Below are 51536 nucleotides of genomic sequence, written 5' to 3'. Positions count from 1 at the left end.
TTTAACAGCTAAGACTAGTAATTTAACAGCTAAGACTAGTAATTTAACAGCTAAGACTAGTAATTTAACAGCTAAGACTAGTAATTTAACAGCTAAGACTAGTAATTTAACAGCTAATGTTAATATGCAGGATACTGTTGCCAGTCAAAATAAAACAACTCAGGGACAGCTGGCACAATTGCTGCAAGAATTTGCCGGACAGACGGCAGAAACTAAATCCACTGCTCCCAAGATTGCCCAGAGCGATGCAGAAAAGGGGAAGATTGCTAATACAATCAATTCTACCAATACAACTGCCTTCGATAAAAGCTCTAATGCAACAATATTGAGTATAAAAAACGTGGATGATGCTGTTTTAAAACAGATGAATGAGTCAGCCGCCCAGCAGGAGACTGCCAATCAATCAAACGATGGCAATGCTGAAAATAGTGCATCTTTTGCAGCGCAGCTTACAAAGGCAGATAATGCCGCACAAGTATTGACAAATGGTGTACAATCTAATGCACAGCCGCAGCAAAGTCAAAATGCCTATGATATCGGCGGACAAATCATAAGAAATGCGCAGCTGTTAAAAGGCAATGAAAACTCGCAGATGGTAATAAATTTGCAGCCGGAACATTTAGGAGAATTGGCCGTTAAGATAAATGTCCATTCAGATGGCATGGTCAGCGCTTCTTTCCATAGCGATAATGCCCAGGTACGAAATGTCATTCAGGCTTCGATTGTCCAACTACGGCAGGATTTGCAGGATCAGGGCATAAAGGTTGATAATATTAATGTCTACAGTGGGCTGAGTGATTTATTGTCAAATGGGCAAAATAACAATGGCTCGGAATTTACTGGTGATCAGAAAAAGTCTCAGTACCGTATTCAACAGCTAATGGATGCTACGGGACAAATGGAAGAATCAGGTATAGTGGATAATATTGCAAGTCAGCAAAATAATGCTGATGACGGAATAGATTATAGAATATAATTATAAGGAGTGAAATATTATGGCTACAAATGTTACTTCAGCGACTACACCGACAACTGCAGCTCCGACAGCAACAGGAACATCGTCTATGAATTCGTTAGCGGATACTAATACCTTTATGCAGCTTTTGGTCGCACAGATGCAAAATCAGGATCCACTTAATCCATTGGATGGAACACAATATGTGTCGCAGCTTTCACAGCTGACAGCTACAGAGCAGATATCGAATATGGCTACTAAAATGGCTGATATGTCATCAATAGTAGACAATCTCAATACATCGGTTCTTGTTGGTCAATTAAGCTCGATGATTGGGCAGGATGTTACTTGGACAACAAGCAGCAGTGTTAAGGATGATGATGGCAATACAACTACTCAGACAGTACAGCATACAGGTACAGCTCAGGGAGTTACTATAACCGATGGTACGCCGTCCTTGGTAGTTAAAGAGGGCGAAGGGGTTACTACCGTTGCCGTAGGTGAATTAACGCTTATTGGTAAAACCGGCTTAGAAAATAAATAAATATGAAATTACGGCTTGGAGGTAAATATACATGAAAATAAATAATAACTTATATTTACAGCCTTTTATGCTGGGAAGTAATCAAAATACTACAAGTCTGTTAAATACAACGAGTAAGAGCTCAAAGCAAACTTTTGCTGATGTGTTGCAGGAAACGACAAATGATGTCAAATTCTCACGACATGCATTGGAACGTTTGGAAAACCGCCAGATTAATCTTACAAAAGAAGATATTAATAAATTGAATTCTACTGTAGATAAAATGGCGCAAAAGGGCTCACGTGAAGCTCTTGTTTATATGCAGGGAACGGCATTTGTTGTAAGTGTAAAAAACAGAACGGTGATTACTGCCATGGATGGCATAAATTTAAAAGACAATATATTTACTAATATTGATAGTGCAGCTATATTATAGGCTGGACCTTTAAGGGGGCTGAGGCTGCTGATCGATAGAGGCAGTCAAGCTGCACAAATGAAGGGAGTTTGACGTATTATGATGAGAGCGTTATATACAGCTATTTCTGGTCTGACTAATCACCAAACCAAAATGGATGTAATAGGTAATAATATCGCAAATATTAATACAACAGGTTTTAAATCAAATCGAGCTACATTTGCTGACACTTTAAGTCAGACTATATCAGGTTCTACGGCTAGCACAGATAATCTTGGTGGCACCAATCCGCAACAGGTGGGTCTTGGTATGGCAGTATCATCGATTGATACTGATTTTACAGCGGGCAGTCCTAGTTCTACTGGAAATAATACAGATCTTGCTATTGCTAGTAATAATGGATTATTTATAGTTAAATCAGGTAATGAAACATATTATACTCGTAATGGTAATTTTACTATGGATGCTAATGGTAATTTGACAATGAACGGTAGTGGTTATAAAGTACAAGGTTGGAATGCTAGTGATGGTGTTCTAAATACGACTGGTGGAACTGAAGATTTAAAAATAGATATGAATTCAGCCATGCCGCCAAGAGCTACATCAACAATTACTTTTAGCGGTAATTTATCAGCTGATGATACTGCGAAGCCTATCACTGGTATAAGAGTTAATTATGCTGATGGTACTTCAGAAAATGTAAGTGGTTCATATTCTCCTAGTGATGTAGCATCATATACGTTGACAGGTGCATCAGGAAGAACTTATAATATTCAGCCTGCAAGTGGTACGACGATTGCTGATCCATATGTTGGATCAGTGATTGATAATACAAAAACGTTGGATTCAATTACTATTACAAATGTAGATTCAGCGAATTTGCCACAATTAGATTTTGAAACCACAGCAAAAGCTGTAAAAGGAGGAACAGTAACGTTACCGTCAGCAACACAATCTGTTATGACAGGAACGTATAAGGTAGGTGGTTCTACTAATATTGGACTAGGAACGATTACAGGTATTGTTAATAATGCTACTGGTGGTTTAGATATTACGACAGATCATAATGGGACATCTACAACATATACTGTTACTAATGCGCCGGCTGGTGCATATGCTATAGGAGATAATTTGACGGTAAGTGCTACTGTTGCAGCAACACAAACAGGTTCAATTACTTTAGACAATACAGCAACTACACCAACCACAGCAATATTAACATATGATGATGGTTCAAGTGTAGACAGTTCTGATTTTTCAACAGCGATTACGGCTAATTTGGGAGCAGATGCAGTTGTTAATGCAGTAGCAGCAGATAATATAACAGCTTCGGCAAGCCTTAATAACACGTATAATAATAAAGCTGTTACAGGGATAACATTAACAATGGACGATGGTACAGTTCAGACGGGATTCCCAGACCAGACTTATGCTACTGGTACGAATTCATATCCAACATACACAACTACATCAACTATTTATGATAGTTTAGGTGGTGCTCATTCAATTCCGATTTATTTACAAAAAACTGGTGCAGATACATGGCGAGCAAAAGTACAAAGTGGTACGTATGATGGTGTGCAAGTTGGTTCTGCTGAACAAACTTTAACATTTAATGGTACAACGGGAAAACTTACTGATGGACAAACTTTTAATATAAATATATCAGTACCATATGAAAATGGCGCGAATCAAAATGAAACAGTAGGGGTGAATTTGGGATCACTTAATCAGTTTAGTGGAGAGACAACAGCTACTACAAGTAAAGATGGTTATGCAGCAGGTTTTTATAAAGATATGACGATAGGATCAGATGGTATAATTACAATGACATATACTAATGGGCAAAAACAATCGGCTGGTCAGATCGCGTTAGCTAATTTTAATAATCCGGGTGGTCTTGAAAAGCAGGGTGGCAGTCTTTATGCTGTATCCAATAACTCTGGTGATCCGCAGATAGGAACTGCTGAAGCAAATGGTATTAGTCTTACACCAGGAGCACTGGAAATGTCCAATGTTAATACAGCACGTGAGTTTAGTGAAATGATTACAACTCAGCGTGGTTTCCAGGCTAATTCCAAGATAATTACCGTGTCAGATGAAATGCTTGAAACGCTTGTTAATATGAAACGTTAATTTTTACTGATTATAAGGCGGGGTGGATTTTCACCCCCAGCCTTTTGTTCTTATAAGATATAAAAATATAATAATTTTTTATAATGGAGAAAAACAATGATAAAATTAACAAAATTTAATTCAGAGTCAAATAAAAAAGGGGAATTTGTCCTCAATGCGGAAATAATAGAAACTATAGAACAAACACCTGATACAGTTGTTACCTTACTTAATGGAAAAAAACTTATTGTTGATGAAAAAATGGATGAAGTAGTACGTCGTGTCATGGCTTATCGTCGGGCACTTCATAAATATTAATTTTGAAAATAATGCAGTATTATTAAATACTGGCTTTATATAAATAGCTGCAATCAAGGAAGGTGTGGGTAAAATGGCAGAAGAGGAAGTTAAGGTAGATGAGAAGAATCCTGAAGGCAAAAAGAAAAAGTCGTTTGTGTTAATTCTGCTGATGATAATAATCGGCTTAGCGTTAGCAGGCGGTATATCATATTTCGTTACGACAAAAATTGTCAGTACATCACATGTTAGTGCTCCGGTGAAAAGGGCACCGGGGATATTCGTAAAAATTGGCGATACGAAAGATAGCAGTATTGTGGTAAATGTTGGCGGTGTTAAATCAGGCAGATTCTTAAAAATAGGCATTGTGCTGGAAATGAATCCGGCTGATGAGATTAATTTTAAGGACAAAAAAATTACAGAAGAGGCACAATCTAAAATTTTAGATGCTGTAATGACAACATTGCGGTCACAGACCTTAGAACAGTTTGAGGCAGTCAACCAGCCTAAGCTCAAAGATCAATTAAAAAAAGCAATAAATGCCGCTATTGGTGATGGTGCTGTATACGACGTATATATAACAAGTTTTGTTTTGCAATAATTTTTTTCTATACAGTTAATTTTGACCAAATACAAATTTTCTTGCTATAATAAAATAAATGAGTGAAAGGAGGATGGAGATTGCCAGAAGATGTCTTATCTCAGGCAGAAATTGATAAATTACTATCGGCAATATCAACGGGCGTAGTTTCTGCTGACGAAGTAAAAGCTGAAGAACAAAAGAAAGTAAAGCTATATGATTTTAAACGACCAGATAAGTTTTCCAAGGATCAGATACGAACATTATTCATGATTCATGAAAACTTTGCCCGCCTGTTAAATACTTATTTATCGACTAATTTGCGCGTTTTGGCAAAAGTCGAAGTTGCATCTGTTGACCAGTTGACATATGAAGAATTTATCAGGTCATTGCCGAATCCAAGTGTTATCAGCGTATTATCTCTATCTTCATTACAGGGTAATATAATTTTTGAAATGGATACAAATATTGTTTTTGCTATTATTGACCGTTTATTTGGCGGCCTTGGTGACGAGGGCAAGATGAAATCCAGAACATTAACTGATATTGAGGAAACTGTTATAAAACGCATGACTAATAAGATTATGGAACATTTTAGTGATGCCTGGCATGATGTGGTGGAATTTGATCCGCGTATTGAGAGTATGGAAGCAAATCCACAGTTTACCCAGATAGTTTCTTCGGGAGACATGGTAGTTATTATCACTCTCCAAGTAAAAATTGGTAATGTTGAAGGTTTAATAAATATATGTATTCCATATATAGTAATTGAACCAATCGTACCTAAATTGACTACAACTTTTTGGGTTTCGGCTTTATCTAGTCGTAAAGAACATCCAGAAGAATTGGATATTTTAAAGAAAAAATTACGCAGAGCAAAATTGCCAGTCAATGTCGAGCTTGGGCGGGTTAGCATAACTGTTAATGAGTTTTTAAGTTTGGGATTGGGTGATATTTTGCGTTTAGATAGTAAAGTAGAGGATGATCTTACTGTTATAGTTGGAGAAAGACCGAAGTTTTATTGTCGTCCTGGCACTTTAGGGAAAAAAGCAGCAGTACAGATAACAAAAGTAATAGAAAATGAAGAGGAGGAACAAATGGATGGCTGATGGAATGCTTTCGCAGGAAGAAATCGATGCTTTAACCAAGGGTATTGATTCTAATGCATCAGAAGCTAGTACTCCAACTACAGAAGAGGAAACCGCAGTAGATGTAGCAGAACCGGCAGAAACTTCAGCAACAGCTGCTCAAAGCAGCGATGTTGTTCTTACAGATATAGAAAAAGATACACTGGGGGAAATTGGCAATATATCAATGGGAAGTGCCGCAACGACACTATCATTGCTTTTAGGCCATAAGGTATCAATAACTACCCCTAATGTTAGTCTGGAGACCATGGCGGATATAAAAACCCATTATCCAATGCCATATCTTATCGTTGGTGTTGGCTATACAGCGGGCATTGATGGTAATAATGTACTTGCCATTCAAGCAGCTGATGCAGCAATAATTGCTGATTTGATGATGGGTGGCGATGGTACTAATATTGAGAACAGCGAGCTTGATGAAATACGTAAAAGCGCTGTAAGTGAAGCAATGAACCAAATGATGGGTTCGGTGTCTACTTCATTATCACAAATATTTAACAAAAAAATTGATATTTCTCCACCACAAATTCAAGTAGTAGATATGGCTACTGCTGATATAATAACTGATTTATGGGGAAATAATGAACCAATTATAAAAATTTCCTTTAAAATGGAAGTTGAGGGCATTATTGATAGTGAAATAATGCAGATTCTACCGCTCACGGTATCACGGGAATTGGTAGAAAGCTTGACTACAGCAACAGCAGCGGCAGTAGAAAAAGTGTCGATGCCAGCTGAATCACAGCCAGCACCTTCGGCACCGGAACCAGCTGCCCAACCAATGCAGCAGCAAATGCCAGCTGCACAGTCAGCGCCTTCCATGCAGCAGCCGCAGGCGGTACCGATGCAGTCACCGTCAGTAAATTCGCAGGCAATCGTATCTAATGTGCCAGTACAGCCGGCACAATTTACACCACTGTCAGTGGGACCTGTTGAAGTTAATAATGCTAATATTAATCTAATATTAGATGTTCCATTAAATGTCACTGTGGAACTTGGTTCCACGAAAAAAAGCATAAAGGAAATATTGGATTTATCTAGTGGTTCAGTTATAGAACTTGATAAATTGGCAGGTGAACCTGTGGATATATTAGTTAATGGCCGATTGCTAGCCAAAGGCGAAGTCGTTGTAATTGATGAAAATTTTGGTGTTCGTATTACTGATATAGCAAGTCAGGCCGAACGAGCCAAGAAATTACAATAAATTTATAGAAAAAAATTATATTTAATAATATATTGTGGAGGAGAAAATATTATGGCAACAAAAGTTTTGGTAGTAGATGATGCGGCATTTATGCGTATGATGGTGAAGGATATTTTATCGAAAAATGGATATGAAATCGTAGGGGAAGCTGAAAATGGCGCTGTAGCATTAGCTAAATATCAAGAATTAAAGCCAGACTTGGTTACAATGGACATAACGATGCCGGAAATGGATGGAATAACGGCAGTTAAAGAAATAAAGAAAACAAACCCCGATGCTAAAATTATTATGTGCAGTGCAATGGGACAGCAAGCTATGGTTATTGAGGCTATTCAGGCCGGAGCGCGTGACTTCATTGTAAAGCCTTTTCAGCCAGAACGTGTATTAGAGGCTGTTCGTAAAGTTGTAGGATAATGAAAAACAATAAATATGTTTTCTTTTCTGCGGCTGTTTTTATAGTTTTTTGTTTCATGCCTGTAGTTACGGTACTAGCCGCCGGTGATTCTTCATCTGGCGGCTATTTATCTCAATATCAAAATACACCTAATCCACATCCAACAGGTACCTCGTGGTTAGCTACATTTGGCTATTTATTGACGTTGCTGGTTATTTTCTTATTTGTAGTGGGCTTAGCCTATTATGTTTCACATTATTTAGGCGGTCGCTTGGCAAAAACGTCATTAAAATCAGAAAATGCGGCGTTATTATCGCATTTTTCTCTTGGCCCTAATCGTGCTGTTTGTATTGTGGAAATTGCCAGCCATGTTTTAATATTAGGGGTTACTGATAATAATATTTCATTATTGAAAGAAATTACAGATATTGAAGAAATCGAAAATTTGCGCAAAAACAGCAGCAAAATGCTGGAAACAGATATTTTCGGCGTTTTTGGGCAGCAATTTAATTCTTTGGATAAAATCTCCAAGCGATTGCCTGGACTTTTTAAAAATAAATATCATAAGTGAGGAAAGGTTTTCATGCTTTGAAAGAATACCTTAAAATTTTAATATTATTAAGTGTTTTTTGTTTTATACCAATGCATGCCTTAGCGGCTCCAATACCATCAGCTAATATTAACATTGGTGTTGGTAATTCTAATAATCCCCAGGATGTAGCAAATACATTGCAGATAATGGCAATGCTGACAATTTTGTCCTTGGCACCAGCCATATTAATAATGACAACAGCATTTGTGCGCATCGTAGTTGTTTTATCATTTTTAAAACAGGCGCTTTCTTTGCAAAATGCACCACCAACGCAGGTTATTATTGGTCTAGCAATGTTTTTGACATTTTATATTATGTCGCCATATTGGTCGCAAGCTAATCAAAATGGGCTACAGCCTTATTTAGCCGGGCAAATATCACAAACAGAAGCGTTAAACAAAGTAGCTGAACCAATGCGGGAATTTATGTTCAAGCAAACCAGAGAGTCAGATATTGCGTTATTTGTGAATTTATCACAGGCTAAACGACCACAAACCCAAGATGATGTATCAATTTTCACATTAATACCAGCTTTTATAATTAGTGAATTAAAAACAGCATTTCAGATAGGGTTTATGATTTATATACCATTTATTGTTATTGATATGGTTGTAGCCAGTACGTTGATGTCAATGGGGATGATGATGCTGCCACCAACGATGATTTCATTGCCATTTAAGATACTCTTATTTGTAATGGTGGATGGCTGGCATTTACTGATAAGTTCTCTTATCCATAGTTTTAAATAGGAGGAATAATATGTCCGGTGATACAGTAATTAATTTAGGACAAAACGCCCTGCTTATGGTGTTGATGATATCAGCACCGATGCTGGGGCTGGGATTGGCAGTTGGTCTGTTAGTAAGTGTTTTTCAGGCAACAACCTCTATTCAAGAACAGACTTTGGCCTTTATTCCTAAAATAATTGCCGTGTTTGTAGCCATACTTATTTTTGGGCCATGGATGCTTACGATGATGGTTGACTATATGGCACGGATTTTCATTAATTTACCTAATTATATTGGTTAGTATTTATTTTAGGAAAGGAAAAGCCAGATATTCATAATATATGAATATAGCAGTTTTGCATCTTGGATTTATTTAATATATTGCAAAGTCATATAGGGGTTTTTCTTTTAATTTTGGCGCGAACAAGTGGTGTTTTTTTAGTAGCACCATTTTTTGCTAGTGAAACAATACCAATGCAGATAAAGGCAAGTGCCGTGTTTTTTTTAACAATTGTTCTGTTTCCTGTCGTTGATGCCCAGGGAACATTAGTTTTGCCTAATACTTTGCCAGCATATACCATGGCGATTTTAATTGAAATATTGGTAGGCTGGTTGATAGGTTTTACGGCTTTTGTAATTTTGTCGGCGATTAATCTTGGTGGACAGCTGATTGATATGCAGATCGGTTTTGCTATGGTAAATGTTATGGACCCAACTTTAAGACAGACTTCACCGCTGATGGGAAGTTTTTTGTACAATATATGTATTCTTGTATTTCTAATTACAAATGGGCATTATATATTAATTTCTGCTTTGGCAGAAAGCTTTTCAACTATAGCACCACTTACGGCCCATTTTGATGGCGGAATTGTCATGCTTATAGTCAATATGACAGGACATATTTTTGTTACAGGTCTGAAATTGGCATTGCCAGTTTTATTTGCTATATTATTGACAAATGTAGGATTGGGTGTTTTAGCAAGAACAATGCCGCAGATGAACATTTTTGTTGTGGGAATACCGGTGCAGATAGTATTGGGATTATTTGTTATTGGCATGATGCTGCCATTTTATTTAGTTTTTTTGGATGTGACATTTAATGAAATATATAAAAATATTACCGTTATGCTGCAAGCCATATATTGATATTGCAGATATTTCTTTTGACTTGCAATTGTTTGCTGGTGAAAAGACAGAAGATCCAACAGCCAAAAGAATGAGTGACGCCCAACAAAAAGGGCAGACTGCAAAAAGTCAGGATTTGTCGGCATCAATTGTAATATTAATAGGTTTTTTCTCTCTATGGGGATATGGAAGCTATATGTATGATGAGATAAGTCATTTTATGGCTAAGGTGTTTACGAGTTTTCCTACTTCAATTGATGTGGAATTTGTTTGGCAGTTGGTACTAAGCGTAGTAATTGTCTTAGCAAAATCACTTTTACCGATTATGTTTGCGGTATTATTGGCGGGATTGGCTTTGAACTATTATCAGGTTGGTTTTATCTTTACAATGGAACCACTATCGTTTAATTTAAACAGACTTAATCCTATTACGGGGATGGGACGTATTTTCTCCAAGCGTTCATTAATGGAATTATTTAAATCATTAGCAAAAATATTAATTGTAGGGTATTTTGTTTATCTGTATATTATTGATCAGGTTATTCAGATGCCTAAAATTATCTTTATGGATTTACAGATGGCATTGGTGACAATAACAGATGTTATCTTTCGCCTAGCCTTTGAAATTTGTGCAGTTTTATTGGTATTAGGAACGATTGACTTTATGTTCCAAAAATGGCAGCATAAACAGGATTTAAAAATGAGCAAGCAGGATATTAAGGATGAATTTAAGCAAAGCGAAGGGGATCCGCAAATAAAGGGGAAAATAAAGCAAAAGCAAAAACAGATGTCGATGCAGCGTATGATGCAGGAAGTTCCGCATGCTGATGTTATAGTTACTAATCCAACTCATTTTGCTGTTGCGTTAAAATATGAACAGGGGATGACTGCACCTGTTATAGTTGCTAAAGGTCAGGATTTGGTTGCTAAACGAATAAAGGAAATAGCCCGTGAAGCTAAAGTGGTTATAGTGGAAAATAAACCATTGGCACGGGCTTTATATTTATCAACTGAGATAGGCGATGTTGTTCCGCAGGAACTGTATAAAGCGGTAGCTGAAGTACTAGCCTATGTCTATCGTTTAAAACATAAAAAATTAGCATGATAAATAATAGCTATTTGAGAAAATAGTTTTAAGGAGTAGTATAAAATTATGGCGACGCCTTCAGCTTCTACGGCAAGAAATTTTATAAATAAGTATAGTGATGTTGGTATCGCATTGGCTATTGTTACAATAGTTATTATGATGATAATACCTTTGCCTACATTTTTATTGGATTTGTTGTTATGCCTTAATATCACCTTGGCATTGACTATTGTTATGGTAACTATTTACAATGTAGAGCCATTGGATTTTTCTGTATTCCCATCATTATTGTTAATAACTACATTATTTCGTTTGGCACTTAATGTGTCGTCAACACGACTAATTTTACTGGATGGCTATGCGGGAGAACTTATAACAGCATTTGGTAATTTCGTTGTCGGGGGTAATCCAATAGTTGGTTTTATTGTTTTCGTAATTTTGATAATTATACAGTTTGTTGTTATAACGAAAGGGGCAGAACGTGTAGCTGAAGTTTCTGCTCGTTTTACGTTAGATGCTATGCCCGGTAAACAGATGGCAATTGATGCCGATTTAAATCAAGGGGCAATTAATGATACAGAGGCTAGAAAACGCCGTGAAAAAATTCAGCATGAGGCTGATTTTTACGGTGCGATGGATGGTGCCAGTAAGTTTGTTAAAGGGGATGCTATTGCTGCGATTATAATTATCATAATCAACATATTTGGTGGTTTTATAATTGGAATGGCACAGCGTAATTTAAGCATTACACAATCATTACAGCAATATACACTGCTTACCGTAGGTGAAGGCCTTGTAAATCAGATACCAGCACTGATGATTTCTACAGCAACAGGTATTATTGTAACCAGGGCAGCATCGAATACCAATTTAGGACATGATTTAACCAGTCAGTTATTCAGAAATCCAAGAATATTTTTTATTGCTTCAGCAGTATTGTTCTTCTTGGGTATCGTTCCGGGACTGCCAGGTGTGCCCTTTAGCATTTTGGCAATAATTGCGCTTGTTATTGGTTATAGTCTGCATAAATCAGAAGAAGCAGCTATGGTTACTGACGAAGTCAAAAAACATGAAAAAGATAAGGAAGATATAAAGAAGCCGGAAAATGTAATATCCTTGCTGCAGGTTGATCCGATGGAATTGGAAATAGGCTATAGCCTTATTCCACTTGTTGACACGGGGCAAGGCGGCGATTTATTGGAACGTATTGTCATGATTAGACGTCAATGCGCTTTGGAACTAGGTTTAGTAGTTCCTACTATTAGAATACGCGATAACATTCAGATTAAGCCCAATGCCTATATTATAAAATTAAAAGGAATTGAAATTGCTAAAGGCGAATTATTACTTGATCATTATTTAGCAATGAATGCTGGGGCTGTCGTAGAAGAAATAGAAGGGATAGAAACAGTTGAGCCGGCATTTGGATTGCCTGCCATTTGGGTAAGCGAGACACAGCGTGAACAAGCTGAGCTTAATGGCTATACTGTAGTTGATGCTGTTTCGGTTTTGGCAACGCATTTGACCGAGGAAATAAAGAAACATGCTGATGAAATACTTGGACGACAGGAAACACAAAATCTTATTGACAATATTAAGAAAACAAGTCCATCTGTGGTGGAAGAACTTATACCTGATATTTTAGCAGTGGGCGAAATACAAAAAGTTTTGGCTAATTTACTGCATGAACGTGTTTCTATCCGTGACATGGCTACGATTTTGGAAGTCTTGTCAGATTATGCCAGAATAACAAAAGATGTTGATATTTTGACGGAATATGTGCGGCATGCATTATCCCGCCAAATCACAAATCAATATATACAAAATAATGTATTGCCGTGCATTTCGTTATCACCTGATATTGAAAACAAGGTAGCGGCGGCAATACAGCGTACTGAACGTGGTTCATATATCAATCTTGATCCAGCTACTACAAAAAAAATGATTGTAGAAGTGAACAAAGTACTACAAGAGTTGACAAATATGGGCTATCAGCCTATTATTTTGACAGGGCCTGCTATAAGATTTTATTTCCGCAACTTATTGGAACGCTCTATATCAGGAGTAATTGTCTTATCACAGGCAGAAATAGAACCAAGCGTGGAAATACAGATCCTTGGGGTGGTGAAACTATAATTGCAGATTAAAGTATTTAAAGAACGCGATGCTAAAGCAGCAATGGACAAAGTAAGATTGGAATTAGGCCCTGATGCGGTCATTTTACACACAAAGAAATACACTACTGGTGGTATTTTTGGTTATGGCGGTAAACAGGTGGTAGAAGTAACAGCGGCTATTGAAGATCGTCCAGCAGCCCCTATTTTGCCGCAAGTAAAAATAAGTAATAAAAAAATTTCTCAAACAGCGGAAAATACTACTAAAATGTCCCCTGTTTTGGAAAATGTACAAACGGTATTGCCAAAACAGGTTTTGCAAAATTACGCCAGTAGGCCAAAGCAGGAAGAATTTTCAGCGGTACAAATGCCAGTATATAATATGGACACGACCCAAGTGACTGAAGGTCAGGGAGCAGCTGTAAATAGCACTGATGATAATTTAAACGAGCATAAACAGCAGGAAAAAATAGCGCAGCTTCAGCAGGAATTATTGCAGATGAAAAGCATGCTTGATAAGGCATTACACAGAAAATCAGCTGATAATGGCGATGAAGATATTTCCTTAAAGGATGCATTAATAGAACAGGAAGTAAATGAAGAGATAATCAATGATATTTTAGCCGATACAGCAGAAGCCTTTATTAGCAAAGATTCTGCGCAGGCTCAATCAATGCTGCTTAAGTATTTGAATAGCCATATGGGTAATGCTGGAATAGAAATGGCTAAGGGAAAAAGTAAAATAGTAGCACTTATTGGGGCTACTGGTGTAGGAAAAACTACAACTTTAGCCAAAATTGCCTCACGCTTTGTTTTAGAACAGGGACTGCAGGCGGTACTTATAACAGCCGATACATATAGAATATCTGCTGTAGATCAATTAAAAACATACTCAGATATCATTGGGCTGCCTTTAGAGATTGTTTATTCACCAGCAGAACTTAAAGAGAAAATAATTAAGCATAAAGATAAACAATTGATATTGATTGATACTGCTGGGCGTAGTCAGCATAATGATTATCAGCTGATGGAACTGCATGATTTATTGGCAGTTGATGATAGTATTGAAAAACATCTTGTGTTGAGTGCTACCACGAAATATAAGGACGTAATAGATATAATAAGAAAATTTTCTTTGTGTGCACCTGATAAGGTGATTTTTACTAAGACAGATGAGACTGCCAGTGTGGGAATGATACTAAATTTATTGGTAAAATATCCCATAATATTGTCATATTTTACCAATGGACAAAGTGTCCCTGATGATATTTTTCCGGCACAGGCAGAAAATTTAGCTGAGCTTTTGTTGAGGTAATTGATATGAATGATCAAGCCGCTAAATTAAGAGAATTAATCGAGCACAAGAAAATTTTAAATAAAGAAATTATTGATACACCGCTCATCCGCAATAGTAATCGCTTTGGAGCACATACTATTGCAGTAACAAGTGGTAAGGGTGGTGTAGGTAAGACAAATTTTACGGTTAATCTTGCAATTGCCCTTGCGAAATTAGGCAAAAAAGTACTTGTTATTGATGCTGATTTAGGACTGGCAAATGTAGAAGTCATACTAGGCTGCTCATCTAAATATACGATGATGAATTTATTGTCTGATGATATATCACTTTCAGAAATCATTTTAGATGGTCCCGAAGGCATAAAATATATTTCCGGTGGGTCGGGTTTTGAACAATTATCAGATCTTTCACCAGCACAACGCGAATACTTGTTAAATAAGCTATATGACTGTGAAAATATTGCTGATATAATATTAATAGATACAGGGGCGGGAATAGGACGCAATGTCCTTGATTTTTTAATAGCATCTGATGAAATATTCTTGCTGACAACACCTGAACCAACGTCGTTAACGGATGCTTATGCAGTAATAAAGGCATATAAAGCGCATGCAGCAGCCACCAGTGTAAAATTAATTGTAAATAAGGTTTATGATGAAAACGAAGGATATGAAGTAAGTTCAAAATTAATTGCGACTGCTAGAAAATTTTTGGATATAAATTTAATAAGACTCGGACTTATATATGATGACCGCAATATGGTTAATGCTATAAAAAAACAAATACCACTTTTGCTATCCTATCCAGATACTGCTGCTGCAAGATGCATAACAAAAATAGCAGAATCAATTTTAAATGGTGGAAGTGTGAAAGTTAAGCGAGGCTGGCGTTATTTCTTACAGCGTTTAATTTTCTCTAGGTAAATTATGGAGGATTAAGTTATGGGAAGACTAGATATTATAGCAACTAAAAAAGTTATAAAAATCGGGCAACGGATAGAAATAATAGAAATTGGCGATAATGAAATTGATAAAGAGGCAGTATATAATAGCCGGATTGAAGATATAAAAGAAAATGAAATATCAATTGCATTACCGATAGACTATAGATTGTGTCCAATTATTCCAGTAAGAGCAGAACGTATACGCGGACGGATTGTTGAAAGCAGCAGTGCATATGAGTTTACAGCAACGTATAAAAATATTGCTAATATTCCTATTCCCGTATGGGTTATGGAGATTTCTGATACTGTAGAAAAATGTCAAAACAGAGAATTTGTTCGGGTTAAATTGCAGATTCCATTAAAAATTACGCCAACCTTGGAAGATGGCAGCAGAGCCAAATCGTTTAAGACGACAAGTATTGATTTAAGCGGCAATGGTTTGTCATTTATAACGCAGCAGGAAATACCGTTGGGCAGTAAATTGATCTTAGAAACATCTTCTATTGCAGCTATTGGACGAATTTCTATTTTTATAGAGGTAAAACGGTGTTTTTTGGCGAAAGATAATTATTATGTGATTGGCAGTAAGTTTGTGAATTTGCCAAGAATAACTCAAAATAAACTAGTGAAATATTTATTTACAAAACAAAGAGAAATAATCGCAAAAGGAGTCAAAGTCAAATAAGGAGGGAATGCTATGATACGTGTTTTAATTGCAGACGATTCTAGTTTTATGAGAAAAATTTTGTCGGATTTATTTATACAAAGCGGCAAATTTGAAGTAATTGGCACTGCTAACAATGGTAAGGATACTATTGATAAAGTTTTACGATTAAAACCGGATTTATTGACACTAGACATTAATATGCCCGTTATGGATGGGTTAAAAGCACTGGAAGTAATAATGAAAGACTGTCCATTACCTGTAGTTATGATAAGCAGTCTCACAAAGGCAGGGGCAGAAGAAACAATCAGGGCTCTGGAATTAGGAGCTGTTGATTTTATTAATAAAACTAGTGGTAGCATCTCAAGAATTGATACAATAAGCAATGAAATAATAAATAAATGCTATGCTGCCGCTAAGGCTAATTTTAAGGCAGCCATGCGGACAACTAGTATTGTAAAAGCACAAACAACAAGGAGTATATTTCCAGCAATGAGTTCTGGTAAATTAATCGCTATAGGAACATCAACTGGTGGGCCTAAAGCTTTGCAGCAAGTAATAACTAAATTACCGTCAGATATCCCTTGTGGGGTTCTGGTTGTACAGCATATGCCGCCAGGCTTTACTAAATCTTTGGCTGATAGACTTGACCAGTTGTCACAGGTACGGGTTAAGGAGGCAGAAAACGGTGAACCGATAAAGCCGGGCTGGGTTTACATAGCTCCGGGAAATTATCATATGATTGTAAATCAGGATAGCCGTGGGAATACTATAGCATTAAATCAGAATCCTCCAATCGGCAATCATCGTCCGTCGGTAAATGCCTTATTTGATTCAGTTGTATCATTTGGTAAAAACTTAGTGTCAGTGATACTTACTGGGATGGGTAATGATGGTGCCAGCGGAATGCAGCATATAAAAAAAGTTCGTGGCTATATAATCGCAGAAGATGAGTCTACCTCAGTTGTTTATGGTATGCCTAAGGCTGTGGTTGAATTGGGCATAGCCGATGAGGTATTGCCTATAGACAAGATATCAAATGCAATAGTTAATGCAGTGAAAAGAAATTAATATAGTTTTGGGGGAATATAAAAATGGATAATAATCAGTATATGGAGATGTTTTTGGAAGAATCAAGAGATCATTTGCAATCGCTCAATGAGCGTCTCCTTGATCTTGAACAAGACCCCACTGATTCAGATGCTATAAATGAAATTTTTCGCAGTGCCCATACTTTAAAGGGAATGTCTGCAACAATGGGGTATAGTAAAATTGCTGAACTTACACACGATATGGAAAATGTCCTTGATTTAATCAGAAATGATAAATTGGTAGCAAACGAGGATATTGTAGATGTTTTGTTCAAATCAATTGATGCGCTGCAGCAGATGGTGGATAATGTAAGTAATGGTGAAGCAGAGGACTTAGTGGAAGTAAAGGATTTAGTAGATAGATTAAATCAAATTGCTTCTGGTTCTACTGAAGCATCACCAGCCAAGGCAGCACCAGTAGTAAATAAACAGCCAGCTGCGCCGATCACTGAAAAATCTACGGAAAAAAGTAATTCTCAGCAAGATATTGTGTTAACAGATATAGATATAGATTTAATACAAAAGGCTAAACAATCAGGTTTACGGGCACTTCATATAAATGTTGAATTAATTGAAACCTGTGTATTAAAAGCAGTTCGCTCATATATGGTAATGTCAGCCTTGGATGAAGTTGGTGATGTTATCAAAACAATTCCTTCGACAGAAGATTTGGAACAGGAAAAATTTGAATATTCTTTTGATATTGTTTTAATAACTGGTGAAGAAGAACAGCAAGTAAAAAATATATTAATGGAGATTTCTGAAATTCAAAATGTTACGGTTCAAGTGTTGGAAGTTGAAGCACCAGTTAAAGCACCAGTTAAAGCAGCTGCACCAGCAGTAGTAAAAGATGACAAAAAACCAGCAGCGCCTGACAAGAAAAAACAGGCTATTCAGCATCATGATAATATGAAAAGTGGTCAGTCCGTACGTGTTGGTATAGAAAAACTGGATTCATTAATGAATTTAGTTGGAGAACTTGTTATCAATAAAACTCGTTTAGAACAAATTGGCAATACGCATCGTATCGCAGAACTTGTTGAAACAGTTGAACAGATGGACCGAGTTACTGGCGATTTACAGTCTATTGTAATGAAAGTCAGAATGGTTCCAGTAGGGCAGGTATTTAACAGATTTCCTCGTGTAGTACGTGATTTGGCCAAAGAGTTAAATAAAGAGGTGAATTTGACTATTGAAGGTGAAGATACCGAACTTGACAGAACTGTTATTGATGAAATTGGCGATCCATTGGTACATCTTATTCGTAATTCTATGGATCATGGTGTCGAACATCCAGATGATCGTGAAGCTAAAGGCAAGTCCAGGGTGGGACAAGTTGGACTTATTGCCCGCCATGAAGGCAATAATGTAATTATAATGGTTACTGATGACGGTGCGGGCATAAATGCAGCAAAAGTACGCAGTAAAGCTGTTGAAAAAGGTGTTGTAACCCAAGAAGATGCTGACAATATGACTGATGCTGAAGCAGTAAGATTGGTCTTTCTGCCAGGCTTTTCTACCTCAGATGTTATTACTGATGTATCAGGTCGTGGTGTTGGAATGGATGTTGTGCGTACGACGATAGAAGCATTGGGCGGCGTAATTGATGTTGAAACAAAAGAAAATGAAGGCAGTATATTTAAAATAAAATTGCCGTTGACTTTGGCGATAATCCAAGCGTTATTGGTAAATGTACAGGAAGAAATTTATGCTATTCCATTAGCGGCTATTGATAGTACAATCAATATTACACCGGAAGACATAAAAACAATTCAAAATAAGGAAACAATAGTTATTCGTGGTGAAATAATTCCTATTGTTCGCTTGGACAAGGCATTAAATTTAGAAGCAACTGAAGATGCAGAAGAATTATACGTGGTAATTGTTCATGTAGGTGATAAAAAATGCGGCATTATGGTCGATAAACTCATTGGACAGCAGGAAATTGTTATTAAAACATTAGGTAAGCTGTTATCGGGCATTAAGGTTATTTCTGGCGCAACTGTATTAGGAAATGGACAAATTGCACTGATTTTGGATGTTGCTATTTTAATGCAATAATTTTAGGAGGAATTTACTATGGAACAACATGAAGTTTCGGCGAATGAAGTGCAAATAGTTGCATTTAAATTAAAACGTGAAGAATATGGCATTAGTATACTAAATGTAGAAGAAATAAAAAGATTAACAGATATAACACGAGTACCATTTACACCTGATTTCATAAAAGGTGTTATGAATTTACGCGGCAGTGTACTTCCAGTAATAGATTTGAAAAAACGCATAGGATTACCTGATGCTAAATATTCTGATGCCACAAGAATTATCGTCGTTAAATTAGAAGATATTACGGTAGGCATGATAGTTGATGCTGTTACAGAAGTATTGGCTATAGACAGTACTCATATAACAAATGCCAAGCAGATCACCTCCACTGAAAGTGATGTACATTCAGAATCGAATAAATTTCTTAGTGGTATTGGTAATTTAAATAATAGACTCGTTATTTTATTAAATCTCTCTGAAATATTAGGGTTAAATGGCGAAATAAAATGAGGTGAGCTTGTGTCAGAGAATATGTTGAATTTATCGGCCATGCAGCTTGATGCTATCCGGGAAATAGGCAATGTTGGCGCGGGAAATTCTGCGACAGCGTTATCGCAGCTTATCAATAAAAAAATTGATATGGATGTGCCCAGTGTTTCAGTAGTTCCGTTGGCTGATGTTCCTGATTTGGTCGGTGGTCCGGATACCATGGTTGTAGGAATTTTTTTGCGGGTATATGGCAAGGCTCCGGGAAGTGTATTGTTTTTAATGCCCAAAGAAAGTGCTTTTTATCTAGTGGAACATTTACTAGGTGATCAAAAAGCAGATAATGGCGAATTAAACGAGATGGATCAGTCGGCACTGATGGAAATTGGTAATATTTTGGCGGGTGCATATTTAAATTCACTATCATATTATACTAAGCTGACATTACTGCCATCAATTCCAGCTATGGCAGTGGATATGGCCGGTGCAATTTTAAATGTCGTAATAGTGCAGTTAGGTCAGATGGGAGATCATGCTTTAGTCATCGAAACACAGTTTTTATCAGAAGATGACGGCATAAATGGACATTTTTTCTTGATTCCTGATTCGGGGTCACTCCAAACAATTTTGAACGCAGTGGGAGTGAAATAATATGGCTGAATTATTAAAAGTTGGAATAGCTGACTATAAGGTTAGCAAGGCTCCTGACAAGATTGTCAGTTATGGCCTTGGCTCCTGCATTGGAATAACCTTATATGATTCAGTAAGTAAGGTGGGCGGATTAGTACACATCATGCTGCCTGACAGTACACAAGCTAGAGCAACAGAAAATTTGGCTAAATTCGCTGATACAGGCATACCATTGTTATTAAAAGAAGTGTTGGCATTAGGCGCAATAAAGTCAAGACTTGTTGCTAAACTAGCTGGTGGAGCACAAATGTTTCAATTTGCTGGAACCTCTGATATTATGTCTATAGGCAATCGCAATGCCCAATTTGCCAAAGAAACACTGCAAAAAAACTCTATAAGGATCGTTAGTGAAGATTTGGGTGGTACTTATGGACGTACTGTTGAGCTTGATTTAGAAAATGGACTTTATAAAATAAAAACTATTAACAAAGGTGAAAAAACAATTTGATAGGTGATTTTTTATGGATATAATGGATGTCAGGGCAATTATAATACGTGGTTTTAAAAATGGTTGGCTGCAGATATTTGTTATATCCATATTACTAGGATGCATATCGGCAGCCAGTGTTATGGCTGCTGGTGCGATAAAGGATTTATCATATTTTATAATTTTCAAAAGAATGTGCTTTGTGTTTTTGTTGGTATTGAGTTGGAGCTTTTTACTGTTGTTAATTTTCACAGTTGCAGCAATGCCGTATTTAACAAAACATTGTTTTGTTAAAAAAGAAACAGCAGTAAAGGCTGAAGCTGATAATCATAATAATGATAGCAACAATAAAACTAAGATAGAAGAAGCTGCAGAAGATACTACACAAGATACTACACAAGAACAAACACTGTCATAGCTAAAAATATTTAAGGGCGATATAATATTGCAACAAATGTTATATTAGCCAGTGAATAAAAGGAGGCACGAAAATTGCAAAAGGATAAATCCCTTTCTGCCACCGATATTGATGATTTATGGAAAGAATATAAAGAGACTAACAATATAGAATTACGTAACCAATTAATCGAAAACTACTTGCCGCTCGTTAATAAAATTGCTGGGCATATATCTTATAATTTACCATCTCATATAGAGCGGGATGAATTAATGAGCAGTGGTTTTTTTGGTTTAATGGATGCAGTGACCAGATTTGACGTTGATTTGGGGATTAAATTTGAAGCATATGCCAGAAATCGTGTACGTGGAGCAATATTGGATTATTTACGTTCTAAGGATTGGTTATCGGTATCTTTGCGAAAAAAAATTAAAATTTATGAAAATGTTTATACTGAGCTGGAAGTAAAATTACAGCGCACACCGAAAAAACAGGAATTAGCTGAAGCGTTGTCCATGACCATAGATGAATTGCATCAACTTGAAGCAAAAATAAACACAGCTTCATTGACATCATTAGAAGATTATATTAATATCGAATATGCAGGTGGGCAAAATAATAGTATAGATAAAAAAATTGATCGTGAATTTGTACAGCAAAAATTGTCCGAAGCTATTGATAAGCTGCCAGAAAAAGAAAAATTAGTGATTTCACTATACTATTCTGAAGAATTAACATTAAAAGAGATTGGTTTAGCCTTGGAGTTATCTGAAGCAAGAATCAGTCAATTACATAAAAAGGCTGTTTTACGGCTTAGGGGGTATTTAGCGCGGTCTAAAGCCGATTTTTTTTAATTTTATCCCAAGATAGAATATATAATTTTAGTTGTGCTGTAGGTTTGTTTGCCAATAATCGTCAGAATAAAAAAAACTCAACACTTTTATAGTGTTGAGTAATTTATAATATAGAACATTAGGACTACTTAATTATGTATCAGTAATTAGGATTCTAGACGTCCTGACGGGGAGGATTTTATATGTCAGATACCGCCATAGGAAGTAGAGCTGAAGGGTATTTGCTGGAGTTTCAGGATGAAGCTGTTTTTTTGACAGTATATCCACAGGAGACAAATCAGAGTACTTTTACAGATGTCACATTATTATGTGCAATTTTAAAAAAACATAATATTCAAAAATACAAGATAGCAGATTTATTAAAAATAATAGAGCTGCATGATGGTACGCGTCAGCAAATAAGTGGAGCCGGTATGACCGTTGGTGAAGAGGCGGAAGAAAAATCGTATGTACCTATTATCGAAGTCAGTAAAGATAAAATGAAAGCTGTTATATATTTTGAAGGGCCGGAAGAGTTGTTTAATTTTGATAAGGCTTATATAATGAAACAGCTGGCAGATATGAATATATCGTACGGGATAAATGAAAAAGCAATTGAAGAATATCTTAAATATCCCAATCAGCGTATTGTTATTGCTCAGGGCAGACAGCCAATTAATGGTGAAAATGCTTATATAAAAAAATATATTGATTTTTCCAAAAAGGGACGTCCAAGCGAACAACAATATGGAAAAGTTGATTATAAGGATCTTAATTTGTTCGTGTTGGTTTCCAAGGGCGATATATTAGCTGAACGTATACTTCAGACCAAAGGTGAAGTGGGAATGAATATAATGGGACAGGAAATAGCCTGTCGCCCTGGTAAGCCAATACCTCTTTTGAAGGGGAAAAATACCGATATATTAAATGATAATACACTTATAGCAATGCTCGATGGTCAGGCTATTGATGAAAATAACAAAATATCAGTTGATCCGCGGATTGACATAAATAGTGATGTGGATTATGCAACGGGAAATATAGATTTTAACGGCAGTGTTTTTATTAGAGGGAATGTGCAGGAAGGTTTTACAGTTAAGGCACAAGGGGATGTTGAAGTAGGCGGAACTATCACTGGTGGCGTCGTAGAAGCACGTAATGTCTATATAAATGGCGGGATTTTAGGAATGCGTCATGGCAAGGTTTATGCTCGGGAAGATATACGCACTACTTTTGTAGAAAATGCCGATATAACAGCCGAACGTGATATATTTATATCAGATGTTGCACTGCATTCGGTAATAAATGCTGGAAGGCGGATTAATGTCAATGAAAAAAGAGGACAAATTGTTGGGGGATATGTTGTAGCGGGAATGCTGATTGATGCGAAACTTATTGGTAATGCAATAAATGTTGCCACTCGAGTGGAAGTCGGTATTAATCCCATAATTAGTAAAAAATATAAAACATTAGCTGGTAAGATTGAGGCTGCCAAAAAGAAATTAAAGACAATAAAAAGCACTCTAGTCGTATTCGAGGCCAAAATGGATAGGCTGACCTTGGATCAAAAAATGAAATTTGCCGAAATGAAAAGAATGCAGTTTCCTTTGGCTGGCGAAATAGAAAGAAATGAAAATGAATTAAAAAGTATTGGTGAACAATTAAAAAATATGGAAAATGCCAAAATTAAAGTTGCCGATAAAATTTATCCTGGGGTAAAATTAGTAATATCATCGCTACTGTATGCGGTTCAAATAGAAGCACAGCATTGTACATTTTCTGCTGATAGAGAAAATGGCTGTGTAAAAAATGGACCATATTAAATTTTAATGGAGGATAAAGCAATGTCAGTGGATCCTATAGCTAATTTACATGCGATGCTGCCTAATAGTTCTGAGGTTGGTAAAATGCAAAATCAAATGAATCAGCAAATAAACGCAGCCCAAAATTTTGGGGCAGAAAAACTGCAGGAAGAAGCCGATGAAAAACAGTTGCAGGTGCAGACCAAAGATGATATAGAAGAAGGCAAAATTCGTAATGATGAAGAAAAACAGCAAAATATGCAGGGGAATTCTTCACATGAAAGAAATGCAAAATCTGATGCTGACGAAGAGGAAGAAGAGAAATTAACTGATGCTATCCGTGGACATAATATAGATATAAAGTTGTAAGAACAGAGTGCTTTAATAAATGAACAGAATTAAAGCACAGGTTAAATATAGAGGTGGATAATGTTTACGGAGATATTGGGCATAATTATCATAATTGGAATAGTATTGGTGCTGATAATACGTCATAATAGTGCGAATATTGTACCTGATGATAATGTGCAGACAGGAACAGCAGCTAATCATTTCAAAAGAGAATTAGAAGTCACAGGCAATGAAATACTACAGCGAATTGATCAAAAAATTGATGAACTGGAAATGGTTATTGCTACAGCTGATAAAAAATTAGAAAATCTAAAAATTTATAGTGCGTTATTGGCAGAATATGAAAACAAAAAAACATTAACTATGCCGCAAGAAGCATCAAATATTAAGGCTAAAAATTTTGATAAAGTTTTGGCAGCTGCTGAAAAAAATGAATATGGCGGCTCAATAGATATAGTAGCTCCCAATGATGAGGCTATGTTGTATTCAGAGCTTTTGGAAAATAAGACAGCAGTTAAGAAAAATCGACCTGAAATGACAAAGGATAAATCGGCAGTGATAAAAAATAATAAAGACAGACATGATTTATCGCAAATGGCACAAAGTGTTTATGCTCTTTTAGATAAAAATATGACGGCAGAAGAAATAAGCCGTCAGTTGTCAGTAGGGCGCGGGGCGATTGACATGATAGCCAAGATGTATAAAAATGATAAAAAAAGCAAATAAAAAATACAGCCATTGTACAGAGATATTATCTGCGACGATGGCTTTTTTGTTAAAAATAATAATTGTGCTTGTCAGTTTTGTCTATATAAGTTAGAATAAATAATATTATATTAAACTGGGCGGAGGATAATTTTGGAACGATTACAAAAGTTTATTGCAGATTGCGGTATTGCATCACGGCGGGCAGCAGAAAAACTTATTGCTGATGGCAGAATAAGTGTAAATGATGATGTAATAACGACGCAGGGAATTAAAATAAATCCTGTTAGTGATGTTGTAAAGTATGATGGCAAAATAATAAAAAAATGCGATGAAAAAATATATATTATGCTGAATAAGCCTAAAGGTTATATTTCGACGGTAAAAGATGAACAGAATCGAAAAACAATAATGGCTTTGGTTACGGATATTGGACAGCGTATTTTTCCTATCGGACGGCTTGATAACAATACTGAAGGTCTATTGTTGATGACAAATGACGGTACATTAATGCAAAATGTACTTCACCCTAAATTTAAGGTGGAAAAAACTTATATTGCACGTGTTGCCGGTAAATTGTCCAATGATGAATTGTGTGCACTGCGCCAGGGTATACAATTATCTGAAGGAATGACAGCACCGGCTGTTGTAGAAAAATTATCGTATGACGATGAATTTAATCAGGCAAAGATTTCTATAACAATTCATGAAGGCCGTAATCGTCAGGTAAGACGTATGTTTGAAGCAATCGGTCATGATGTTTTAGCGCTTAAACGTGTTAGTTTTGCCGGTCTGACACTGCATGATTTAAAACGAGGCAAATATCGTATGTTAACCCAGGAGGAATTGGAACGTCTGTCGGTTTATTTGGCAGATAATTAATTATGAAAAATATAATAATAGTTGGTGCAGGTGCTGCGGGACTTATTGCTGCCATCACAGCTGCACAAAATGGAGCAAAGGTTACGCTGCTTGAGCAAAAAGACCGTATCGGCAGGAAATTGATGATTACGGGGAAGGGCCGCTGTAATATAACCAATACAGCTGATAAAAATACTTTTATAAAAAATATACCAGGTAATGGTAAATTTTTATATAGTGCTTTTGATAGTTTCTTCAATGAAGAAACAGTAGAGCTTTTTAATAATATTGGTGTACCAACTAAGGTAGAGCGTGGTGGACGTGTATTTCCACAAAGTGATAGTGCTGTTGATGTAGTCGATAGATTAAAAGAAAAGCTTTATGAGTTAGATGTAAATTTAAGATTAAATACCAAAGTAACAAAGCTCATTATAAAAGATGCGAAGCTTACAGGCATTCAGACCATTCATAATGAAATTTTACAGGCAGATGCTGTTATAATGACGGCTGGTGGGGCCAGCTATCCACTAACGGGTTCCGACGGCTCAGGTTTTGTATTGGCCCAGCAAGCCGGGCATACAATAAAAGATTTAACGCCGTCACTTGTTCCATTAGAAAGTGACATCCCTTGGGTAAAGACTTTACAGGGGTTATCCTTGCGCAATGTAAGGCTTACGGTCTTTATTGACAATAAAAAATCCGAGGATGTATTTGGTGAAATGATGTTTACCCATTTTGGTGTAACCGGGCCGCTGATATTATCTGTCAGTCGGAAGATTGCTATGGCCTTGAAAAAAAATAAAGATGTATATTTGTCAATTAATTTAAAACCAGCACTTACGCCGGAACAAATTGATGCAAGAATACAGCGGGACTTCATTAAATATACAAAAAAGCAGATAAAAAATGCTATGGTGGATTTGCTGCCGCATAAAATGATACCAATAATTCTTGATTTAGCCTATATTGACGGAAATAAACAGGTTAATGATTTTACAAAAAAAGAGCGTATGCAGCTTGTGGAAATATTGCGCAATTTACCTGTAGACGTAACGAAAACACGACCATTGGCTGAAGCTATTGTCACTTGTGGTGGTGTGAATGTTAAGGAATTAAATCCTAAGACAATGCAGTCTAAATTAATCGACAATCTGTATTTTGCGGGAGAAATTATTGATGTTGATGGATATACAGGCGGCTTTAATCTACAGGCAGCATTTTCTATGGGATATGTAGCAGCAATGGCGGTAACACAGGAATAATAAAAGAAAGTAAATATAATCCTAATATTTGCAGGAAAAAATTACAATTAATAGAATTAATATCAAGTACTAGAAATATAAATATATGATTATAAAATATGCACATAAATGACGGGAATTGGCTTATAATCTTGAAGGGGACGAATAAATGGCAGATAAGATAATTGAAGCAGTAAATACGGGACTACATGGTGAAGTGACAATTCCTGGCGATAAATCAATATCACACCGCAGTGTTATGTTTGCTGGACTATGCAATACGCCTGTTCGTATTGTTAATTTTTTGCGGGCACAGGATTGTATGTCTACCGTGAAATGTATGCAGTCTTTGGGAATTGATATAAAGGACAATGGCACAGATATTGTTGTTTGCGGTAACGGACTGCATGGTTTAAAAGAACCACAGAAAATTATTGATGCTGGTAACTCAGGGACTACTTTGCGGTTGATGATGGGAATATTAGCTGGACAGAAATTCGTAACGACATTTTGTGGGGATGATTCTTTAAGCCGCCGCCCTATGGGACGGGTCATTTTGCCGCTTATGCAAATGGGAGCGCAGATTGTCGGCAGAAATAAAAATACATTGCTGCCAATAACTATTGTGCCACAAAGCGATGATTTACAAGCAATAACTTATAAAATGCCTATGGCCAGCGCTCAGGTTAAATCAGCAGTTTTATTGGCAGGCTTATTCGCTAAAGATACGACAACCATTATCGAAACTTATCCATCACGTGACCATACAGAAAGAATGTTAAAGGCTTTTGGTGCGGATATTGAAGTACTTGATAATATTATAAAAATACGGCCAGCAGAAAAGCTGACAGCGCCTGACTCTATAGAAATACCAGGCGATATAAGTTCAGCAGCATATTGGCTGGTAGCAGCATCAATTATAAAAGACAGTGATATTTTTATAAAAAATGTAGGTATGAATCCTACACGCACCGGAATAATTGATGTGCTTAAAGATATGGGGGCAGATATCGGGCTTGTAAATGAACGTACAGCCAGTGGGGAACCAGTTGCTGATTTACATGTTCGTTATGCTAAGCTGCACGGAACACAGATAGAGGCAGAGATAATACCGCGTCTTGTTGATGAAATTCCAGTAATTGCTGTTGCTGCGGCAGTAGCAGATGGTGTTACTACAATAAGCGGAGCACAGGAACTGCGTGTTAAGGAAAGTGATCGCTTAAAGGTAATTTATAATGAATTTAGTAAATTTACTGCGGGGATAGTTGAAAAAGAAGATGGTCTTATTATTACCGGCAATAATACCTTTAAAAATGCCAGCTGTGATTCCTGTGACGATCATAGAATCGCCATGTCGTTGGCAGTAGCTGGTGCTGCTGGTGCCGGAATAAATATTAAGCAGGCACAATGTGTTAATATTTCTTATCCGGAATTTTATGCTACATTAGATAATTTAAAAAAATAAATTTTGGGTGAATATCAATTTATGAAAAAAGTAATTGCTATTGATGGACCTGCCGGTGCAGGCAAAAGCACAGTTGCACAGCTGGTAGCGGCACAATTAAAGTATGTATATATTGACACTGGTGCAATGTATCGGGCTGTAGCTTGGAAAATATTGCAGGAAACAACAGCCGAAAATGTAACAAATGAGTTTATTACAGCATCAATTAACGATATAGATGTCAGGCTATCATATATTGAAGAAAAAACTAAGGTCGAAGTAAACGGGCAGGACATTACAGATCAGTTAAAAATACCAGCAGTCAATAAACTGGTGTCACAGGTGGCCAGTATCGGACAGGTACGAGAGAAACTGGTTGACTTACAGCGTAAAATGGCAAAAGATGGTGCAGTGGTGATGGATGGGCGTGATATCGCCAGCAATGTTTTGCCTAATGCTGATTTGAAAATATTTTTGACAGCATCGGTGGAAGAACGTGCCCAGCGTCGTTTCAAGGAAATGAAAAATAAAGGTTATGCTGTCGCTTTAAATGAATTGAAAACTGATATTGCAGCACGTGATAGGGCCGATATGCAGCGAAAAATATCGCCGCTGGTACAGACCAAAGATGCTGTACTGCTTGATACTACAGCTATGAATATAGATGAAGTTGTGCAGAAAATATTATCAATGGCAAAGAATTAAGTGTTATTATTATGATAATACTTAATCAGCAGCTGGCAGATAGGGGAAATAAGATTGAATTTTGGCTATAGATTCTTACATAGGTTTTTCTATATAATATATAAAGTGTTTTTTTCCGCTAAATCCTATAATGCACAAGAGGTGCCGTATGATGGTGGACTTATAATAGCAGCTAATCATTTAAGCAATTGGGATCCAATGCTTATAAGCTGTTTTTTAAAACGGCCGGTTGGTTATATGGCAAAACAGGAATTATTTAATGTGCCTGTTTTAGGGATGGCTTTAAAGAATTTATATTCTTTTCCAGTGCGCCGGGGAGCTTTTGATAAAACGGCAATAAAGACTGCTATTAACCGTTTAAAGGGCGGTGAGTGCATGGGCGTTTTTCCTGAAGGCCATCGCAGTAAGGATGGAAAAATGCAGCAGGCAGCTACTGGGGTAGCCTTAATTGCTGCAAAGACACAGGTGCCGGTAATTCCAACAGCGGTGATTAATACAAATAAAATATTTAAGCTGGGAAGTTTTTTTCCTGTAATAAAAGTGATTTATGGTCAGCCACTGTATTATACCGGTGATAAAGTTGATAAAGCCCAATTGCAGGAGTTTACTGACAAAATTATGCAACAAATTCAGAATTTGATAAATTCTGACAAGACATAGGGAAAAATTTATGTTATACTAGAAAAGATAGCGATAATGATGGTGATAAGATGAATGTAATATTAGCAGAATATTTAGGGTTTTGTTATGGTGTGAAAAGAGCCATAAAGCTTGCCCGCGAGCAGGCTGGTAAGGATAGTTTTGTAGCTACCCTGGGCCCGATAATCCATAATCCGCAAATGGTTGCGCAGCTCGATGCTGAAGGGATAAAAATGATAGATACTCTTGATGAGATTAATAAGGGTACTGTTATTATTCGTTCGCATGGTGTTGGCCCCAATATTTATAAAAAAGCTGAAGCTAAAGGTCTTACTGTTCTTGATGCTACCTGTCCACATGTCAAAAAAGCCCAGATGTCAGCCAAGAATTTGGCAGCTGAAGGTTATGTAGTGATAATCATCGGTGAAAAGAAGCATCCGGAAGTAAAGAGTATTTTTGAATGGGCAGGAGAAAATGCGATTGTAGTTGAAGATGAAGAGCAGGCCAGACAGATAAAATATGTTCCTAAATTAGGAGTAGTGGCTCAAACAACTTTTTCGCGAATAAAATTTAAGCAGTTAGTAGAAATCTTAATTGATAAATCTAATAATATAAAAGTATTGCGTACTATATGCAATGCCACTGAACAACGGCAACAGGCTGCTGCTGATTTAGCCTCTGAGGTAGATATGATGCTGGTTATCGGCGGCAAAAATAGTGCTAATACTACACGGCTGGCCGATTTGTGTTCTAAGCAGTGTTTGACCTATCATATTGAAACAGCTGATGAATTGGATGCTAACTGGTTCCATAATATAGAAAAAATTGGTGTGACGGCAGGGGCTTCGACGCCTGACTGGCTCATCAGGGAGGTATATACAAAGTGCAAGAACATGAACAAGATATGCAAAGTTTATTAGACCAGGGAATAATGAAGGACTTTGTCGAAAATGAAATAATACAGGGAACAGTAATACAGGTGGACCGTGATACTGCTTATGTGGATATCGGTTATAAACAGGAAATTCCAATTTCTACTAGAGAATTAGCATTTCCTGCACCAGAAAATGCAGCTGACGTTGTAAGTGTCGGTGACGTTATTGATGTATACATCGTATATATTGGCGGCGAAAATGGCATGGTTTTATCAAAACGTCGTGCTGATGAAATGACTGCATGGGTAGAAGCACAAAAAGTATTTGATGAAAAGAAAACTGTAACTATTAAGGTTACTAAATTAATAAAAGGCGGTCTTTTAGTTTCATTTGTTGGCTTAAGAGGTTTTCTGCCAGCTTCACAAATTGAACTTCATTTCATTCGTGATCTTTCCAGCTATGTTGGTAAGGAATTAGATGCGCGTATAATTGAACTTGACAGCAAAAAACAGCGCCTCATTTTCTCACATCGTGTATTATTGGAAGCAAAACGGGCTGAAAAACAAGCTGAACTTTTAGAAACATTAGAAGAAGGAAAGATTGTTAAAGGTCAGGTAAAACGCGTTGTTGATTATGGTGCCTTTATTGATCTTGGCGGCATGGATGGTTTAGTGCATATTTCTGATTTATCGTGGGAACATGTAAAACATCCATCTGATATCATCAGTGTTGGTGAAGAAGTGGAAGTTTTAGTTAAATCCTATGATCCGGAAACTAAACGAATTTCCTTGAGTATTAAAGACACTGTACAGGATCCGTGGTTTGCTAAAATAGATAAATATGCAGTGGGCAGCCAGGTAGTGGGTAAAGTTGTAAAATTAACTGATTTCGGCGCATTTATGCAGCTGGAAGATGGTCTCGATGGTTTGATTCGTATGCGTGAACTGTCGGAAAAACATATTACCAAAGCTGATGAAGTAGTAAAAGTTGGCGAAGAAATAAAAGTAAAAATTATCCATATTGATAAAGAACATAAAAGAATTGCACTTAGCGTAATTCGTGTAAAACAGGATGCGGATAAAGCTGAGTTTGAAGAGTATCAGGAAAAACAGGCAGCAGATGAAAAACCTGCTACAATAGCAGATAATATTGTAGAATAATTCATGTGCAATGCTTCGAAAAAATATAGCCGAAATTTTAAAATGTATTTATCTGTAGTATTATAAAAATTAAAATGTTTTATGATAAAAAGGAGTGATGCCATTTGACATTGCTCCTTTTTGGTCGTTAATTATAAGTTTAATGATTTAGGGAATTTGTATAGAAAAAATAATTCCAGCCGTAAAGTCTATCCATAACTGTGTACTGGAAAAGTACTTTATGGTAAAATAGATAAATATAGTAATGTTGCTGTAGTATCTTTAAGGGAGTCAGATGATGTCACACAAAGGTAAAATAACTAAAATAAATGAAGGAAGCTTAGCTGAAGAGATAGGTTTAGTGCCGGGAGATGCTGTAATGGCAATTAACGGGCAGAATTTAACCGATATAATAGATTTAAGTTTTGCTTTTGCCGAAGAGGAAATAGAACTACTGATTGAGCATGCCGACGGCAGTCAGGAAATAATAGAATTTGACAAAGATTATGATGAAGAACTAGGCGTAGAATTTGAAACAGCGGTATTTGACGGAATCAGGCGCTGCGGCAATAAATGCTGTTTTTGTTTTGTTGATCAAATAGCACCGGGAATGCGGGCAAGCTTATCAGTAAAAGATGATGATTATCGTATGTCGTTTTTATACGGTAATTTTGTAACAATGACGAATATGAGCCGTAATGACTTTACTCGTATAGAAAAACTTCATTTATCCCCATTATATTTGTCTATTCATACGACTAATCCGGAACTTCGCTGCCAGCTAATGAACAGCAAGCGGGCGGCTGAAGTGAATACGCAGCTTGATATTATTGATGCTATGGATATACAATACCACACACAGATAGTATTATGTCCGGGACTTAATGATGGAGCAGAACTGACAAAAACTATTGATGATTTAGCAAAACGTGCAGGAACGTTAAGTATTGCTATTGTACCGGTAGGCTTAACAAGATTTCGTGATAATTGCTTTCCCTTAAAAATGTTTGATAAGGAAAAGGCTTTAGCCGTGATAAAACAGGTTGAGCAGTACCAAGAAAGATTTCGTCAGGAAAAAGAAGTAACCTTTGTGTATTTGAGTGACGAGTTTTATCTTACAGCGCAGCAACCATTGCCGATAAGTGAGTATTATGACGGCTTTCCCCAACTTGATAATGGGATTGGCCTAAGTCGTAATTTCATTGAGGAATGGCAGCAAGTTGTGTCGGAAAGCAGTAATGTGAAAAATGGCTATAGTGAAAAATTACATTTGACAGTAATTTGTGGTAAATCAGCAGCGCCGATATTCACAGATTTATTTTCTAAAGTGCTAATTGACAATTTGTCTATCACGGTATTAGCTGTTAATAATGATTTCTTTGGCAGTGAAATTACTGTGACTGGGTTATTAACCGGACAGGATATTTTAAAAAATCTCCAAAACCAAACGGGAAATTGTGATGGAGTGATTATTCCGGCAGCAGCTCTTAGAGATGGCGAGGATGTTTTTCTTGATGATTATTCATTAGAAGATTTACAAAAAAATTATACAAAAAAAATAAAAGTAGCAGCGGATGCCAGGTCAGTATATAATTTGTTTACAAAGTGGCATGAAGTGGAAGATAGGCGTAAACGAGCTTTATATACATGGCAGAGTAATGCGGGCTATACAAAATAAGTTATTATATTAAAGGCAGGTGCTTGATTTGAGTAAACCAATCGTAGCAATAGTAGGACGCCCTAATGTGGGCAAATCCACGCTATTTAATCAGATAGGGAAAAAACGTGTTTCGATAGTTGAGGATTTTCCAGGAGTAACACGTGACCGTATATATATGGATGCGGAATGGCTTAACCATCAATTTACAATGATAGATACAGGCGGGATTGAGTTGGAGGGACAGGACTCATTGCTGGCTTCAATGCGTATCCAGGCTGAACTGGCAATTGAGGAGGCAGATGTTATTGTCTTTTTAACAGATGGACGAGCTGGTATAACCAATACCGATGATGAAATTGCCCGTATTCTGAGAAATACCAGAAAACCGGTTATTTTAGCCGTAAATAAAATTGATACGCCTAAGCAGGAAATGGATGTATATGAATTTTACAATCTTGGACTTGGTGATCCAACTCCAATAGGCGCATCTAATGCGTTAAATTTAGGTGATTTGCTTGACAGAGTAGTGGAATCATTTAAGGATGTTGAAGCTATTGAAGAAGATCCTGATGAAATCCATATTGCTGTAATCGGTCGGCCAAATGTAGGGAAATCATCACTGGTCAATGCAATGCTGGGACAGGACAGAGTAATTGTCAGCAACATACCGGGGACTACTCGTGATGCTATTGATACTCATTTTACTAAAGATAATATAAAATATACATTGATTGATACGGCTGGTATGCGCCGCAAGGCTAGAATTGATGAGCCGATCGAAAGATACAGTGTAATTCGTTCGTTGCGGGCAGTTGATCGCAGTGACGTAGTATTAATGGTAATTAGTGCACCTGACGGCGTTACCGAGCAGGATAAGAAGATTGCCGGCTATGCTCATGAATCAGGCAAAGGATGTATCATAGTTGTCAATAAATGGGATTTAATAGAAAAGGATTCTAAGACACCGCTTAAATTTACTGATGATATTCGTGATGAATTAGGATTTTTACAATATGCGCCAATAATTTATATCTCAGCACTTACTAAGCAGCGTATCCATCGTGTACCGGAGCTTGTAAAATATGTTGCGGAGCAGCAAAATATGCGTATTAAAACCAGCGTATTAAATGAACTTATAAGAGATGCGTTATCAGTTAATCCGCCACCATCACATAAAGGTAAACCACTAAAAATATACTTCATGACACAGGCTGATGTACATCCGCCTAAATTTATAATTTTTGTAAATGATCCTGAATTAATGCATTTCTCCTATGTCCGCTTTATCGAAAATAAATTACGGGAAAGCTTTGGTTTTGAAGGAACACCGTTGCGTTTAATTGTGAAAGGACGAAAGGAAGATGACGAATGAGTTATCTTGGGGTTATAATATTTAGTTATATTATTGGCTCAATTCCCAGCGGTTTAATCATTGGAAAGTGTTTTTGGCAGACTGATCTGCGTCTGCATGGCAGTCATAATATAGGGGCAACTAATGCCTGGCGCACCTTAGGAAAAAAGGCAGGCTTAATTATTTTCGGGCTTGATTTTTGTAAAGGGGTATTAGGGGTAAGTATGGCTTATTTTATGAGCCCGGATCCCGAGCCTTTTCTACTGGTATTAGGCGGGATAATGGCAATTGTCGGACATTCCTGCTCCTTGTTTTTGCTGTTTAAAGGCGGCAAAGGTGTTGCTACTGGATTAGGCGTAATTGCTACACTTATGCCGCAGGCAGCAATTTGTGTATTTATATTATGGTTATTAATAGTTGTTATAACTCGCTATGTTTCTTTGGCATCAATGGTAGCTGCTGTATCGGTTCCGCTGCAAGCCTATTATTGGGATAAACCTTGGCAGTATATTATATTTGGTATTTTGGCAGCAGCCTTTGTTGTATATCGCCATCGTGCCAATATAGACCGTCTTATGGCGGGAACGGAATCTAAAATTAAACTATAGAAATTCGATTTCAAAATAAAAACACTTGGCATTTTGCTAGGTGTTTTTATTTTGGGAAATAATGACTCTTAAGAATAAAAATATATTTATAAAGGAAATTAAAGATAAAATAACGAAGTATTCATAATAGTACAAATACAATGAAATGGCGGAGGGCGTTCTATGTCAATAATCACCTGGAATGATAATTTTAGCGTTGGAATCCGCCAATTTGATGATGAATATAAAGAACTCATAGAAATTATTAATAAATTATATATGGCTATGAAAAATGGCAATAGCAAAGCGGTGATGTCTGAAACACTGGAAAAACTCATTAAACATATCCTAAAGCATTTTGCTAATGAGGAACAGCTGATGCTGCGGAAAAAATATCCATTTTACGAAGAACATAAACGTGATCATGATGAATTTTCTCATAAGATTACTGAATATAAAAAACTGCACCAACAAAAAATATTACATGCCACTCAACTGATGAGGGTATTAAGGAATTGGATTATCAATCATATCTGTGAAAAGGATAGAAAATATGGAGCATATCTTAAATAGATATTGAATAATTGGTACAAGGTTATTATTGCTAGATAAAGGAATAAAACTAATATATTAAGGAACAGCAGATGAATATTTTTAAAAACTTTCGCTTGGCGACAAAAATAATTTTTGTCATGGCCTTTTTGAGTATTTGCTTTATAAGTCTGGTTGGTTTTTATATCGTGCCTACGATTAGAGACACATTAGAATCATCCGCAGAAGTAAAGCTGAAAAACCTTACCGAGACTTCATACGATATTTTAGAGTTTTATTACAAGGAATCACAGCAAGGGATTTACACGCCCCAAAAGGCCCAGGAATTGGCCATAAAAGAAATAAAAGCCCTGCGTTATGGCGGCCAGGAATATTTTTGGATAAATGATTTAACACCGACGATGATCATGCATCCGACTAATCCCACTCTTGATGGCAAGGACTTAACGGGAATTAAGGATCCTAATGGAGTAGCAGTTTTTGTTGAATTTGCCAAAGTAGCAAGAGAAAAAGGTGAGGGACTTGTTCGTTATCAATGGCCGCAGCCTGGCAGTACTCAGCCGGAGCCTAAGTTTTCGTATGTAAAGTTATTTAAGCCTTGGAACTGGGTAATTGGTACAGGAATATATGTTGGGAATTTAGATCAGATACGTAATGCTATAGCTATTAAAATTATTGTATCGGTATTAGGTGTTATAGCTGTTGCTATAATATTGATATACTTATTTATACTTAAACCTCTTAATGCAACATTAAAAAAAATATTAACATATTTAGATGAATTATCACATTATGATTTTTCACAAAACCTTCATTTGGAAGATAAGGATGAGCTTGGTATTATCGCTGAATCATTTGGGTATGTAGTGCATAATGTGCGTGAGCTTGTAGTGAATACTAAAATATTGAGTAAAGATGTTACGGATGAAGCTGATAAAATGATAACATCGACGGAAGAAATAAATATAGCCTCTGAGCGAACGGCTACAACTATAACTGATTTAGCCAGTGGTGCCAACCAGCAGGCTAAGTCAACCGCCAATACCAACAGTAAGATTCAAGATATTGTCACAAGTCTTAATGCTATGAATGATGATATTTCTATATCGAAAGAGCTGACAAGCAAGGCTGGAAATTCTATTCAGGATGGCTCGAAATTGGTAAAGGATCAAAGTGAAAAATTATCAGTTAATAAAAAGATTTATGGGCAGATAGCAGATTCAATTGTGTCATTAGCTGATAAATCAAAAGAAATAGGCGAAATAATACTTGTAATACAAGATATTGCTGATCAAACAAACCTTTTGGCTTTAAATGCGGCGATAGAGGCGGCAAGAGCCGGTGAACATGGTAAGGGGTTTGCTGTTGTAGCGGAAGAGGTTCGCAAATTGGCTGAGGGAGTATCTACATCTGGCGAAAAAATAATTGAGATAGTAAATGAAGTCAAACTTGGTGTTGATAATACTTCGGAACATGTTGAGACTGCTAACAAAGCCGTAGAGGCTGAAGCTGAAAGTTTAAAAAATGTAATAGAATTTTTTGACACAATTTCAGCAGCGATTATTGATATAGACAATAAAATAACTGCTATTTCTGAAAAATCAACGTCAATAAACAGTGGAGCACAGGCGGCTAGTGTCGAGATAAACGAAGTTACCCTCATTTCACAAAAAGCAGCTACTGGAACGGAAGAGGTAGCCGCACTAAGTGAAGAAACAACCTCAATTATTGGTGAAGTTACAAAGCGAGCGAGAAATCTGGCGGAACAGGCTAATGAATTGCAAAAATCATTGGAAAAATTTAAGGTAGAATAAAAAACTAAACCGATTAAAAAGTACTGCGACATGTTAAGGAAAATATGTCACAGTACTTTTTTAATTTCTTTTTCTCAGTAACTATAATTCTTAAAATATCTACAAAATAAACCAATCCCAACTATCCACTTTATAATAAAATATATTATATAAATTACTCTAAACATCTTCCAATAACAAAACATTTTGTATAATAAAAGTCTATAAAAATATTAAATATGAGCAATAAAAATACCGAACCATCATATAAATAGAAGGTTCGGCATTTGGGACAATTTTAAATATTTTCTGCAGCTTGTTTTTTTTCAATAATATTATTTAATGCCAAGGGATGAACCGGGGTAATCGTTGAAATTGCATGTTTATAGACTAACTGCTGTTTACCATTAGTATCTAGAATAACAGTAAAATTATCGAAGCCGCTGACATTGCCACGTAGTTGGAATCCATTTACCAAATAAATAACAACACTGATATTTTCTTTACGGGCCTGATTTAAAAATGCATCCTGCAAGTTAATAACTTTCACAAAAATTTCCTCCTAGTATACTTAAAAATAAGTATGTATTCAATTAATTTAAGACGAATTTTTCATTTATTAATGTTTCTACCTGGAGCAATAGTTCTTCATTACCCAGTTCATCGACAGAAAACCAATTGATATAAGGCATCTTTCGATACCAGGTTAATTGGCGTTTGGCAAAATGACGAGTAGTTTTTTTTATATCCTCGATGGCAGCAGCTAATGATATTTTTTTTTGTAGATAAGCGGTTAATTGTCGATAGCCAATGGCCTGCATTGCCTGACAGGAAGCATCAATACCGTTATCAAGCAGCTCTTGTACTTCATTAATCCAGCCATCATCTATCATAATATCAACACGTTTATTAATGCGTTCATATAAATTTTGCCGATTGCGGTTAAGTCCAATAATCACAGCATTATATAACAACTCACCATTTTGCAGAGAAGTTTCCTGCGAAATAGTATCTTTATTATATTCATAAACTTCCAAAGCCCTGATTATGCGGCGAAAATTATTGATATGAAGCCGTTTAGCTGTTTGCGGGTCAACTTTGGTCAGCATATTAAGTACATACTGCCGACCATGTTCCTGGGCTAAATTCTCTAAATAGCTGCGATAGACAGGGTTTTCCGGTGCCGCATTAAATTTATAACCTTCAACCAATGACTTAATATATAAGCCGGTACCGCCAGCGATGATGGGCAGCTTATGCTGCTCGTTTAAAGATGTTATTAATGTATCAGCCTGCTGGCAAAATTCAGTGACATTATATGTTTCATGTGGGTCTAAAATATTAATCAGATGATGTTTGATACTGCTTAATTCATTGGCAGTTGGTTTGGCTGTACCAATATTAAAATCTTTATAAATAAGCATAGAATCACCGGATATGATTTCACTGTTAAAGTGTTGAGCCAGTTTTAGGCTAAGCTCAGTTTTACCAACCGCAGTAGGGCCTAAGATAATAATAACTTTGTTTTTCTTTTGGGCAATAACTGACATTATTTTTTGAATTCCAATGTTTCACCAGGATTAACAATGTGGACTTTTACGACAGCAATACTTTCAGCTGTTTGTTTAAAAATATTAGGATCCTGATTAATAGCAGGCCATGTGTTATAATGAACTGGAATAACATTGCGAGCCTTTAAGAAATGAGCAGCACGAGCAGCGTCTTCTTTGCCCATGGTAAAATTATCACCAATTGGTAATATAGCATAATCAATGCGTTCTTTTTCGCCGATAATCTGCATATCAGAAAATAATGCTGTGTCACCAGAATAATAAATAGTTGGACCATCATTAATATTTATGACGAAACCACAGGCAATTCCACCAGCAACACCGCAGCTGTGAATAGCAGGAGTCATACGGACAGAACCAAAAGGCAGGCTATAAGAGCCGCCTATATTCATAGGCTGTTTTTCTGTTGCAGTTTTGCATAAGTTTAATACTTCAGGGATAGCGACAATAGTAGCATTATTTTTTTTAGCGATTAAATCGGCATCACCGAGATGGTCAAAATGAGCATGCGATACGAGTATGTATTGGCAATCAATGTCAGATGGAACTGTGTTTGTTAAAGGATTATCGTTGAAAAATGGATCTACTAAGATAATACCTTTACCAGTATCCAAAGAAAAACAAGAATGACCATAGAATTTAAAATTAATCATAAAAACCTCCATTTGCTGCTAAAGCAGCGACAAAATACTCTAAAATATATAATTAAACAAAAAAACGAAAAATCCTGCCCCAGCAATAAGTATTATCAATAAATATCTAAGTAGAGATGAGGCGTCTTATGTCATATACAGTATCATTAGCACAAATCAGTGCTTGTTTTAGTAAAAATTACCAGTTCAAAAGAGAAGTGCTGCTTATTACTGGTGGACGACAGCCAGATATAAAGTGGCTGCAGCAATTGGCGAAAGACAAAATAATTTATTGTGCTGATCATGGTCTTGATATATGCCGAAAAGCTGGGATTATGCCTGACTATGTAGTCGGCGATGGTGATAGTGCGCAAATTGAAAATTGGCAGTGGGCTCAGAAAAATAATATCCCAATGGAAATATTGCCCCAAGATAAAGACTATACCGATACACAATTGGCTTTGCAAAAGATAATCAAGGATTATCCTGCGGCAGTAATATATGTAACAGGCATTTGGGGAGGTCGTTTTGACCATCTATATAGCAGTATTTTATCATTAGCTGCCGAAAAAGCTGCTAATAATATTATTTGCTGTGGACTTGATGATAAAGAAAGTATATTTATTTTAGAAAATGAAATAGTTGTACTGGAATGCAAAAAAACACCGAAAAGTATTTCGTTATTACCATTGACGGACAATTGTAGTAATGTCAGTATTGATAATGTTAAATGGCCTTTGACTGATGTTATGTTAAGGCAGAATAAACCATATGCTGTAAGTAATGTTTTAAAAGATAATAATACATTTACTGTCAGCTGTGGTAAGGGAATACTGGGAGTATATTTCTACTGGTAAAAGAAAAAGCACGCACAAATTTATGTGCATGCTTTTTTATTTTATGCTTCCAGTAAGAAGGCTTTATAACCTTTTTGAGTTTCGTAGACATCTATTTTACTGGTTACTTCCCATGGGGCATGCATATTTAATACTGGAACACCGCTGTCGATTACTTGCATGCCATAAAGTGCCATGATATAAGCAATGGTACCGCCACCGCCTAAGTCAACACGACCTAATTCGGAAAATTGGATAGAAACTTTGTGTTTTTCCATCATTTTGCGAATTTCACCCAGATATTCAGCATTGGCATCATTAGAGCCGGATTTACCGCGGGAACCGGTAAATTTATTAAAGCCCATACCTTTACCAAGATAAGCTACATTTTTTTTGTCAAAAGCGGAGGCATAAAGTGCATCGTAGCCAGATGTAACATCGGAAGATAACATCTTGGAATTTGCCAGGCAGCGACGCATATTAAGTTCACTATATGTGCCAAGTAGATTCATGAGTTCAGCTAATGCATTTTCAAAGAATTTAGACTGCATACCGGTAGCACCAACGCTGCCAATTTCTTCTTTATCAACTAACAAACAGCAGGCAGTTTTATTTACTGTTTCAGTTTCCAGCATAGCAGCCAGTGAGGTATAGGCACATACTCGGTCGTCTTGTCCATAAGAAATTATCATGCTGCGGTCAAAACCGAGTTCACGGGCAGCTCCGGCTGGAACAACTTCGAGTTCAGCGGATAATAAGTCATCTTCCTCAATGTCATAAGTAGATTTTAATATTTTTAAAACATTAGCCTTTACAGCATCTTTTTCTTCACCCTTTAATGGTACTGAGCCGACAAGAATATCAAGTGATTCACCAGTGACTACTTCAGTTGCTTTTTTAGTCATCTGTTCCTGTGATAAATGAATTAATAAATCAGTTACACAAAATACCGGGTCATCTTCTTTTTCACCGATGACAATATTGACTACTGAGCCATCTTTTTTGGCAACGACACCATGAATTGCTAAAGGAATAGTGACCCATTGATATTTTTTTATACCGCCATAGTAATGTGTGTCCATATAAGATAAACCGCTATCTTCATAAAGTGGATTTTGTTTTAAGTCAAGGCGGGGACTGTCGATATGTGCACCAAGGATTGTCAGGCCGTTTTCTAATGGTTCACTGCCAATATTAAACATGACAACGGATTTTTTCATCCATACAGAATAAACTTTATCACCTGTCTTTAATGTTTCTTTATTCTTGATGACAGCAGCTAAATCTCTGTAGCCTTTATCTTCAGCTTGACGGATTATTTCCTGAACACATTCACGTTCTGTTTTGCCAATAGTTAAAAATTTACGGTAATCAGTACAAAGTGATTCCAAATCTTTTTTTTCTTTTTTGCTGTATTTTTCCCAAACTGATTTTGGGCTGTCTTTTTTTGTATCTTCTTTTGCCATATATATCACTCCTAAGATAATAATTACCTCTATACAATTAGACATGAGGCATATTGAATTTAGTATAAGAAGGCAAATATTTGTTTTAAACAAACCGTTGAACAACGATTTATTATTTATTATACTATTCATAATCATATATAGCAATTAGCAGGATTTTCATTTTGTTTATAAAAATATTTATTATATAACTATAAAAATAATGAGGTTAATATTATGAATAATGAGGCGGCAAAAAAAATAAATGACATAGAATTTGAATTGGATCATAAAATGCATTTAATATTAAAGGTTGGACAGTTATTAATGGAAAATTCGGCAGACAGCAATCGTGTTGTAAAAACCATGAAACGTGCTGCTGCATATATGGGAATAGATAGTGATAACTGTCATATTCATATTACATATACAACCGTAATGCTAAATATAAGTGTAGGACATTATTCTACAACGAGATTCCAAAAATGCTATCAGCATAATGTTAATATGGCGATTTTAGCAGAAGTAAGCAAACTGACATGGCGGGCAATTGAGGAAGATTATTCATTAAAAAAATTTGAAATAGAATTAGGACGAATTAGCAATTGTAAGGTACGCTATACACCGATAATAGTAACAATTGGTGCAGCATTAGCCTGCGGTGGTGTAACCCGACTTTTTGGCGGTGACTGGATGGCATTTTTTTATACTACGATTTGTGCAGCCATTGGTTTTTCCTGTCGTGTCAAATGTGACCGGCTGCAAGTTAATGCTTATATGGGAATTGCTATTGGCTCGTTCGTAGCAACGATATGTGCCTATTTTGTCCATTTCCTGCCATTTACCAGTACACCGTGGCATCCGATGCTGACCTGTGCAATTTTTATTGTTCCGGGGGTGTCTTTGATAAATGCCATCGAAGATATGCTCGACAGCTATATAACGGCAGGAACGACCAGGGCAATTAATACTATACTTATGGTTGGTAGTATGACTTTTGGTATAGTGTTTGCCATACAGCTGTGTCATGTTGCTGATTTTACCAACATTGCCCTTGATCCCAAAAATACATATTGGGTATATGCTGTTTCTGCCTTTATTGCAGCGGCTGGTTTTTCCACTATGTTTAATGTGCCACCACGTTTTTTATGGGCTGTGGGATTAGGTGGCAGCATTGCTGTTTGTCTGCGAAATTTTCTTAATCTTGATTTAGCATTAGGTCAGCCTATCGGAACATTAGTCGGAGCGATGACTGTAAGTATAATTTCGTTGAAGGCAATGCATTGGCTGCATACGCCTAACCATGTGCTGCTCATACCATCGGTTATTCCATTAATGCCGGGGATTTTTATGTACAGACTGATGTTTGCTGTAATTAATACCGATATTTTGACAGAAACTCAATTAGTCCATGCTTTTCAAAATGGCATAAATGCTACCTTGACAATATTGGCAATAGCCATCGGGGTAGCAATTCCCAATATTTTTGCCCGCAAATATTTTCAAAATGAAGAGGCTCAGCACATGCAGCGTTCATTATATAAGCGCTATGTAAAGCGTCACGCAATTAAATAATAATTATTGATATGAAGGATGCAGAATGAAAAAATTAGACAAGAAAATATCGCGGCGTGGGTTTATTATTACAGCAGCAATAGCAGCGGGCTGTGTAGTTTTTAAGCGAGATACTTCTTTTTGGCCCGATAGTGACAGCAGAATTAAAAAGTTTTTAGCAGTAAAAAATGTACGACAGATTGTAGAAAAAAATAACAATATAAGCCGCTGCATAATGTGGCAGCTGGAACAGGCGGCGATAGCACCGCGACTGGAAATAAGAGAAAAAGAAGTTTAATATCTTAAAAGTAAGAGATGATTCATTTTCAGATAACGAGCAAATAAATTACCAATATAGTGTAGATATAGATAATTTGCTGCCTAATAATATATATGAATATCGTATATGTGATGAAGATAAAAACAGTCGGTGGTATGATTTAAAGACAGCTAACGATGATTATTGTAAGGCATTGCTTTTCCCCGATTCACAGTCGAATAATTATTCAGATTGGAAAAATCTGGCGCAGAATGCTGCGAAACGAAATATTGATGCGGATTTTTTTATCAATATGGGCGATCTTGTTGATAATGGAGAAGATAAGCAGCAGTGGCAGGCTTGGTTTGAAGCACTGGGGGGAATAATTGAACGGATGCCGATTGCCCCGATTATGGGGAATCATGAGATGTATGATTTAAAATGGCAGGTGCGTAAGCCGCAAGCTTTTTTAAATTATTTTATTGTGCCGGATAATAACAGCAGTAAGTTTAAACGCTATTACTATTCGTTTGATTATGGTCCGGTTCACTTTAGTGTTCTTAACAGCCAATGGGATGAATTGAGAGATTTAAAACAAGAAATTATTGATGAACAAAAAAAATGGCTGCGTGCTGATATGGAGCATAGTGCAAAAAAATGGAAGATAGTGCTTATACATAAGGATGTATTAAGTTATCGTATATATAATCGCCCGGAAAGAAAAGAAGGTTTTACAGATATAGGCGAAATTTTTATGCCGTTATTTGATGAACTGGGAATTGATGTGGTTTTTACAGCACATTATCATACATATCGTAATCGGGGACAGATTTACAATTTTAAACGGGCGGATAAGGGGCCGTTTTATATTGTTACTGGTGTAGCCGGTAATGTGCGCTATCCTAAGCTTTGGATAGATAATCCGTTTGACAAGGTTATTGCCCCGCAGCCGGAAACAGATAATTATTTAACACTGCAGGCAGATAACAAAGAACTTATCATAAAGTGCTATTTGCCTGATGGTAAAATAATTGATAATGTTACAATTACAAAATAAATGAGCCAGTATTATCAATAATGATGATAATACTGGCTCATTTATACAAAAATTTTGCTTATAAAGCTGCTTCTAACCCCGATTTATTAAATAAATTAATTATATCGGTAAGTTTTGTTTTTTCAGGATTATAATCAACTGTTGTTGCACCATCATGAGCATGAATATGTACAAATAATACTCCGGCTAAACCTAGAAGGTTTTTTTCCATTTCTTTAGCATTTTCATTGGTATAACCATTTACGGTAAATTGCAAGCGGGTATTTTTACCAACTGAAGCACAGCCACATTCTTTACACATTATAATTGCCCCTTATCTAAATTGTTATTAACTATAAATAAAAGTATAAACTTCTGATATTTTTTTACAAGCTCCCCTGGGGGTTATTTAGTTAGCTAAAATAAAACTGTTATGGTAAACTAAAACTAGCAATAAAAATAAGCAATGAGGTTAACATAATGCAAAAAGACCTTGAAGAAGAAAAATACAAACAAGACAGCAATAAAGAAATTGTCTTGAGCAATAAACTTGATTTTTCGCATTTGAATATAGATAAAGAACGACAGGAATTTTACCAGCAGCGTTATACAAGGGCTGTTGCTGATTATAAAATAATTGATAAGCTGGCAGAAAAAATAGCTGATAAAGAAATGGTATCAGTAGTGCAGGATTTACAGCTAATCGGAGTAAATATATTGTTTTTTATGAATAAACAGCCGACAGCTGTTGCTGCGGCTGGAAATTTTATTGATTATTGTCAGGCTGATTTAGCAAAATTTGTGCAGGAGTTTTGTCAGTTATCCATTATTTTAGATGAGAATAAGAAAAAGGCTAAGGAAAGTAAGATAAAGCAGACAGCTAGGCAAATGCTTAAATTATATGCCAATTTTTATGATGAATTAGTGAATAGCAAATTTTTGGATTTAGATATTTCTTTGAAAGTCATGCAGCAGTCAATTGATGAACTGGCATTAAAGCCAATAGCAATAAATAAAGCTGCTTTAAAAAAGAATATAGTATTGACAAAAGATGTCTTGGTGGGCGAAAATAACAACAAAGAAAAAAGAAAATACAGCAGTATGCCATTCAGAATAAAATTAACAAAGATACCAAGGGAAATTGTACTGCTTGGCATTGAATATATACTATTTATAGTATGTTGGCTGGCCTTTTTTTTATATAAATAATAAGGGAGCTATGAAGTATGGCTAATGAAATAAATCTTGAAACATTATTAAATCCCAAGAAAAATACAGATGCAATTGATAAGCCGGTTGATAAAGAAATTGATTTTAAGCAGGAAACAATGACTTTTGATGAAGAAGACAGGAAAAATATTGAAAGTATAAAAGACAGTATTGATATTTTGGATACAAATGCAGTTATCCAATTTGGTAATACTGCCCAAAATAATATATCACAGTTCTCCAATAGTGTATTGGAGCAGGTAAGAACTAAAGATGGCGGTTATGTTGGGGAATTACTGCAAAATCTTGTTGGTCGATTGGAAGAGTTTGATGAAGATAATAAAAGTGGGTTTTTAAAGAAAATCCCCGGAGTAAGTAAGCTTTTTAATTCAGCGCAAAAGATGATAACAAAATATAATAAACTCTCAACTGAAATGGAAAAAATAACAGCTGAATTAGAAAAAAACAAGATAGTATTACAAAAAGATATAGCCCTGTTTGATGAACTGTCCAACAAAAATCTTGAATATTTTAAGAACCTTAATATTTATATTAAGGCCGGTGAAGAAAAAACACAGGAATTGCAGCAGATTGTTTTACCAAAAATAAAACAGGAAGCGGCCAGCTCTACTAATGAGATGGCATTGCAGGCAGTAAATGATTTGGAAAACACCATAAATCGTTTTGAGAAAAAAGTGCATGATTTAAAAATAAGCCGCACGATTGCGATGCAAACTGCACCGCAGATCCGTCTGATTCAAAATAACAATAAGTTATTGATAGACCGTGTGCAAAATGTTATTTATAATACAATTCCTTTATGGAAAAACCAAATGATATTGACGATCGGCATCGATAGACAAACTAAGGTTTTAGAAATGAATCGGGCAGTATCGGATATGACCAATGAGCTGTTAAAAGGCAATGCCAAATTATTAAAAGAAACATCAATCAATACGGCCAAAGAAAATGAACGAGGTATAATTGATATTGAAACATTAAAAGAAACAAACCGCGATATTATAGAAACAATTCGCCAGACTATAGCTATTCAGCAGGATGGCAGTAAAGTGCGTCAGCAGGCTGAGGTAGAGCTCAAAACTATTGAAACTGAACTAAAGAACACTTTATTGGCATCAATGTCAAAACAACAGGCTGATAAATAATAGATGTTATAATATTATTAATAGGTGGTAAAATGAAGGCAAATGTATATCAGACCAATATAAAATTTAACATTGCTGATGAATCAGCAATTATTATGGCCTTAAAACAGGAATTGCCGAATATTGTTCTGGATTTAAGTAGTGTTAATAGACTGACAAAGCAGGAAGATACTATAAAAAATGTTTTTAAGCTGTTTTTTCCTAATATAACTATCCAATTGGAAGATGATAAGATATGCATTAAGCATATATCATTTCAAAATATAAATAAAACAGTATTATTACAACAAATATGTGCAATGCTTACTGTTTTAAAAAACTTTATTGTAACAAATGACAGCCATTACTATCTGATATTGAAAAACAATTTCAATTTAATAGAAATATATAATGAACCAGAATCGGGACAATTTATATGGCACTATCCAATCAAAAATCTACTATCGATATTTTTGTGTTCGGATATAGTTATTTGTTTAGGGACGATGGTTGGCAGTAGTTATTTGCTGCATGAGTATATTACTGATCAGTTATTGGCCACAGTTGCTGTGTTTGGCAGCAGTATTATCTGGTTATTTATATTTGTTTTTCTGTTTAGTATAAAATTAAATTGGCATAATAAAAGAATGCTAAGATATTTGCTTAATACATTGATTGTTAAGGATGCCAATATCAATTATTTAATAGATTGCTATAATCTATATTTAAAAAGATTAAAGATAAAGAAGAAATTAAAACAATATAATGATAAAATATACCTAACGAGCGGTTTTTTTAACAAGAAGGAAAAAGAGATAACTGATTTGCGGGAGTTAGTGGAAAAAGACCAGGCTAATATCTTGAAAATGATAAGTGATAAATAACAAGAATGATGCGCAGGTATATACAACAGTACTAAGGAGGAAAGACGATGTTTTTAACAAGGTTTTGGTATTGGCTTACTGGCAAAAAAAAGAAACAAGCCATAGTACCAATAAAAAATCCGACCAATGCTAATCTACAAGACGATTTAAAAAATATAAAGAATAAATATCCTAATAATAATGAATATATTCCGCAAAACGAATATCATGATACGCAGCATCAGGACAGTTCATCAGGACTGTTAACAGGGATGCTGCTGGGCGAAATATTAAATGAAACTATGCGGTCACGCCATCGTGACAGTTTAGATAATGATTTTGATATCAATGATGGATTTGATGATGCTTTTGGCGGGGGCAGTTCCGGTGGCGGTGGTGCTGATGATTCCTGGGATTCAGATAGTTTTAGTGATGATAGTGATTTTGACGATTAATAATAAAGGGAGATTTTTAATTTTATGAAAAAAATTGTAGCAGGTGTAGGCGGCGTTTTTATTATAATTTGTGTAGCAGTAGTGGCATGGTTTTTCAGTTCATATAATAGTTTAATTACCCAGAATGAAACTGTTTCCAATAAATGGGCACAGGTAGAAAATAATTATCAACGACGGGCTGATTTAATCCCTAATTTAGTAAATACAGTAGAAGGTTATTCTATTCACGAAGAAAAAATTATGCAGGATTTTGCAGCTGCCCAGTCGCAAATGCTTAGTGCCAAAACACCTACGGCCAAAGCCCAGGCTGACAGTAATTTAACTGGTGTGTTAAGCCGGTTTATGGTTGTAGTGCAAAGATATCCTGAGTTAAAAGCAGATAAGCAATTTACCCGTTTAATGGATGAATTGGCAGGCACTGAAAATCGCCTTAGTATTGCCAGAAAAGACTATGATGATGCGGCACAGCAGTATAATATCGATATTAAGCGAATACCGACTAATTTTATTGCCAATATTAATGGTTTCCAGCCAAAAGAATATTTTAAGGCGGAAGCTGCTGCTGCGAAAGCACCAACGGTAAATTTTAACTAAAATATAAAAAGGGCTGTCGCACATATTTATTAAGGTGCGACAGCCCTTTTCGTAAAGGATATGATATTTCTATGAAAATTGTAAAATATGTATTATTATGTGTTTTTATATTGTCTGTTGTTACTGGCTGCGGTTCATCAGCAAACGATAAAAATAAAATTGCTTTATCGTCATCACCAGAATATACAACATATGTTCAAGACCGGGCTAATGTTTTAGATGGGAAGACAAAAGAGTATCTTGAAAAAAACAGTCATGAATTATATCAAAAACAACATGTTCAAATAACCGTGTTTACAATAAAATCACTGAATGGTGCTGATATAAAAGAATACAGCAATAAATTATTCAGGCAGCTGGGAATTGGTGATAAGGATACAAATAAAGGTATATTGATTTTAGTTGCTGCCGATGATAAGAAGGCTCGTATTGAGGTAGGCTACGGTTTAGAAGGCAGTTTAAACGATGGTAAAGTAGGTGAAATACTGCGGGAAAAAATGTTTCCATCTTTTAAGAAAAAAGATTATAATCAGGGAATAGTTAATGGATATAATGCTTTAATAGAAGCAATTAATAAAGAAAAATAACATAAACTCTTATAATAAGCGAGAAAACACCGCTAAATCAATAGGTTTGGCGGTGTTTTCTCGCTTATTATATTTAACACAGCATATTACGGTATCAAATTACTAATATAGGGTTCTTTTCCCGTTAAAATGTCATTATAAAGCTGTTGCTTCCAATCAATATATGCTACTGCTTCATTTAATTTATTAATTTGTTCTTTTAAGAGCTGTTGTTTTTTTGCCAGCATTATTTGGCGGCTAGCAATAGTAGCTGGTCCGGCTAGACATAAATTCAGGTATTCTTTCATTTCAGCAATGCTCATATCACAATTTTTTAGACATATAAGGCTTTTTATCCAGGCAAGATTTTTCTCATCAAATATACGATGATTATTTTTATCCCGTTTTACATTGGGAATGAGACCCTGATTACAGTAGAATTTCAAGGTTTCATAATTCATATCTGCTTCTTGGCAGATTTCTTTCATTGTATACATAAAAATTCTCCTTAAAATAAAAAAAATACTTGACCGGTTGCTACTACCGGGGAATATACTCGAATTATAACATGATAAAAAATTAAATTCAAGAAATGAGGAATAATAAATATGCAAAATTTTGTATTTGAGAATTCTACCAAAGCCTATTTTGGTAAAGAATGTGTAAAAACACATCTTCCTGAATTACTTGGTAAATATGGAAAAAATGTAATGCTGGCATATGGCGGCGGCTCGATTAAAAAAAATGGTATATATGATGAACTTAAGGAAATATTGGAACAGGCAGGAAAGTGTGTTATTGAATTTTCAGGAATTATGTCAAATCCAACTTACGCTAAAGTGCAGGAAGGTGCTGACTTAGCAAAAGAACAACATATTGATTTGATTTTAGCTGTAGGAGGCGGTTCGGTTATGGATTGCTGTAAAGCTATTTCTTTAGCAGCAGCATACGATGGTGATATCTGGGACGATTTTTGGTCAAAACCAGGCATTATCGATTTTCCTGTTGTTCCATTAGGGATTATTTTGACGGTATCTGGAACGGGCAGCGAAATGAACGGTGGTGCGGTTATTACCAATGAAGCATTAAAAATAAAGACAGGCAGGGATTACCCTGTTTGTAATGCACAATTTGCTCTGCTTGATCCCGTTTATACTTATAGTGTACCTGAATTTCAGATGGTGTCCGGTGGTTTTGATACGCTTAGTCATATTATGGAAATTTATTTTAGTGCGCCCGATGAAGATAATGTATCAGACGATATTTCTGAGGCATTAATGAAGAGTGTTATTCGTAATTTGCGGGCGGCAATAAAAAATCCAGAAGATTATACGGCTCGGAGTAATTTAGTTTGGGCATCAACAATGGCTGAGAATCGTATTATCAAGCTAGGTAAACGTACTGATTTTCAGTGTCATATTGTTGTTGCTCGCCGTTTTTGTCCTTGCCTTGCCCAAGACATTTGCCAAAACCTGCTCCCATGTTTTGCCGCATAACGGCTTAAAATTTGGCACC

57 protein-coding genes are annotated in these 51536 nt (G+C 36.1%); 51 read left to right on the top strand and 6 right to left on the bottom strand.

Annotated features, from left to right (window positions below; all coding sequences use genetic code 11):
• From HNR32_RS08445 to HNR32_RS08250, 40 genes are all read left to right on the top strand, one after another.
• The coding region (locus HNR32_RS08445) for a flagellar hook-length control protein FliK (protein ID WP_183861625.1) at positions 1-976 on the top strand (976 nt) is incomplete at its 5' end.
• A gap of 19 nt (positions 977-995) precedes the next feature.
• A complete protein-coding gene (locus HNR32_RS08440; RefSeq protein WP_183861623.1) occupies positions 996-1499 on the top strand; it encodes a flagellar hook assembly protein FlgD in 504 nt (167 codons plus the stop codon).
• A gap of 31 nt (positions 1500-1530) precedes the next feature.
• Complete coding sequence (locus HNR32_RS08435) at positions 1531-1914, top strand: TIGR02530 family flagellar biosynthesis protein (protein ID WP_231038070.1); 384 nt, start codon at positions 1531-1533, stop codon at positions 1912-1914.
• Positions 1915-1992: 78 nt separating this feature from the next.
• Complete coding sequence (locus HNR32_RS08430; protein ID WP_183861621.1) at positions 1993-4029, top strand: flagellar hook-basal body complex protein; 2037 nt, start codon at positions 1993-1995, stop codon at positions 4027-4029.
• A 96-nt stretch (positions 4030-4125) separates the two neighbouring features.
• The gene (locus HNR32_RS08425; RefSeq protein ID WP_183861619.1) at positions 4126-4326 is read left to right on the top strand and encodes a flagellar FlbD family protein; all 201 of its coding nucleotides are present in this window, start codon (positions 4126-4128) and stop codon (positions 4324-4326) included.
• Between the two features lie 73 nt (positions 4327-4399).
• Positions 4400-4906, top strand: coding sequence for a flagellar basal body-associated FliL family protein (locus HNR32_RS08420; RefSeq protein ID WP_183861617.1), 507 nt, complete (start codon positions 4400-4402; stop codon positions 4904-4906).
• Positions 4907-4986: 80 nt separating this feature from the next.
• Positions 4987-5994 carry a flagellar motor switch protein FliM gene (fliM, locus tag HNR32_RS08415; protein ID WP_183861615.1) on the top strand — a complete coding sequence of 336 codons (1008 nt, stop codon included), beginning with the start codon at positions 4987-4989 and terminating at the stop codon, positions 5992-5994.
• Positions 5987-7237: a flagellar motor switch phosphatase FliY gene (gene fliY, locus HNR32_RS08410; protein ID WP_183861613.1), complete on the top strand. Its 1251-nt coding sequence runs from the start codon at positions 5987-5989 to the stop codon at positions 7235-7237. The genes fliM and fliY overlap by 8 nt, the downstream gene beginning before the upstream one ends.
• Positions 7238-7288: 51 nt before the next feature.
• Positions 7289-7651, top strand: coding sequence for a response regulator (locus HNR32_RS08405; protein ID WP_183861611.1), 363 nt, complete (start codon positions 7289-7291; stop codon positions 7649-7651).
• Complete coding sequence (locus tag HNR32_RS08400; protein ID WP_183861609.1) at positions 7651-8202, top strand: FliO/MopB family protein; 552 nt, start codon at positions 7651-7653, stop codon at positions 8200-8202. The genes HNR32_RS08405 and HNR32_RS08400 overlap by 1 nt, the downstream gene beginning before the upstream one ends.
• Before the next feature lie 71 nt (positions 8203-8273).
• On the top strand, positions 8274-8972 hold the full coding sequence (gene fliP, locus HNR32_RS08395; RefSeq protein ID WP_183861658.1) for a flagellar type III secretion system pore protein FliP: 699 nt from the start codon (positions 8274-8276) through the stop codon (positions 8970-8972).
• Between the two features lie 10 nt (positions 8973-8982).
• Entirely contained in the window at positions 8983-9252 is a 270-nt protein-coding gene (fliQ, locus tag HNR32_RS08390) for a flagellar biosynthesis protein FliQ (RefSeq protein ID WP_183861607.1), read from the top strand.
• A 113-nt stretch (positions 9253-9365) separates the two neighbouring features.
• Positions 9366-10097 (top strand): flagellar biosynthetic protein FliR, encoded by a 732-nt coding sequence (gene fliR / locus HNR32_RS08385; protein ID WP_260162659.1) that lies wholly within the window; start codon positions 9366-9368, stop codon positions 10095-10097.
• Positions 10051-11181 carry a flagellar biosynthesis protein FlhB gene (gene flhB, locus HNR32_RS08380; RefSeq protein WP_183861603.1) on the top strand — a complete coding sequence of 377 codons (1131 nt, stop codon included), beginning with the start codon at positions 10051-10053 and terminating at the stop codon, positions 11179-11181. The genes fliR and flhB overlap by 47 nt, the downstream gene beginning before the upstream one ends.
• Positions 11182-11229: 48 nt before the next feature.
• Entirely contained in the window at positions 11230-13299 is a 2070-nt protein-coding gene (gene flhA, locus HNR32_RS08375) for a flagellar biosynthesis protein FlhA (RefSeq protein ID WP_183861601.1), read from the top strand.
• Positions 13300-14592: a flagellar biosynthesis GTPase FlhF gene (gene flhF / locus HNR32_RS08370; protein WP_183861599.1), complete on the top strand. Its 1293-nt coding sequence runs from the start codon at positions 13300-13302 to the stop codon at positions 14590-14592. It abuts the gene before it with no gap.
• A gap of 5 nt (positions 14593-14597) precedes the next feature.
• On the top strand, positions 14598-15497 hold the full coding sequence (locus HNR32_RS08365; protein WP_183861597.1) for a MinD/ParA family protein: 900 nt from the start codon (positions 14598-14600) through the stop codon (positions 15495-15497).
• An 18-nt stretch (positions 15498-15515) separates the two neighbouring features.
• The gene (locus HNR32_RS08360; RefSeq protein WP_183861595.1) at positions 15516-16202 is read left to right on the top strand and encodes a flagellar brake protein; all 687 of its coding nucleotides are present in this window, start codon (positions 15516-15518) and stop codon (positions 16200-16202) included.
• 12 nt (positions 16203-16214) lie between these two features.
• Positions 16215-17252, top strand: a complete 1038-nt coding sequence (locus tag HNR32_RS08355) for a protein-glutamate methylesterase/protein-glutamine glutaminase (protein WP_183861593.1) — start codon at positions 16215-16217, stop codon at positions 17250-17252.
• Between the two features lie 23 nt (positions 17253-17275).
• Positions 17276-19333 carry a chemotaxis protein CheA gene (locus HNR32_RS08350; protein WP_183861591.1) on the top strand — a complete coding sequence of 686 codons (2058 nt, stop codon included), beginning with the start codon at positions 17276-17278 and terminating at the stop codon, positions 19331-19333.
• Positions 19334-19351: 18 nt separating this feature from the next.
• Positions 19352-19828: a chemotaxis protein CheW gene (locus tag HNR32_RS08345; protein WP_183861588.1), complete on the top strand. Its 477-nt coding sequence runs from the start codon at positions 19352-19354 to the stop codon at positions 19826-19828.
• A gap of 21 nt (positions 19829-19849) precedes the next feature.
• The gene (locus HNR32_RS08340) at positions 19850-20455 is read left to right on the top strand and encodes a chemotaxis protein CheC (RefSeq protein WP_221300592.1); all 606 of its coding nucleotides are present in this window, start codon (positions 19850-19852) and stop codon (positions 20453-20455) included.
• 1 nt (position 20456) lies between these two features.
• On the top strand, positions 20457-20942 hold the full coding sequence (locus tag HNR32_RS08335; RefSeq protein ID WP_183861584.1) for a chemotaxis protein CheD: 486 nt from the start codon (positions 20457-20459) through the stop codon (positions 20940-20942).
• Between the two features lie 13 nt (positions 20943-20955).
• Positions 20956-21339, top strand: coding sequence for a hypothetical protein (locus HNR32_RS08330; protein ID WP_183861582.1), 384 nt, complete (start codon positions 20956-20958; stop codon positions 21337-21339).
• A 74-nt stretch (positions 21340-21413) separates the two neighbouring features.
• Positions 21414-22172 carry a FliA/WhiG family RNA polymerase sigma factor gene (locus HNR32_RS08325; protein ID WP_183861580.1) on the top strand — a complete coding sequence of 253 codons (759 nt, stop codon included), beginning with the start codon at positions 21414-21416 and terminating at the stop codon, positions 22170-22172.
• A 182-nt stretch (positions 22173-22354) separates the two neighbouring features.
• Positions 22355-23974 carry a flagellar assembly protein A gene (locus tag HNR32_RS08320; protein WP_183861578.1) on the top strand — a complete coding sequence of 540 codons (1620 nt, stop codon included), beginning with the start codon at positions 22355-22357 and terminating at the stop codon, positions 23972-23974.
• Between the two features lie 21 nt (positions 23975-23995).
• The gene (locus HNR32_RS08315) at positions 23996-24322 is read left to right on the top strand and encodes a hypothetical protein (RefSeq protein WP_183861576.1); all 327 of its coding nucleotides are present in this window, start codon (positions 23996-23998) and stop codon (positions 24320-24322) included.
• 60 nt (positions 24323-24382) lie between these two features.
• Positions 24383-25030: a hypothetical protein gene (locus tag HNR32_RS08310; RefSeq protein WP_183861574.1), complete on the top strand. Its 648-nt coding sequence runs from the start codon at positions 24383-24385 to the stop codon at positions 25028-25030.
• 129 nt (positions 25031-25159) lie between these two features.
• Positions 25160-25891, top strand: a complete 732-nt coding sequence (locus HNR32_RS08305; protein ID WP_183861656.1) for a pseudouridine synthase — start codon at positions 25160-25162, stop codon at positions 25889-25891.
• Positions 25892-25893: 2 nt separating this feature from the next.
• Positions 25894-27132, top strand: a complete 1239-nt coding sequence (locus tag HNR32_RS08300) for a BaiN/RdsA family NAD(P)/FAD-dependent oxidoreductase (protein ID WP_183861572.1) — start codon at positions 25894-25896, stop codon at positions 27130-27132.
• Between the two features lie 148 nt (positions 27133-27280).
• Positions 27281-28576: a 3-phosphoshikimate 1-carboxyvinyltransferase gene (aroA, locus tag HNR32_RS08295; protein ID WP_183861570.1), complete on the top strand. Its 1296-nt coding sequence runs from the start codon at positions 27281-27283 to the stop codon at positions 28574-28576.
• Between the two features lie 21 nt (positions 28577-28597).
• On the top strand, positions 28598-29260 hold the full coding sequence (gene cmk, locus HNR32_RS08290) for a (d)CMP kinase (protein WP_183861568.1): 663 nt from the start codon (positions 28598-28600) through the stop codon (positions 29258-29260).
• A gap of 54 nt (positions 29261-29314) precedes the next feature.
• Complete coding sequence (locus HNR32_RS08285) at positions 29315-29920, top strand: lysophospholipid acyltransferase family protein (RefSeq protein ID WP_183861566.1); 606 nt, start codon at positions 29315-29317, stop codon at positions 29918-29920.
• Positions 29921-29970: 50 nt separating this feature from the next.
• Positions 29971-30819 (top strand): 4-hydroxy-3-methylbut-2-enyl diphosphate reductase, encoded by an 849-nt coding sequence (gene ispH, locus HNR32_RS08280; RefSeq protein ID WP_183861564.1) that lies wholly within the window; start codon positions 29971-29973, stop codon positions 30817-30819.
• A complete protein-coding gene (gene rpsA / locus HNR32_RS08275) occupies positions 30804-31934 on the top strand; it encodes a 30S ribosomal protein S1 (RefSeq protein WP_183861653.1) in 1131 nt (376 codons plus the stop codon). The genes ispH and rpsA overlap by 16 nt, the downstream gene beginning before the upstream one ends.
• 277 nt (positions 31935-32211) lie before the next feature.
• Positions 32212-33591 carry a DUF512 domain-containing protein gene (locus tag HNR32_RS08270; protein ID WP_183861562.1) on the top strand — a complete coding sequence of 460 codons (1380 nt, stop codon included), beginning with the start codon at positions 32212-32214 and terminating at the stop codon, positions 33589-33591.
• Positions 33592-33619: 28 nt separating this feature from the next.
• Entirely contained in the window at positions 33620-34945 is a 1326-nt protein-coding gene (der, locus tag HNR32_RS08265; RefSeq protein ID WP_183861560.1) for a ribosome biogenesis GTPase Der, read from the top strand.
• Complete coding sequence (gene plsY, locus HNR32_RS08260) at positions 34942-35532, top strand: glycerol-3-phosphate 1-O-acyltransferase PlsY (protein WP_183861558.1); 591 nt, start codon at positions 34942-34944, stop codon at positions 35530-35532. The genes der and plsY overlap by 4 nt, the downstream gene beginning before the upstream one ends.
• Positions 35533-35694: 162 nt before the next feature.
• Positions 35695-36084, top strand: a complete 390-nt coding sequence (locus HNR32_RS08255; RefSeq protein WP_183861556.1) for a bacteriohemerythrin — start codon at positions 35695-35697, stop codon at positions 36082-36084.
• Positions 36085-36155: 71 nt separating this feature from the next.
• Complete coding sequence (locus HNR32_RS08250; RefSeq protein WP_183861554.1) at positions 36156-37877, top strand: methyl-accepting chemotaxis protein; 1722 nt, start codon at positions 36156-36158, stop codon at positions 37875-37877.
• Positions 37878-38154: 277 nt separating this feature from the next.
• Here HNR32_RS08250 and hfq read toward each other — a convergent pair whose 3' ends face one another.
• From hfq to HNR32_RS08235, 3 genes are read right to left on the bottom strand one after another with little or no spacing between them, the layout of a single operon-like run.
• Complete coding sequence (gene hfq / locus HNR32_RS08245; protein ID WP_183861651.1) at positions 38155-38412, bottom strand: RNA chaperone Hfq; 258 nt, start codon at positions 38410-38412, stop codon at positions 38155-38157.
• Positions 38413-38449: 37 nt separating this feature from the next.
• The gene (gene miaA, locus HNR32_RS08240; protein ID WP_183861552.1) at positions 38450-39406 is read right to left on the bottom strand and encodes a tRNA (adenosine(37)-N6)-dimethylallyltransferase MiaA; all 957 of its coding nucleotides are present in this window, start codon (positions 39404-39406) and stop codon (positions 38450-38452) included.
• Positions 39406-40080, bottom strand: a complete 675-nt coding sequence (locus HNR32_RS08235; RefSeq protein ID WP_183861550.1) for a metal-dependent hydrolase — start codon at positions 40078-40080, stop codon at positions 39406-39408. The genes miaA and HNR32_RS08235 overlap by 1 nt, the downstream gene beginning before the upstream one ends.
• A 128-nt stretch (positions 40081-40208) precedes the next feature.
• Here HNR32_RS08235 and HNR32_RS08230 point away from each other — a divergent pair, with 128 nt between their 5' ends.
• Positions 40209-40916 (top strand): thiamine diphosphokinase, encoded by a 708-nt coding sequence (locus tag HNR32_RS08230; RefSeq protein ID WP_183861548.1) that lies wholly within the window; start codon positions 40209-40211, stop codon positions 40914-40916.
• 41 nt (positions 40917-40957) lie between these two features.
• Here HNR32_RS08230 and HNR32_RS08225 read toward each other — a convergent pair whose 3' ends face one another.
• Entirely contained in the window at positions 40958-42361 is a 1404-nt protein-coding gene (locus HNR32_RS08225; RefSeq protein WP_183861546.1) for an aminopeptidase, read from the bottom strand.
• A 216-nt stretch (positions 42362-42577) separates the two neighbouring features.
• Here HNR32_RS08225 and HNR32_RS08220 point away from each other — a divergent pair, with 216 nt between their 5' ends.
• From HNR32_RS08220 to HNR32_RS08210, 3 genes are all read left to right on the top strand, one after another.
• A complete protein-coding gene (locus HNR32_RS08220; protein ID WP_183861544.1) occupies positions 42578-43915 on the top strand; it encodes a threonine/serine exporter family protein in 1338 nt (445 codons plus the stop codon).
• A gap of 25 nt (positions 43916-43940) precedes the next feature.
• The gene (locus HNR32_RS08215; protein ID WP_183861541.1) at positions 43941-44192 is read left to right on the top strand and encodes a hypothetical protein; all 252 of its coding nucleotides are present in this window, start codon (positions 43941-43943) and stop codon (positions 44190-44192) included.
• A 76-nt stretch (positions 44193-44268) separates the two neighbouring features.
• Positions 44269-45210 carry a metallophosphoesterase family protein gene (locus HNR32_RS08210; RefSeq protein WP_221300589.1) on the top strand — a complete coding sequence of 314 codons (942 nt, stop codon included), beginning with the start codon at positions 44269-44271 and terminating at the stop codon, positions 45208-45210.
• A gap of 58 nt (positions 45211-45268) precedes the next feature.
• Here HNR32_RS08210 and HNR32_RS08205 read toward each other — a convergent pair whose 3' ends face one another.
• Positions 45269-45511 carry a hypothetical protein gene (locus HNR32_RS08205; protein ID WP_183861540.1) on the bottom strand — a complete coding sequence of 81 codons (243 nt, stop codon included), beginning with the start codon at positions 45509-45511 and terminating at the stop codon, positions 45269-45271.
• A gap of 158 nt (positions 45512-45669) precedes the next feature.
• Between HNR32_RS08205 and HNR32_RS08200 the strand changes: the two genes are divergently transcribed.
• The 6 genes from HNR32_RS08200 (at position 45670) to HNR32_RS08175 (ending at position 50042) form a co-directional block, all read left to right on the top strand.
• On the top strand, positions 45670-46398 hold the full coding sequence (locus HNR32_RS08200; RefSeq protein ID WP_183861538.1) for a hypothetical protein: 729 nt from the start codon (positions 45670-45672) through the stop codon (positions 46396-46398).
• Between the two features lie 17 nt (positions 46399-46415).
• Positions 46416-47564 (top strand): toxic anion resistance protein, encoded by a 1149-nt coding sequence (locus HNR32_RS08195; RefSeq protein WP_183861536.1) that lies wholly within the window; start codon positions 46416-46418, stop codon positions 47562-47564.
• A gap of 32 nt (positions 47565-47596) precedes the next feature.
• A complete protein-coding gene (locus HNR32_RS08190) occupies positions 47597-48427 on the top strand; it encodes a hypothetical protein (protein WP_183861534.1) in 831 nt (276 codons plus the stop codon).
• Positions 48428-48474: 47 nt separating this feature from the next.
• Entirely contained in the window at positions 48475-48861 is a 387-nt protein-coding gene (locus tag HNR32_RS08185; RefSeq protein WP_183861532.1) for a hypothetical protein, read from the top strand.
• Positions 48862-48885: 24 nt separating this feature from the next.
• Positions 48886-49455 carry a LemA family protein gene (locus tag HNR32_RS08180; RefSeq protein ID WP_183861530.1) on the top strand — a complete coding sequence of 190 codons (570 nt, stop codon included), beginning with the start codon at positions 48886-48888 and terminating at the stop codon, positions 49453-49455.
• 71 nt (positions 49456-49526) lie between these two features.
• On the top strand, positions 49527-50042 hold the full coding sequence (locus tag HNR32_RS08175; protein ID WP_183861529.1) for a TPM domain-containing protein: 516 nt from the start codon (positions 49527-49529) through the stop codon (positions 50040-50042).
• 86 nt (positions 50043-50128) lie between these two features.
• On the opposite strand, the gene HNR32_RS08170 is transcribed toward HNR32_RS08175, so the two are convergent.
• Positions 50129-50518 carry a MerR family transcriptional regulator gene (locus HNR32_RS08170; protein WP_183861528.1) on the bottom strand — a complete coding sequence of 130 codons (390 nt, stop codon included), beginning with the start codon at positions 50516-50518 and terminating at the stop codon, positions 50129-50131.
• Positions 50519-50629: 111 nt separating this feature from the next.
• Between HNR32_RS08170 and HNR32_RS08165 the strand changes: the two genes are divergently transcribed.
• The gene (locus HNR32_RS08165; RefSeq protein ID WP_183861527.1) at positions 50630-51517 is read left to right on the top strand and encodes an iron-containing alcohol dehydrogenase; all 888 of its coding nucleotides are present in this window, start codon (positions 50630-50632) and stop codon (positions 51515-51517) included.
• Positions 51518-51536 lie beyond the last annotated feature (19 nt).

The organism is Pectinatus brassicae (assembly GCF_014201835.1).
Lineage (GTDB): Bacteria > Bacillota > Negativicutes > Selenomonadales > Selenomonadaceae > Pectinatus > Pectinatus brassicae.
The sequence above is the reverse complement of the archived record's forward strand: the minus strand, read 5'-3'. Positions and strand labels throughout refer to the sequence as shown.

Coding starts and splice junctions, on each gene's coding strand:
- HNR32_RS08235 (WP_183861550.1), bottom strand. CDS start 40,080: ATGATTAATTTTAAATTCTATGGTCATTCTTGTTTTTCTTTGGATACT.
- HNR32_RS08340 (WP_221300592.1), top strand. CDS start 19,850: ATGTTGAATTTATCGGCCATGCAGCTTGATGCTATCCGGGAAATAGGC.
- HNR32_RS08250 (WP_183861554.1), top strand. CDS start 36,156: ATGAATATTTTTAAAAACTTTCGCTTGGCGACAAAAATAATTTTTGTC.
- plsY (WP_183861558.1), top strand. CDS start 34,942: ATGAGTTATCTTGGGGTTATAATATTTAGTTATATTATTGGCTCAATT.
- HNR32_RS08420 (WP_183861617.1), top strand. CDS start 4,400: ATGGCAGAAGAGGAAGTTAAGGTAGATGAGAAGAATCCTGAAGGCAAA.
- HNR32_RS08230 (WP_183861548.1), top strand. CDS start 40,209: ATGTCATATACAGTATCATTAGCACAAATCAGTGCTTGTTTTAGTAAA.
- HNR32_RS08400 (WP_183861609.1), top strand. CDS start 7,651: ATGAAAAACAATAAATATGTTTTCTTTTCTGCGGCTGTTTTTATAGTT.
- HNR32_RS08355 (WP_183861593.1), top strand. CDS start 16,215: ATGATACGTGTTTTAATTGCAGACGATTCTAGTTTTATGAGAAAAATT.
- HNR32_RS08170 (WP_183861528.1), bottom strand. CDS start 50,518: ATGTATACAATGAAAGAAATCTGCCAAGAAGCAGATATGAATTATGAA.
- HNR32_RS08315 (WP_183861576.1), top strand. CDS start 23,996: ATGTCAGTGGATCCTATAGCTAATTTACATGCGATGCTGCCTAATAGT.
- HNR32_RS08350 (WP_183861591.1), top strand. CDS start 17,276: ATGGATAATAATCAGTATATGGAGATGTTTTTGGAAGAATCAAGAGAT.
- HNR32_RS08220 (WP_183861544.1), top strand. CDS start 42,578: ATGAATAATGAGGCGGCAAAAAAAATAAATGACATAGAATTTGAATTG.
- HNR32_RS08345 (WP_183861588.1), top strand. CDS start 19,352: ATGGAACAACATGAAGTTTCGGCGAATGAAGTGCAAATAGTTGCATTT.
- fliP (WP_183861658.1), top strand. CDS start 8,274: ATGCATGCCTTAGCGGCTCCAATACCATCAGCTAATATTAACATTGGT.
- aroA (WP_183861570.1), top strand. CDS start 27,281: ATGGCAGATAAGATAATTGAAGCAGTAAATACGGGACTACATGGTGAA.
- HNR32_RS08195 (WP_183861536.1), top strand. CDS start 46,416: ATGGCTAATGAAATAAATCTTGAAACATTATTAAATCCCAAGAAAAAT.
- HNR32_RS08215 (WP_183861541.1), top strand. CDS start 43,941: ATGAAAAAATTAGACAAGAAAATATCGCGGCGTGGGTTTATTATTACA.
- flhB (WP_183861603.1), top strand. CDS start 10,051: ATGAAATATATAAAAATATTACCGTTATGCTGCAAGCCATATATTGAT.
- HNR32_RS08200 (WP_183861538.1), top strand. CDS start 45,670: ATGCAAAAAGACCTTGAAGAAGAAAAATACAAACAAGACAGCAATAAA.
- rpsA (WP_183861653.1), top strand. CDS start 30,804: ATGCAAAGTTTATTAGACCAGGGAATAATGAAGGACTTTGTCGAAAAT.
- ispH (WP_183861564.1), top strand. CDS start 29,971: ATGAATGTAATATTAGCAGAATATTTAGGGTTTTGTTATGGTGTGAAA.
- HNR32_RS08185 (WP_183861532.1), top strand. CDS start 48,475: ATGTTTTTAACAAGGTTTTGGTATTGGCTTACTGGCAAAAAAAAGAAA.
- HNR32_RS08440 (WP_183861623.1), top strand. CDS start 996: ATGGCTACAAATGTTACTTCAGCGACTACACCGACAACTGCAGCTCCG.
- miaA (WP_183861552.1), bottom strand. CDS start 39,406: ATGTCAGTTATTGCCCAAAAGAAAAACAAAGTTATTATTATCTTAGGC.
- HNR32_RS08310 (WP_183861574.1), top strand. CDS start 24,383: ATGTTTACGGAGATATTGGGCATAATTATCATAATTGGAATAGTATTG.
- HNR32_RS08165 (WP_183861527.1), top strand. CDS start 50,630: ATGCAAAATTTTGTATTTGAGAATTCTACCAAAGCCTATTTTGGTAAA.
- HNR32_RS08320 (WP_183861578.1), top strand. CDS start 22,355: ATGTCAGATACCGCCATAGGAAGTAGAGCTGAAGGGTATTTGCTGGAG.
- HNR32_RS08435 (WP_231038070.1), top strand. CDS start 1,531: ATGAAAATAAATAATAACTTATATTTACAGCCTTTTATGCTGGGAAGT.
- HNR32_RS08175 (WP_183861529.1), top strand. CDS start 49,527: ATGAAAATTGTAAAATATGTATTATTATGTGTTTTTATATTGTCTGTT.
- HNR32_RS08225 (WP_183861546.1), bottom strand. CDS start 42,361: ATGGCAAAAGAAGATACAAAAAAAGACAGCCCAAAATCAGTTTGGGAA.
- cmk (WP_183861568.1), top strand. CDS start 28,598: ATGAAAAAAGTAATTGCTATTGATGGACCTGCCGGTGCAGGCAAAAGC.
- HNR32_RS08335 (WP_183861584.1), top strand. CDS start 20,457: ATGGCTGAATTATTAAAAGTTGGAATAGCTGACTATAAGGTTAGCAAG.
- HNR32_RS08405 (WP_183861611.1), top strand. CDS start 7,289: ATGGCAACAAAAGTTTTGGTAGTAGATGATGCGGCATTTATGCGTATG.
- HNR32_RS08425 (WP_183861619.1), top strand. CDS start 4,126: ATGATAAAATTAACAAAATTTAATTCAGAGTCAAATAAAAAAGGGGAA.
- HNR32_RS08430 (WP_183861621.1), top strand. CDS start 1,993: ATGATGAGAGCGTTATATACAGCTATTTCTGGTCTGACTAATCACCAA.
- fliQ (WP_183861607.1), top strand. CDS start 8,983: ATGTCCGGTGATACAGTAATTAATTTAGGACAAAACGCCCTGCTTATG.
- HNR32_RS08180 (WP_183861530.1), top strand. CDS start 48,886: ATGAAAAAAATTGTAGCAGGTGTAGGCGGCGTTTTTATTATAATTTGT.
- HNR32_RS08360 (WP_183861595.1), top strand. CDS start 15,516: ATGGGAAGACTAGATATTATAGCAACTAAAAAAGTTATAAAAATCGGG.
- flhA (WP_183861601.1), top strand. CDS start 11,230: ATGGCGACGCCTTCAGCTTCTACGGCAAGAAATTTTATAAATAAGTAT.
- fliY (WP_183861613.1), top strand. CDS start 5,987: ATGGCTGATGGAATGCTTTCGCAGGAAGAAATCGATGCTTTAACCAAG.
- HNR32_RS08255 (WP_183861556.1), top strand. CDS start 35,695: ATGTCAATAATCACCTGGAATGATAATTTTAGCGTTGGAATCCGCCAA.
- HNR32_RS08190 (WP_183861534.1), top strand. CDS start 47,597: ATGAAGGCAAATGTATATCAGACCAATATAAAATTTAACATTGCTGAT.
- HNR32_RS08270 (WP_183861562.1), top strand. CDS start 32,212: ATGTCACACAAAGGTAAAATAACTAAAATAAATGAAGGAAGCTTAGCT.
- HNR32_RS08365 (WP_183861597.1), top strand. CDS start 14,598: ATGAATGATCAAGCCGCTAAATTAAGAGAATTAATCGAGCACAAGAAA.
- HNR32_RS08330 (WP_183861582.1), top strand. CDS start 20,956: ATGGATATAATGGATGTCAGGGCAATTATAATACGTGGTTTTAAAAAT.
- HNR32_RS08300 (WP_183861572.1), top strand. CDS start 25,894: ATGAAAAATATAATAATAGTTGGTGCAGGTGCTGCGGGACTTATTGCT.
- HNR32_RS08205 (WP_183861540.1), bottom strand. CDS start 45,511: ATGTGTAAAGAATGTGGCTGTGCTTCAGTTGGTAAAAATACCCGCTTG.